This window comes from Rhodococcus sp. RDE2, from assembly GCF_020885655.1.
In the GTDB taxonomy this organism is placed as follows: domain Bacteria; phylum Actinomycetota; class Actinomycetes; order Mycobacteriales; family Mycobacteriaceae; genus Rhodococcus; species Rhodococcus pyridinivorans.
The window spans coordinates 744,863-802,385 of the sequence record NZ_AP025186.1 but is presented as its reverse complement, the minus strand read 5'-3'; the positions used below and the strand labels follow the sequence as shown (position 1 = coordinate 802,385).

At 68.8% G+C, this 57,523-nt stretch carries 56 protein-coding genes (2 of these 56 cut by a window edge); 21 read left to right on the top strand and 35 right to left on the bottom strand.

All coding sequences use genetic code 11. The features are described from left to right. On the top strand, positions 1-155 hold the end of the coding sequence (locus LPH33_RS26925) for a tyrosine-type recombinase/integrase (RefSeq protein ID WP_420714474.1). The gene continues 526 nt to the left of window position 1, outside the view; 155 of the gene's 681 nt are visible here — the last part of the coding sequence; the start codon falls outside the window, past its left edge; its stop codon occupies positions 153-155. A 244-nt stretch (positions 156-399) separates the two neighbouring features. Here LPH33_RS26925 and LPH33_RS03690 read toward each other — a convergent pair whose 3' ends face one another. After that, on the bottom strand, positions 400-1,038 hold the full coding sequence (locus tag LPH33_RS03690; protein ID WP_088897466.1) for a hypothetical protein: 639 nt from the start codon (positions 1,036-1,038) through the stop codon (positions 400-402). Positions 1,039-1,223: 185 nt separating this feature from the next. Here LPH33_RS03690 and LPH33_RS03685 point away from each other — a divergent pair, with 185 nt between their 5' ends. The 6 genes from LPH33_RS03685 to phoU all read left to right on the top strand — a co-directional run bounded on the left by LPH33_RS03685 (position 1,224) and on the right by phoU (position 8,363). Continuing rightward, on the top strand, positions 1,224-1,685 hold the full coding sequence (locus tag LPH33_RS03685) for a hypothetical protein (RefSeq protein WP_016695567.1): 462 nt from the start codon (positions 1,224-1,226) through the stop codon (positions 1,683-1,685). An 86-nt stretch (positions 1,686-1,771) separates the two neighbouring features. Next, positions 1,772-2,374 (top strand): DUF937 domain-containing protein, encoded by a 603-nt coding sequence (locus LPH33_RS03680; RefSeq protein ID WP_229567067.1) that lies wholly within the window; start codon positions 1,772-1,774, stop codon positions 2,372-2,374. A 205-nt stretch (positions 2,375-2,579) separates the two neighbouring features. Next, the gene (locus LPH33_RS03675; protein ID WP_088897468.1) at positions 2,580-3,533 is read left to right on the top strand and encodes an acyl-ACP desaturase; all 954 of its coding nucleotides are present in this window, start codon (positions 2,580-2,582) and stop codon (positions 3,531-3,533) included. A gap of 188 nt (positions 3,534-3,721) precedes the next feature. Continuing rightward, on the top strand, positions 3,722-4,864 hold the full coding sequence (dusB, locus tag LPH33_RS03670) for a tRNA dihydrouridine synthase DusB (RefSeq protein WP_088897469.1): 1,143 nt from the start codon (positions 3,722-3,724) through the stop codon (positions 4,862-4,864). Between the two features lie 780 nt (positions 4,865-5,644). Beyond that, positions 5,645-7,570, top strand: coding sequence for an LCP family protein (locus LPH33_RS03665; protein ID WP_229568249.1), 1,926 nt, complete (start codon positions 5,645-5,647; stop codon positions 7,568-7,570). 85 nt (positions 7,571-7,655) lie between these two features. Beyond that, positions 7,656-8,363, top strand: a complete 708-nt coding sequence (gene phoU / locus LPH33_RS03660; RefSeq protein ID WP_016695572.1) for a phosphate signaling complex protein PhoU — start codon at positions 7,656-7,658, stop codon at positions 8,361-8,363. A gap of 106 nt (positions 8,364-8,469) precedes the next feature. On the opposite strand, the gene pstB is transcribed toward phoU, so the two are convergent. The 6 genes from pstB to LPH33_RS03630 form a co-directional block, all read right to left on the bottom strand. Beyond that, a complete protein-coding gene (gene pstB, locus LPH33_RS03655; protein ID WP_229567065.1) occupies positions 8,470-9,246 on the bottom strand; it encodes a phosphate ABC transporter ATP-binding protein PstB in 777 nt (258 codons plus the stop codon). A 45-nt stretch (positions 9,247-9,291) separates the two neighbouring features. Continuing rightward, complete coding sequence (pstA, locus tag LPH33_RS03650; RefSeq protein WP_229567062.1) at positions 9,292-10,215, bottom strand: phosphate ABC transporter permease PstA; 924 nt, start codon at positions 10,213-10,215, stop codon at positions 9,292-9,294. A gap of 3 nt (positions 10,216-10,218) precedes the next feature. Beyond that, positions 10,219-11,274, bottom strand: a complete 1,056-nt coding sequence (pstC, locus tag LPH33_RS03645) for a phosphate ABC transporter permease subunit PstC (RefSeq protein WP_059384254.1) — start codon at positions 11,272-11,274, stop codon at positions 10,219-10,221. Positions 11,275-11,362: 88 nt separating this feature from the next. After that, on the bottom strand, positions 11,363-12,487 hold the full coding sequence (gene pstS, locus LPH33_RS03640; RefSeq protein ID WP_059384255.1) for a phosphate ABC transporter substrate-binding protein PstS: 1,125 nt from the start codon (positions 12,485-12,487) through the stop codon (positions 11,363-11,365). Between the two features lie 279 nt (positions 12,488-12,766). Beyond that, the gene (gene mshD, locus LPH33_RS03635) at positions 12,767-13,678 is read right to left on the bottom strand and encodes a mycothiol synthase (RefSeq protein WP_106200608.1); all 912 of its coding nucleotides are present in this window, start codon (positions 13,676-13,678) and stop codon (positions 12,767-12,769) included. Further along, the gene (locus LPH33_RS03630; RefSeq protein WP_059384257.1) at positions 13,675-14,484 is read right to left on the bottom strand and encodes a winged helix-turn-helix transcriptional regulator; all 810 of its coding nucleotides are present in this window, start codon (positions 14,482-14,484) and stop codon (positions 13,675-13,677) included. Before LPH33_RS03630 ends, mshD begins: the two co-directional genes overlap by 4 nt. Before the next feature lie 165 nt (positions 14,485-14,649). On the opposite strand from LPH33_RS03630, the gene LPH33_RS03625 reads away from it, so the two are divergent. From LPH33_RS03625 to LPH33_RS03600, 7 genes are all read left to right on the top strand, one after another. Further along, positions 14,650-15,432, top strand: coding sequence for an LmeA family phospholipid-binding protein (locus LPH33_RS03625; protein ID WP_080968406.1), 783 nt, complete (start codon positions 14,650-14,652; stop codon positions 15,430-15,432). Beyond that, a complete protein-coding gene (locus LPH33_RS03620) occupies positions 15,429-15,854 on the top strand; it encodes a thioredoxin family protein (RefSeq protein ID WP_145709522.1) in 426 nt (141 codons plus the stop codon). Before LPH33_RS03625 ends, LPH33_RS03620 begins: the two co-directional genes overlap by 4 nt. 21 nt (positions 15,855-15,875) lie before the next feature. After that, positions 15,876-15,983, top strand: coding sequence for a putative leader peptide (locus LPH33_RS26920; protein WP_367652172.1), 108 nt, complete (start codon positions 15,876-15,878; stop codon positions 15,981-15,983). 118 nt (positions 15,984-16,101) lie between these two features. Next, positions 16,102-16,566 (top strand): DUF4395 domain-containing protein, encoded by a 465-nt coding sequence (locus LPH33_RS03615; RefSeq protein ID WP_059384259.1) that lies wholly within the window; start codon positions 16,102-16,104, stop codon positions 16,564-16,566. Between the two features lie 105 nt (positions 16,567-16,671). Beyond that, entirely contained in the window at positions 16,672-17,508 is an 837-nt protein-coding gene (locus LPH33_RS03610; RefSeq protein ID WP_085469203.1) for a sulfurtransferase, read from the top strand. 2 nt (positions 17,509-17,510) lie between these two features. Beyond that, a complete protein-coding gene (locus LPH33_RS03605) occupies positions 17,511-17,816 on the top strand; it encodes a DUF1416 domain-containing protein (RefSeq protein WP_006551801.1) in 306 nt (101 codons plus the stop codon). A 184-nt stretch (positions 17,817-18,000) separates the two neighbouring features. Beyond that, positions 18,001-18,663, top strand: a complete 663-nt coding sequence (locus LPH33_RS03600; RefSeq protein WP_059384261.1) for an FABP family protein — start codon at positions 18,001-18,003, stop codon at positions 18,661-18,663. A 75-nt stretch (positions 18,664-18,738) separates the two neighbouring features. Here the strand turns inward: LPH33_RS03600 and LPH33_RS03595 are convergent, their stop codons facing one another. The 6 genes from LPH33_RS03595 to LPH33_RS03570 all read right to left on the bottom strand — a co-directional run bounded on the left by LPH33_RS03595 (position 18,739) and on the right by LPH33_RS03570 (position 27,829). Then, positions 18,739-20,502, bottom strand: coding sequence for a BCCT family transporter (locus LPH33_RS03595; RefSeq protein ID WP_229567060.1), 1,764 nt, complete (start codon positions 20,500-20,502; stop codon positions 18,739-18,741). 326 nt (positions 20,503-20,828) lie between these two features. Further along, positions 20,829-22,496 carry a thiol reductant ABC exporter subunit CydC gene (gene cydC / locus LPH33_RS03590; protein WP_085469202.1) on the bottom strand — a complete coding sequence of 556 codons (1,668 nt, stop codon included), beginning with the start codon at positions 22,494-22,496 and terminating at the stop codon, positions 20,829-20,831. Further along, positions 22,493-24,205, bottom strand: a complete 1,713-nt coding sequence (gene cydD / locus LPH33_RS03585; RefSeq protein ID WP_229567057.1) for a thiol reductant ABC exporter subunit CydD — start codon at positions 24,203-24,205, stop codon at positions 22,493-22,495. Before cydD ends, cydC begins: the two co-directional genes overlap by 4 nt. Before the next feature lie 2 nt (positions 24,206-24,207). Then, positions 24,208-25,245, bottom strand: a complete 1,038-nt coding sequence (cydB, locus tag LPH33_RS03580; RefSeq protein WP_229567056.1) for a cytochrome d ubiquinol oxidase subunit II — start codon at positions 25,243-25,245, stop codon at positions 24,208-24,210. 12 nt (positions 25,246-25,257) lie between these two features. After that, entirely contained in the window at positions 25,258-26,757 is a 1,500-nt protein-coding gene (locus LPH33_RS03575; RefSeq protein WP_088897481.1) for a cytochrome ubiquinol oxidase subunit I, read from the bottom strand. Positions 26,758-26,974: 217 nt separating this feature from the next. Then, complete coding sequence (locus LPH33_RS03570; RefSeq protein WP_160873745.1) at positions 26,975-27,829, bottom strand: aminodeoxychorismate lyase; 855 nt, start codon at positions 27,827-27,829, stop codon at positions 26,975-26,977. A 56-nt stretch (positions 27,830-27,885) separates the two neighbouring features. Here LPH33_RS03570 and LPH33_RS03565 point away from each other — a divergent pair, with 56 nt between their 5' ends. From LPH33_RS03565 to LPH33_RS03550, 4 genes are all read left to right on the top strand, one after another. Further along, positions 27,886-29,016: a YgfZ/GcvT domain-containing protein gene (locus LPH33_RS03565; protein WP_088897483.1), complete on the top strand. Its 1,131-nt coding sequence runs from the start codon at positions 27,886-27,888 to the stop codon at positions 29,014-29,016. Next, positions 29,013-29,702, top strand: coding sequence for an MOSC domain-containing protein (locus LPH33_RS03560; protein ID WP_088897484.1), 690 nt, complete (start codon positions 29,013-29,015; stop codon positions 29,700-29,702). Before LPH33_RS03565 ends, LPH33_RS03560 begins: the two co-directional genes overlap by 4 nt. Then, positions 29,699-30,679, top strand: coding sequence for an asparaginase (locus tag LPH33_RS03555; RefSeq protein ID WP_106200610.1), 981 nt, complete (start codon positions 29,699-29,701; stop codon positions 30,677-30,679). The genes LPH33_RS03560 and LPH33_RS03555 overlap by 4 nt, the downstream gene beginning before the upstream one ends. Positions 30,680-30,873: 194 nt before the next feature. Beyond that, the gene (locus LPH33_RS03550) at positions 30,874-31,065 is read left to right on the top strand and encodes a DUF3073 domain-containing protein (protein WP_006551813.1); all 192 of its coding nucleotides are present in this window, start codon (positions 30,874-30,876) and stop codon (positions 31,063-31,065) included. Between the two features lie 225 nt (positions 31,066-31,290). Here LPH33_RS03550 and purM read toward each other — a convergent pair whose 3' ends face one another. The 16 genes from purM to LPH33_RS03470 all read right to left on the bottom strand — a co-directional run bounded on the left by purM (position 31,291) and on the right by LPH33_RS03470 (position 49,214). Further along, positions 31,291-32,364, bottom strand: a complete 1,074-nt coding sequence (gene purM, locus LPH33_RS03545; RefSeq protein WP_059384269.1) for a phosphoribosylformylglycinamidine cyclo-ligase — start codon at positions 32,362-32,364, stop codon at positions 31,291-31,293. Positions 32,365-32,501: 137 nt separating this feature from the next. Further along, positions 32,502-34,085, bottom strand: coding sequence for an amidophosphoribosyltransferase (gene purF / locus LPH33_RS03540; protein ID WP_016695605.1), 1,584 nt, complete (start codon positions 34,083-34,085; stop codon positions 32,502-32,504). Between the two features lie 98 nt (positions 34,086-34,183). Continuing rightward, positions 34,184-34,570 (bottom strand): sterol carrier family protein, encoded by a 387-nt coding sequence (locus tag LPH33_RS03535; RefSeq protein ID WP_016695604.1) that lies wholly within the window; start codon positions 34,568-34,570, stop codon positions 34,184-34,186. An 11-nt stretch (positions 34,571-34,581) separates the two neighbouring features. After that, positions 34,582-35,247, bottom strand: a complete 666-nt coding sequence (locus tag LPH33_RS03530; RefSeq protein ID WP_229567053.1) for a CPBP family intramembrane glutamic endopeptidase — start codon at positions 35,245-35,247, stop codon at positions 34,582-34,584. Further along, complete coding sequence (locus LPH33_RS03525; protein WP_088897488.1) at positions 35,244-37,019, bottom strand: alpha/beta hydrolase; 1,776 nt, start codon at positions 37,017-37,019, stop codon at positions 35,244-35,246. The genes LPH33_RS03530 and LPH33_RS03525 overlap by 4 nt, the downstream gene beginning before the upstream one ends. Before the next feature lie 2 nt (positions 37,020-37,021). Further along, positions 37,022-39,301 carry a phosphoribosylformylglycinamidine synthase subunit PurL gene (purL, locus tag LPH33_RS03520; RefSeq protein WP_145691380.1) on the bottom strand — a complete coding sequence of 760 codons (2,280 nt, stop codon included), beginning with the start codon at positions 39,299-39,301 and terminating at the stop codon, positions 37,022-37,024. Positions 39,302-39,368: 67 nt separating this feature from the next. Then, positions 39,369-40,043, bottom strand: a complete 675-nt coding sequence (locus LPH33_RS03515; RefSeq protein WP_229567052.1) for a Uma2 family endonuclease — start codon at positions 40,041-40,043, stop codon at positions 39,369-39,371. Next, on the bottom strand, positions 40,040-41,335 hold the full coding sequence (locus tag LPH33_RS03510; RefSeq protein ID WP_145691383.1) for a M18 family aminopeptidase: 1,296 nt from the start codon (positions 41,333-41,335) through the stop codon (positions 40,040-40,042). The genes LPH33_RS03515 and LPH33_RS03510 overlap by 4 nt, the downstream gene beginning before the upstream one ends. A 72-nt stretch (positions 41,336-41,407) precedes the next feature. Continuing rightward, the gene (locus LPH33_RS03505) at positions 41,408-41,758 is read right to left on the bottom strand and encodes a VOC family protein (RefSeq protein WP_186455118.1); all 351 of its coding nucleotides are present in this window, start codon (positions 41,756-41,758) and stop codon (positions 41,408-41,410) included. Between the two features lie 260 nt (positions 41,759-42,018). Beyond that, positions 42,019-42,615, bottom strand: coding sequence for a TetR/AcrR family transcriptional regulator (locus LPH33_RS03500; protein WP_016695415.1), 597 nt, complete (start codon positions 42,613-42,615; stop codon positions 42,019-42,021). 72 nt (positions 42,616-42,687) lie between these two features. Further along, positions 42,688-44,934 (bottom strand): cytochrome P450, encoded by a 2,247-nt coding sequence (locus LPH33_RS03495; RefSeq protein WP_145691384.1) that lies wholly within the window; start codon positions 44,932-44,934, stop codon positions 42,688-42,690. Positions 44,935-44,983: 49 nt separating this feature from the next. After that, entirely contained in the window at positions 44,984-46,156 is a 1,173-nt protein-coding gene (locus tag LPH33_RS03490; RefSeq protein ID WP_229567050.1) for a serine hydrolase domain-containing protein, read from the bottom strand. Positions 46,157-46,206: 50 nt separating this feature from the next. After that, positions 46,207-47,016: an SDR family NAD(P)-dependent oxidoreductase gene (locus tag LPH33_RS03485; RefSeq protein WP_159416692.1), complete on the bottom strand. Its 810-nt coding sequence runs from the start codon at positions 47,014-47,016 to the stop codon at positions 46,207-46,209. A 261-nt stretch (positions 47,017-47,277) separates the two neighbouring features. Beyond that, on the bottom strand, positions 47,278-47,955 hold the full coding sequence (gene purQ, locus LPH33_RS03480) for a phosphoribosylformylglycinamidine synthase subunit PurQ (protein WP_229567048.1): 678 nt from the start codon (positions 47,953-47,955) through the stop codon (positions 47,278-47,280). After that, positions 47,952-48,197 (bottom strand): phosphoribosylformylglycinamidine synthase subunit PurS, encoded by a 246-nt coding sequence (gene purS / locus LPH33_RS03475; protein WP_006551824.1) that lies wholly within the window; start codon positions 48,195-48,197, stop codon positions 47,952-47,954. The genes purQ and purS overlap by 4 nt, the downstream gene beginning before the upstream one ends. Before the next feature lie 126 nt (positions 48,198-48,323). Further along, positions 48,324-49,214 carry an LLM class flavin-dependent oxidoreductase gene (locus tag LPH33_RS03470; protein ID WP_106201596.1) on the bottom strand — a complete coding sequence of 297 codons (891 nt, stop codon included), beginning with the start codon at positions 49,212-49,214 and terminating at the stop codon, positions 48,324-48,326. 30 nt (positions 49,215-49,244) lie between these two features. Here LPH33_RS03470 and LPH33_RS03465 point away from each other — a divergent pair, with 30 nt between their 5' ends. Next, positions 49,245-49,889, top strand: a complete 645-nt coding sequence (locus LPH33_RS03465) for an MBL fold metallo-hydrolase (RefSeq protein WP_006551826.1) — start codon at positions 49,245-49,247, stop codon at positions 49,887-49,889. A gap of 94 nt (positions 49,890-49,983) precedes the next feature. Here the strand turns inward: LPH33_RS03465 and LPH33_RS03460 are convergent, their stop codons facing one another. Further along, complete coding sequence (locus tag LPH33_RS03460) at positions 49,984-51,627, bottom strand: FAD-binding dehydrogenase (RefSeq protein WP_064255957.1); 1,644 nt, start codon at positions 51,625-51,627, stop codon at positions 49,984-49,986. Positions 51,628-51,685: 58 nt separating this feature from the next. Then, the gene (locus tag LPH33_RS03455; protein WP_229567046.1) at positions 51,686-52,390 is read right to left on the bottom strand and encodes a DUF2334 domain-containing protein; all 705 of its coding nucleotides are present in this window, start codon (positions 52,388-52,390) and stop codon (positions 51,686-51,688) included. 138 nt (positions 52,391-52,528) lie between these two features. Between LPH33_RS03455 and LPH33_RS03450 the strand changes: the two genes are divergently transcribed. Continuing rightward, complete coding sequence (locus LPH33_RS03450; RefSeq protein WP_229567044.1) at positions 52,529-54,655, top strand: NAD(P)/FAD-dependent oxidoreductase; 2,127 nt, start codon at positions 52,529-52,531, stop codon at positions 54,653-54,655. A gap of 55 nt (positions 54,656-54,710) precedes the next feature. Here LPH33_RS03450 and bluB read toward each other — a convergent pair whose 3' ends face one another. From bluB to LPH33_RS03430, 4 genes are read right to left on the bottom strand one after another with little or no spacing between them, the layout of a single operon-like run. Beyond that, positions 54,711-55,370, bottom strand: coding sequence for a 5,6-dimethylbenzimidazole synthase (gene bluB / locus LPH33_RS03445; RefSeq protein WP_085469192.1), 660 nt, complete (start codon positions 55,368-55,370; stop codon positions 54,711-54,713). 1 nt (position 55,371) lies between these two features. Beyond that, positions 55,372-55,866, bottom strand: coding sequence for a glutathione peroxidase (locus LPH33_RS03440; protein WP_229567043.1), 495 nt, complete (start codon positions 55,864-55,866; stop codon positions 55,372-55,374). Positions 55,867-55,913: 47 nt separating this feature from the next. Continuing rightward, complete coding sequence (locus tag LPH33_RS03435) at positions 55,914-56,339, bottom strand: DUF1801 domain-containing protein (protein WP_229567041.1); 426 nt, start codon at positions 56,337-56,339, stop codon at positions 55,914-55,916. Continuing rightward, positions 56,336-56,857, bottom strand: coding sequence for an SRPBCC family protein (locus tag LPH33_RS03430; RefSeq protein ID WP_138841688.1), 522 nt, complete (start codon positions 56,855-56,857; stop codon positions 56,336-56,338). Before LPH33_RS03430 ends, LPH33_RS03435 begins: the two co-directional genes overlap by 4 nt. A 206-nt stretch (positions 56,858-57,063) precedes the next feature. Between LPH33_RS03430 and LPH33_RS03425 the strand changes: the two genes are divergently transcribed. Continuing rightward, positions 57,064-57,523: the 5' portion of a fumarylacetoacetate hydrolase family protein gene (locus LPH33_RS03425; protein WP_160873739.1), read on the top strand. Its footprint extends 404 nt past the window's final position; only the first 460 of its 864 coding nucleotides appear in the window; its start codon is at positions 57,064-57,066; the stop codon falls past the right edge of the window.

Below are 57,523 nucleotides of genomic sequence, written 5' to 3'. Positions count from 1 at the left end.
CGATTTACGCCCTCAAGGAGTTGCTGGGGCACCAGTCTGTGGTGACCACGCAGCGGTACTCGCACCTCGCGAAATCACAGTGGGACGACGTCCGGTCCGCGCTTGGTGACCCACCCGAACGGAGCTCCCGGCGTGCCAACAAACGTGCCAACTGACGGCATATTCACAGACTTGTTAACACTCGCGGAGAGGTGCGTTCACATCCAGAAAACGGCAGCTAGCCCTCGGTTTTACGCGGATTCCCTCGCATACCTTCGCACACCTCAATCAGACTTTTAATCCGCAGGTCGTAGGTTCGAGCCCTACTGGGGGCACCGGCAACGCCGGCGTCGTACGCGACGCCGGCGTTCGTCGTTCCGGAACGTTCCGCAGCCTGGTCGGAGACGGCGCGGTCCTTCATCAGAGACGGTGGGAGCCGGGCGGGACGTCGTCGGTGTTCCGGCCGAGTTCCCTCTCCGCCTCACGGCGTGCTTCGAGACGCTCCTGCTCGATCCGGCGCTGTTCGAGATCCGTGCGGGCCTGCTTCAGATCACGTCCGCGCTTGCGGTAGCGGGTGAGCGCGACGACGAAGATCACCGCGAGCAGAGCTCCGACGATCGCACCGATCAACGTGGCGCCGCGGAAACCCGGCGCGTCCACGTCGAGGATCCGCTCCCCCGCATGCGCACCGTTCCCGGTGCCCAGCACGACCGCCAGAGTCATGAGGTTCGGCAGGGCGACCACCAGCGCGAGCACGCCGAAGGCGATCTGCAGCCCGCGGCTGTACCTCCAGTTGCGGACCTGCCAGATCCATGCGAGCAGCGCGATGGGGATCGCCGTGCAGAGGATGCCGAAGAGCAGACCCCACAGCACTCCGCGCGCGAAGCCACCCTCGGCGAGGTTTGCGATCCGCTGCGCCCACCAGCGAGGAACGAACGCCGCCAGGGTGTAGTAGGCGATGACGAGCACGATCAGCGCCACGACCACGGCGATGGTCTTCTTCGCCCACGGCGGCAAGCTTTTCCGCGAACCCGCTTCGTCGACATTCATGTCCGTCATTTCGAACCCTTCTCGCCGATCGGTACGTGCACCTGCCGTGCGCATCTCAGCCTACGGACCACCGCATTCGGGGCAGTGCATTCGGGCAGGTCTCTTCGCACTGCGAATTTCACCCGGTGCGGTTGCCCGTCTTTGTATACGGTGAGCCGCAGGGGTAATCGAACGTTCATCGTCCGGGGAGGAACATGCGCAGTTTCGTGGACCTGGGCCTGTTCCTGGCCGCCGTCGCTCTGGGAATCGGGTCGGTGTTGCCGGTGGTCGGCGGGATACGACCCACCGAGATTCCCCTGTCGGCGCTGCGCGACGGTTTCCCCGACGGCGATCTCGCCGGTGTCGCGGTCCCGGGTCTGCCGCTGTACGAGTCCCTCGCGGTACCGCTGGTCGTGGCCGCGGTCCTGCTCCTCGCCGCCGCACTGTTCGACTCGGTGGCCGTCGGCTGGGCCGGGACGCTGATCGGTGTCGCGACGGCCGCGGTGTTCTGGACGCGCCTGTTCCAGACCCACGGTGAGTACGTCGAACTCAATCGCAGTACGACACTGACCAATCAGAACGGGACCGTGCTCCTGCTCAGCGGCACGCTCGTCGCGCTGCTGTGCTGCCTCATCGCGCTGCGCCGTTCGTCGACGAGCGCCGCCTCGCTCGATTGACGCCTCCCGCTGGAACGAGCCTCGTCCCGATACTCTCTCGGCACCGGGTGGCCGCTTCGGGGCACCCACGAGTCAAGGCAGGAACGATGGCAAGTCTCGACGATCTGATGGCCCGCATTCCCGTCGACCAGGTGGCGCAGCGGCTCGGTGTCGACAACGCGACGGCGGAGACGGCCGTCCGCGCAGCGCTCCCCACCCTCGTCGGTGGTCTCGACGCCAACGCCCAGAACCCGACCGGGGAGGCGTCGCTGCTCTCCGCGCTGGGCAAGCACTCCGAGTCGAACCTGGCCGAGGGCACGGTCGACGTCGACGGGATCGACACCGAGGACGGCGACAGGATCGTCTCCAACGTCTTCGGCGACAAGAAGGACCAGGTGATCTCGACCCTCGGTTCCGTGAACGGCGCCGGCGGGAACGATCTGATCGCCAAGGTCCTGCCGATCATCGCCCCCATCGTGCTGTCCTATCTCGCCAAGCAGATCGGCGGCGGGGCGGGAACGAACACCGCGAGCGTCCCGCAGGGCGGCGGTCTCGCAGATCTCCTCGGGGGTCTGCTGAAGAACGCCGGTGGCGGATCGGCCGGCTCCGGTGGCGGAATCGGTGACGTCCTCGGCAGCGTGCTCGGCGGCAGTTCGGGTGGTGGACTCGGGGGCCTCCTCGGTGGACTTCTCGGTGGCGGCAAGCGCTGAGACCCGCTGGAGCAGCACGTTCCGCTCGCCCGTGTGATACGGCACGAGCGGGACGGTGCTGTCGTCGGGCGGTTCGGACCTGTACCGTGATCCGGGCGAATACGGGGGGCCACCGGCGCACCGCGTGCCGCGGCGACGAACGGCCGGGCTCCCCTCCTCCGTAGGCCGGCGGAGTACACGGACACGATGTGAGGGGTAGAAGAGCATGACGCGAGTCCTGACTCAACTGGAGCTGCTGCGAGAGCTGGAGCCTGTGGCCGAAGCGAACCTCAACCGGCATCTCTCGATGGCGAAGGACTGGCATCCCCACGACTACGTGCCGTGGGACGAGGGCCGGAACTTCGCCGCGATGGGCGGTGTCGACTGGGAACCGGAGCAGTCGAAGCTCGACGAGGTCGCCAAGGCGGCCATGATCACCAACCTGCTCACCGAGGACAATCTGCCCTCCTACCACCGGGAGATCGCCGAGAGCTTCTCTCGCGACGGCGCCTGGGGTACCTGGGTCGGCCGGTGGACGGCGGAGGAGAACCGCCACGGCATCGTCATGCGCGACTACCTGGTCGTCACGCGCGGTGTCGATCCCGTCGCACTCGAGAACGCCCGCATGGAGCACATGACGAACGGCTTCTCGTCCCCCAACTCGACCGGCATGCTCCACTCCGTCGCCTACGTGACCTTCCAGGAACTCGCGACCCGCGTGTCGCACCGCAACACCGGCCGTGCCTGCGACGACTCGATCGCCGACAAGATGCTCCAGCGCATCGCCGCCGACGAGAACCTGCACATGATCTTCTACCGGAACATCTGCGACGCGGCGATCGACATCGCTCCGGCCCAGACGCTCGCCGCGATCGTCGAGGTGCTCGAGAACTTCCAGATGCCCGGCGCCGGCATGCCGAACTTCCGTCGCAACGGCGTGCTCATGGCCAAGCACGGCATCTACGACCTGCGTCAGCACCTCGACGACGTCGTGATGCCGGTGCTGCGCAAGTGGAGGATCTTCGAGCGCGATCTCGGCAGCGAGGCGCAGCAGGATCTCGACAAGCTCGGCAACTTCCTCGACGAACTGGGACGTCAGGCCGGGCGGTTCGAGGAGATGCGCGATCGCTCCCTCGCCCGTGAGGCCGCCAAGCGCGAGAAGGTCGGCGCGGACGCCTGAGTCCCATGTGTGCGGACGCCTGAGTCCCATGTGTGCGGACGCCTGAGTCCGGATGCACACCGCCGCCGAGTCCGGCGGAGGTTATCCTGTGCCCGGTGCCGGTTTCGGTACCGGGCACAGCCGTTTCCGCGGCCCACCAGTGACGGGCACGCTATTTCTTTGTCACACAACGTTTTCCAGAGGTACCCATGTCATCCCTCCGTATCGGTCCGCTCGAACTGAACAGCCCGGTCGTGCTGGCGCCGATGGCGGGAGTGACGAACGTCGCATTCCGCACGCTGTGCCGCGAACTCGAACTCGAACGGGCCGGCAGCACGTCGGGCCTGTACGTGTGCGAGATGGTCACCGCCCGTGCCCTCGTCGAGCGGCACCCGGTCACCATGCACATGACGACCTTCGGCCCCACCGAGACACCACGGTCGCTGCAGCTGTACACCGTCGATCCCGACACCACCTACGCCGCGGCGAAGATGATCGTCGACGAGAACCTCGCCGACCACATCGACATGAACTTCGGATGCCCGGTGCCGAAGGTGACCCGCAAGGGCGGAGGGTCGGCCCTCCCCTACAAGCGCCGGTTGTTCGGGCAGATCGTCGCGGCCGCCGTCCGCGCCACCGAGGGCACCGACGTCCCGGTCACGGTCAAGTTCCGCATCGGGATCGACGACGAACACCACACGCACCTCGACGCCGGTCGTATCGCGGCCGCCGAGGGTGCCGCCGCCGTGGCCCTCCACGCCCGGACCGCTGCGCAGCGGTATTCGGGAGCGGCCGACTGGGACGAGATCGCCCGGCTGAAGGAACACGTCACCGACGTGCCCGTGCTCGGCAACGGCGACATCTTCGACGCCTCCGACGCCGAGAAGATGATGGCGCAGACCGGTTGCGACGGCGTCGTCGTCGGTCGTGGCTGCCTCGGACGCCCGTGGTTGTTCGCCGAACTGAGCGCCGCGCTCGGTGGTCGCACGATCCCCACCCCGCCGAATCTCGGTGAGGTGACGCAGATCATGCGCCGGCACGCCGAACTTCTCGCCGACCACCACGGCGAAGACCGCGGCCTGCGCGACATGCGCAAGCACATCGCCTGGTATCTGCGTGGTTTCCCGGCGGGTTCGGAGATCCGCAACGGCCTCGCCCGGGTGTCGACGCTCGCCGAGCTCGACGATCTGCTGGGCAAACTCGACCACGACGTGCCCTTCCCCGCCGATGCCGAAGGCCCGCGGGGCCGTCAGGGCTCCCCGAGCAGCGTCGCACTGCCCGACGGCTGGCTCGACGATCCCGAGGACACCTGCGTGCCCGAGGGCGCCGACATGATGCACTCGGGCGGGTAACCCGTCCCGGCACGTGGTTCCGGACGACAGACGGATCGACCGATGGATGTCGTGCGACACAGCCGCGTCACGGTCACATGCAACAGACGATCAGTATCATTGCGGAGTCCTCGCGACGGTCGCCCGTGAGCGATCACGTGGACGACGACGGATGACGAGGCGGTACGACCGCGGAAAGAGCAGGTATCGGTGGACGAGGAGCACGAGACAGGATCCCCGGATCCTCGCGCTCCCTGGGAAAGGCCGATAGCCGACAGCAGCTACCGCGAATCCCGCTCGTCCCGCCGCAGCCGCTCCGGTGGAGTGCACCGCTCCGACGACACCGACGACGATTCGCGTCGTCACGAGAGCGCACGCAACCGCCGTGCCGCGGACTCGGACGATCCGGAGCAGCTCACCGTCGCCGAACTGCTCGACAAGATGGGACGCCGATCCGATCCGTCCCCTCGATCGGATCCGCCCACCGACCCGCCTCCTGCCGATCCGCCGCACACGTCCACCTCGTCGCTGCCCCCGGCCCGTCCCCGTGACCCGGAATCCGCCCGGCACGTCGCGCCCGAGGAGACCGGACGCGCGGAGCTCCCGCGCAGGACGCCGCCCCCGGCTGCTCCGCCGACTCCTTCGGGACCGCCCACCCCTCCGGTACCGCCGACCTCTTCGGGCCCGCCGACCACGGTCGTACCGCCGGTGCAGCCCGGCGCTTCCCGGGTGCCTCCGGGGCCGTCCCGGCCCCGGCCGCCGGAGAATCCCGTCCCGCCGCGCACCCAGGCGCCGGACCGGATGGCCGGACCTCCCTCTCCTCCCCCTTCGGTACCGTCTGCGCCGCCCGCGCGTCCGGTGCCCCCCGCGGATTCCCGCCCCGTGTCTCCTGCGGACTCGCGTCCGGTGTCTCCCGCGGACTCGCGTCCGGTGCCTCCCGCGGACTCGCGCCCCGCACCGCCGGCGGAGCCGCGTCCCCCGATCGAGCCGCGACCGGCGCCTCCCGTCGGGTCGCCGCAGACGCCTCCTCCGCGACAGCAACCGCCTATCGCGGACGAACAGCCGACCGTCAAGATCGACGCGGTGTCCCCCGCGGGTGTTGCATCGCACGCCGAGGACGAGAACGACGACAAGGCGACGGACGAGAAGGCGCACGGCTCCGCTCGGCCGCGCACGGTGGGCAATGCGACCCTCGGCCGGCTCGCGCAGAGCAAACAGCGCAAGCGGAAGCGTCTGAGGTTCGCGGCGAGAGCGGCGGTGGCGTTCGTCTCGGTCCTCGCGCTCCTCGGCAACGGCGCGGTGTGGGGATACGTCCGGTCCACGGAGGCCGGCTTCTCCCAGATCGCCGCGCTCGACACCGAGTCGGAGGACATCGTCGACCCGGTCGGTCAGACCGGCGACGAGACCTATCTGATCATCGGCACCGACACCCGCGCCGGTGCGAGCGGTGAGATCGGCGCCGGAACCGTCGAGGACGCCGAGGGCGCTCGTGCCGACACCGTCATCCTCGTCAACATCCCCGCCGACCGCAGCCGCGTGGTCGCGGTGTCGTTCCCCCGGGATCTGGATGTCGAGCGACCGGTCTGCCGCGGATGGGACAGCGCGACCGGCGAATACGATTCCGAGCTGTATCCGGCCGCCGAAGGCGACAAGCTCAATGCCACCTACGCCCTCGGCGGACCGAAGTGCCTGGTCAAGGTGATCCAGAAGATGTCCGGGCTGAAGATCGGCCACTTCGTGGGCATCGACTTCGCCGGCTTCGAATCGATGGTCGACGAGATCGGCGGTGTCGAGGTGTGCACCTCCATACCGTTGTACGACAACGAACTCGGTTCCCTGATCGAGACTCCCGGCACCCACACGCTCGACGGCAAACGGGCACTCGACTACGTCCGTGCCCGCAAGATCGACCAGGAGGGCAACAGCGACTACGGCCGGATCAGCCGGCAGCAGAAGTTCCTGTCGTCGCTGCTGCGCTCGACGTTGTCGAACAAGGTGCTGTTCGACCCCGGGAAGCTCAACGGCTTCATCGGCGCCTTCACCCGCGCGACCTTCGTCGAGAACGTCAACGCCGAGTCGCTCGTCAAACTCGGACGTTCGATGCAGAACGTCGAGGCGGGTGCGGTGTCCTTCCTGACCATCCCCACGGCCGGCACCAACGACTGGGGCAACGAGATCCCGCGCACCGACGACATCAAGGCGATCTTCACCGCGATCATCGACGATCTCCCCCTGCCGGGTGAGAAGCGGGAGGAGGACCCGACGGAGGTCGCGGCCGCTCCCCCGGCCGAACCGCTGCCCGCGCAGCTCGCGGTCGATCCGTCGACGGTGTCGGTACAGGTCTCGAACGCGTCGGGTCTGTCCGGGCTGGCGGCCGGCACCGCCGAGGAGGTCGCCGCCTACGGCTTCCCGGTCTACTCGATCGGCAACTACGCCTCCGGGACGAGCAAGCAGACCGTGATCCGCTTCAGCGAAGGACAGGAGACCGACGCTGCGACGGTGGCCTCGGCCTTCCCCGGCGCGGTACTGCAGGAGGCTCCACCTTCGGCCCAGCTGGGCAGCATCGTGGAGATCGTCCTGGGCACCAGTTTCGACGGCACCGTCGTCGCTCCCACCCCGGCGGGCACGCCGCTCGCCCCGATGGAGATCCAGACCCGGTCGGAGTCGTCGGTCGAGCTCCCCGCCGATCTCGCGATCACCAACGCCGCCGACGATCTGTGCACGTAGACACCACTGTTCGGCCGTCGACGTTCACCTGTGGTTCATCCGATGCTCGCCGTTCGGACCGATCGAGGTCGTAGGCTGTGCCATTATGCGCGTCGTCTACAACGAACAGATGGGCGAACTCGGTGATCTCCTCGGGGAGATGGCCGGGCTCGCCGGGACCGCGATGGAGCGGTCCACCAGAGCTCTTCTCGAAGCCGATCTCGCTCTCGCCGAGCAGGTGATCGACGAGCACGAGAAGATCACCGATCTCGGCGCGATCTGCGAGGAGAAGGCGTTCCAGTTGCTCGCCCTGCAGGGTCCGGTCGCCGGCGATCTGCGTGCCGTCGTCAGCGGCATCCAGATCGTGGCCGACATCGACCGCATGGGTGCGCTCGCACTGCACATCGCGAAGGCGACGCGCCGACGTCATCCCAAGCATGTGCTCCCCGACGAGGTGAAGGGTTACTTCGCCGAGATGGGACGGATCGCGGTGGCGCTCGGCGCCGCCACACGCGAGATCCTCGAGACCCGTGATCCCGCCCGGGCCGCCCGCCTCCACCACGAGGACGAGGCGATGGACGACCTGCACCGTCATCTGTTCACCGTGCTCATGGACCGCGAATGGGACCACGGGGTCGCGGCCGCCGTCGACGTCACCCTGCTCGGCCGCTTCTACGAGCGGTTCGCCGATCACGCCGTCGAGGTGGGCCGCCGCGTCATCTTCCTCGTGACGGGCAAGCTCCCCACCGAGGAGGAGATCCGTCAGCTCGTGGAGAAGGTGGACAGTCTGACCGTCTACCCGGAGAACCCCTGAGCCCAGGAACTACCGAGCCCAGGAACTACCGAGCACAGGACCAGCGCACGAACGACGAGACCCCGACCGGACGGATCCGGTCGGGGTCTCGCGTATGCGAAGAGGCTCAGCCGAAGCGGCCGGAGATGTAGTCCTCGGTGGCCTTCCGGCTCGGGTTCGAGAAGATCTTCTCGGTGTCGTCGATCTCCACCAGACCACCCGGACGACCGGTCGCCTCGAGGTTGAAGAACGCCGTCTGGTCGCTCACACGCGCGGCCTGCTGCATGTTGTGCGTGACGATGACGATGGTGAAGTCCTTCTTCAGCTCACCGATCAGGTCCTCGATGGCCAGCGTCGAGATCGGGTCGAGAGCCGAGCACGGCTCGTCCATGAGCAGCACGTCGGGCTGGACCGCGATGGCGCGGGCGATGCACAGGCGCTGCTGCTGACCACCGGACAGGCCGCCGCCCGGCTTGTCGAGGCGGTCCTTGACCTCGTTCCACAGGTTGGCGCCGCGCAGCGACTTCTCGGCGATCTCGTCGAGGGTCTTGCGGTCGCGCACACCCTGCAGCTTGAGGCCGGCGACGACGTTGTCGCGGATGGACATCGTGGGGAACGGGTTGGGACGCTGGAAGACCATGCCGATCGTCTTGCGCACACCGACCGGGTCGACGTTCGGATCGTAGATGTCCTCGCCGTCGAGGAGGATGGATCCTTCGACGCGGGCACCGGGCGTCACCTCGTGCATGCGGTTGATCGACCGGAGCACGGTGGACTTGCCGCAACCGGACGGGCCGATGAAGGCGGTGACGTTCCGCGGCGGCACGGACAGCGTCACGTCGGCCACGGCGTGGAACTTGCCGTAGTAGATGTTGACGTCCTTGAGATCCAGACGCTTGGCCATTACCGGCTCCCTACTGGTGTATCGATGTGAGAAGAGGTCTGTGGGTTATTTCTTCCCGACCTGCGAGTACCGGCTGATCAGCTTGGCCGCGATGTTGAGGACCGCGATGACCAGGATCAGGGTGAGCGCGGCGCCCCAGATGCGCTGCGAACCGGCGTCGGTCGGGTTGTTCATCTCGGCGACCATGACACCCGGGAGGGTGCCCTGCTCACCGCCGAACAGGTCGAAATTGATGAAGGGCGCGTAGCCGACGAGGATCAGCAGCGGCGCCGTCTCGCCCATGACGCGGGCCAGGGCGAGCATGATGCCGGTGATGATGCCGGCGAGCGAGGTGGGCAGCACGATGCGCGCGATGGTCTTCCACTTGGGCACACCGAGCGCGTAGGACGCTTCGCGCAGATCCTGCGGGACGATGCGCAGCATCTCCTCGGTGCTGCGCACGACCACCGGCACCATGAGCAGCACGAGTGCGAGCGCCACCGCGAAGCCCGACTTGGGCATCCCGAAGGTCGACACCCACAGTGCGTAGATGAACAGCGCCGCGACGATCGACGGGACACCGCTGAGGATGTCGACCATGAACGTGGTGATCCGGCCGAGCCGCGACCTGCCGGCGTATTCGACGAGGTAGATCGCGACGAAGACGCCGAGCGGGATGGAGATGACCGCGCAGACGAGTCCCTGCAGGAGGGTGCCGACGAGCGCGTGGTAGATGCCTCCGCCCATCGACGAGGACGTCAGTCCGCTCAGCGAGTGCGTGAACCAGGTCGGCGAGATCAGGGCCGGCAGGCCCTTGGCGACGACGGTGAACAGCACCCACGCCAGGGGGATCAGCGCGACGACCACCGACAGGGTGACGAGCACCGTGGCTGCGGTGTCCTTGACGCGGCGACGTCCGCTGACCCGCTGGAAGGCCGGGGGCTTGACCGGCGAGGAGAGTGCGGTGGTCGACGTGGAGGTGGTCGACATGGATCAGTCCTTCTTTCCTGCGACGATCATGCGCGCGGCGGCGTTGACCACGAAGGTGAGCACGAAGAGCACGAGACCGGCGGCGATGTAGGCGCCCGCCTGGATGTCGTTGTTGAACTCGGCGTATCCCAGCGCGATCTTGGACGCGATCGTCGCGCCGCCGTCGAACAGCGACCAGGAGAACGCCTGCGAGGTGGTGCGCAGGATGAGGTACAGCGCCATCGTCTCGCCGAGCGCGCGGCCGAGACCGAGCATCGAACCGCTGATGTAGCCGGACTTGCCGAACGGGATGACGGTGGTCCGGACGACCTCCCAGCGGGTCGCGCCGAGGGCGAGCGCACCCTCGATGTGGGCCGTCGGGGTCTGCACGAACACTTCGCGGCTGACCGCGGCGATGGTCGGCAGGATCATCACGGCGAGGACGATGCCGGCGGTGAAGATCGTTCCGCCGCCCACGATGGAGCCGCTGCCGGTGGCGAAGAGCGGGAACCAGGCGAGGTTGGTGTTGAGCCATTCCGCGACGGGGCGCAGGAACGGGGCGAGGACGAGCATGCCCCACAGGCCGTAGACGATCGACGGGACCGCGGCGAGCAGGTCGATGACGTACGCCAGCGGTTTCCGGAGCCGATCGGGCGAGTACGAGGTGAGGAAGATCGCGATGCCCAGCGCGACGGGCATGGCGAGGAACAGCGCGAAGAAGGAGACGAGCACCGTCACCTGGAACAGGTCGAGGACACCGAACGCCATGTCGGTGATGTCCTGCGTGATCCATTCACGGCTGGTGAGGAAGTTGACCTGGTTGCGTTGCAGTGCCGGGACGGCGCGCCAGACGAGGAAGACTGCGATCGCGCCGATGATCACGGAGATCAGGACGGCGGAGCCGGATGCCAGGGAGCCGAAGATTCTGTCTCCCGGCCGCACGACGGTCTTGCGTGCCCGGTCCGGGGATGGGGGTGGGGTGCTGATCGTGTCCTCCGTGATGCCGGTTGCACCGCCCGTTCCTGAGCGGGTCGGTTCGTCGGCCGCGATGGAGACCGACGTGTTGTGCGCGTCACTCATGTGCGCTCGCAATCCTTCTCAGCGTATTCGTCAGGAACGGGCGGGTCGATGATCCCTCGGTCACTCACCCGGCCGAGGGATCGGCGGGTCATCCGGCGGCGATGGCGTCGATCGACTCGGTGAGGCGGGTCTTGAAGGCGTCCGGCAGCGGGACGTAGCCCTGCTCGGACAGGCCTTCCTGACCCTCGTTGGCGGCGGAGATCAGGAACGACTTGACGGCCGCGGCGGTGTCGGCGTCGTAGCCGCCCGAGCACACGATCTCGTAGGTGGCCAGCACCAGCGGGTAGGCACCCTCCTCGGAACTGCCGAAGATCGACGACAGGTCGAGCGTGAGATCGCCTTCGGAGGCCGGGACGAACTCGGCACCCTCGATGGCCTTACCTGCGGTCTCCTCGGTCAGCTCGACGGGGCCGGAGCCGTTGTCGATCTTCGCGATGCTCAGGTTGTTCTGGTCGGCGAAGGACTTCTCGACGTAGGTGATGGAGTTCGGCGAGCCGGCGACGGCCTGCGCGACACCCGCGGATCCCTTCGCGCCCTCACCGACCCCGCCGGTGAAGTCCGAACCGGCACCCGAGGTCCAGGCGCCGTTCGACGCGGTCTCGAGGTACTGCTGGAAGTTGTCGGTGGTGCCCGACGAGTCCGAACGCACGATCGGGGTGATGTCCGCGTCGGGCAGCGGGGCACCCTCGTTGAGTGCGGCGATGGCCGGGTCGTTCCACTTCGTGATCGAGCCGTTGAAGATCTTCGCGGCCGTCTCGGCGTCCAGCACGAGATCGCCGACACCCTCGACGTTGTAGGCCAGGGCCACCGGGCCGAAAACCAGCGGCAGGTTCCATGCGGGATTGCCGGCGCAACGCTCGGCGGCCTGTGCCGCCTGCTCGTCCTCGATGGCCGAGTCGGAGCCGGCGAAGTCGATCTGGTTCGCGATGAACTGCGTGCGGCCGTCACCGGAGCCGGTGGGGTTGTACGCGACGTTGACGTTCGTGCCCTTCTCGGAGCACACCGCGATGTAGGTGGAGACGAACTGGTCCATCGCGTTCTTCTGGGCCGAGGAGCCCGCACCCGACAGGGTGGACTTGCCGTCGCATGTCGCGGCGGAGGCGGACGCGTCGACGTCGACCGAGCCGGAATTGTCGTCGGTACCGCACGCCGAGAGTGTGAGAGCTGCGGCGGTCACCACGCCGAGCAGGGCGCCGTTGCGCTTGAAGTTCACCTGTTCTCCTCCGAGAAGTACTTCACACGACCGCCGCGCGGACGGCGGCGGCCTCGTGGCGCGGGCGACGCCCGGCGCCGGGTCTGCAGTACTCGACCCGCTAGTGAAGTTAGGAGGAGACGGTGGACGCTCGGACGACCGAAGGTTAACGGCGGATGAACACGCCGGATACACCTGGCGATGGTGTTGCGACCATCACTCGAATCCTGACCGCGATCGACGTGTCGGATGGCAGGGTGCACCCCTCACGCGGTTCGTCCACCCGGCGATCGCAGGTGTTCAGGCCCGGGCGTAGGCGACGTCCACGTGGAACCGCTCGAAGCCGAGCTTGCCGTAGGTGTTCAACGCCGCGGTGTTGTCGCCCTCGACGTAGAGCAGGACACCGGGCAGACCCCGATCGCGCAGGTAGTGCAGGCCCGCGAGGGTGAGCAGGCGACCGAGTCCGCGGCCCTGCGCGGAGGGGTCGATACCCACGACGTAGACCTCGCCGAGCTGCGGGTCGGACGCCGTGGCCGGGTGCACCTTGGTCCAGTGGAATCCGAGCAACTTCTCGGGCTCGGCGGGATCGAATGCAAGGAACAGGCCTTCGGGATCGAACCAGGACTCGCGGCGGCGTTCCTCCACGTCGGCGGCCGTCCAACGACCCTGCTCGGGGTGCCACTCGAAGGCCGCGGCGTTGACGCGGAGCAGCTCGGCGTCGTCCTGCGGGCCGCCGTAGGTGCGCAGCAGCACCGAGTCGGGGACCTCGAGGGCGGGAAGATCGTCCTGTTCGAGGGAACGACGCAACTGGAGGAGTTCACGGACACCGGTCAGGCCGAGACGGCGCGCCACCGCCTGCGCGGCGGGCAGGTCGCCGTGCGCCCACACGCGGGTGCCGTCGCCACCTTCGGTGAGTGCACGATCGACGAGTTCGCGACCGAGTCCGTGCCCGCGCCGCGGCGGGTCGACGACGACTTCGGCCATTGCCGGATGACCATCCTGAGCAGGCACGACGTTCGCGTAACCCGCAACCTCACCGTCGTCTCCGAACGCGACGAGATGCCGGGCCGCACCCTCGCGTCCGAGGGAGTGCACCGCCTGTTCGGAGATCGGCGCGGTGCCGTCGGTCTGCGTCGCCCGCGACAACACGGCGCGTACGGCTTCGGCGTGGTCGGCGGACGGGTGGTCGACGAATTCCGTATCGGTGCTCACGGAACGAATTGTGCCCCGGACTCCCCTGCGCCCGGGTCACCCGTGCCGGAATCCTCCGCACGAGGGTCGTCGAGGAGTGCGTCGTCCACATCGTCGTCGTCGACATCGGGAGTGGCATTGCCACCCTTGCCCACGCGGTTGGAGGGACGCACGGCCTTGTAACCGACGTTGCGGACCGTTCCGATGAGTGCTTCGTGCTCGGGGCCGAGCTTCGCGCGCAGGCGTCGGACGTGGACGTCGACGGTGCGGGTACCACCGAAGAAGTCGTAACCCCAGACCTCCTGCAGCAGCTGGGCGCGGGTGAACACCCGGCCGGCGTGCTGGGCGAGGTACTTGAGGAGTTCGAACTCCTTGTAGGTGAGGTCGAGGGGACGTCCGCGCAGGCGGGCGGTGTAGGTGCCCTCGTCGATCGTGAGTTCCCCGAGGGTGATCTTGCCGGTGTTCTCCGGCCCCACCGCGACACCCGAGCGGCCCATGAGCAGGCGCAGGCGCGCGTCGAGCTCGGCCGGTCCGGTGCTGGACAGCAGGATGTCGTCGAGTCCCCATTCGGGGTTGACGGCCACGAGTCCGCCTTCGGTGAGCACGGCGACGACGGGCACTGCCGACCCGGTGCTGCCGAGCAGTCGACACAGTCCTCGCGCGGCCGCGAGATCGGAGCGGGCATCGACGATGGCGATATCCGCCGAACCTGCTTCGAGCAGCGACGATACTTCTGTAGGAGCCGGCCTGACCGAATGCGGGAGCAGCGCCAAGGACGGCAGGACCGCATCCGGATTCGGGTCGGAGGTCAGAAGGAGCAGCTCCACTGGGCCTCCAGTTCTTCGCGCGACCAGCGCGGATAAGGGTCGTAAACGTCGTGCAACAGAGTAACGCCCCGATTGTTACCGCTATGTAAGCACGAGAATTCCGTGGACGGCATCGGAGCGGACGGGCGCGGTCCGACCGACGGCGCGTCCGACACAATGGTGGGCGTGCGCAAACTGATCTTCGGTCTCGTAGTCCTGCTCGGACTCGCGGTCCTCGCCGACTTCGGCGCGGCGGCGTGGTCGGAATACCGCGTCTCGCGTGCGTTGCGGGAGGGTGGCGTTCTCGAGTCCGATCCGGCGGTGACCATCCACGGCTTCCCCTTCCTCCTGCAGGCCCGCGACGGTCACTACGAGAACGTCGAGATCGTGGCCGACAACGTCCACACCGATCTGCTCGGGGACATCACGGTCGAGGCCAATCTGATCGGTGCGCACGCCGAGGCCGGTGAGCTGCTCGACGGGTCGATCCGGTCGGTCCCCGTCGACCTGCTGTACGGCCGCGTCATGCTCGACGCCACCGAGCTCGGACAGCTCTACGGCATCCCCGACCTGCAGGTTTCCGCTCCCCCGGCGAGCAAGTCCGACGGCACGGGAGGGTCCGGCGGCTCCGGGCCGACGACCGCCGGCGGGGTCGTCCTCACCGGAACGGTGCCCGTCGGGCCGGTGGAGGCGACGGTCAGCGTGCAGGCCGATCTGGTGCTCGACGGCGACCGCGTCCACATCGTCGCGTCGGATCTCTACTTCGGCCCCGAGGGACGCGCCGACTTCTCGGTTCCCGACGTCCTGAAGCCGGCGGTACTCGGACTGTTCACGACGACGATCGAGCCGCAGAATCTGCCCTTCGGCGTCCGCCCCACCTTCGTCGAGGCGCGGGGTTCGCGGATAGTCATCGAGGGCGAGGCCCGTGACGCCGTCATCGATCTCCAGGAAGTGCAGACGCCCGCATGATCGCAGTGATCGTCCTCATGGTCGTGATAGTCGCCACACTGGCGGTGGGAACGGCCCTGCGCACCCGTTCCGGCAAGCTCCGCACCACCGGCGACGACGCCTCGGTGGGCACCCACGAACTCCATCCCGCACTGGCCACGGCGGGTGTCGGCGACGGCATACCGGTGGTCCTGCATTTCTCCGCGCCGTGGTGCGGACCGTGCGCGGCCGTGCGACGCGTCGTCGTGCAGGTTCTCGACCGCGATCCTGGTCGGGCACGCGAGGTCGAGCTGGATCTCGACGAAAATCCCGTCCTGGCACGGAAACTCGGAGTGCTGTCGCTGCCCACCACCTTCGTCTTCGACGGCGAGGGGCGCGAACGGTTCCGCGCGTCCGGCGTTCCGTCCGCCGACGACCTGCGCACAGCCCTGTCGTCGTTGTGATCCCGGGGGTCCACCCCCGAGGTGACGTGCGTTAAACTCCCTCGCGTGCAGAACCGCCACGAGCTGATGCTCACCCGACGCCGCGCAGTCGATCTGTGCCGCCTCGGTGGCTGTTGTTGTCCCTGCTGAACGTATCGACGGGTTCGTCCCGACCCCTGCGGCATCGATGCCGCCGAACCGATGCGTCGCCCCGCGGTCGTTTGAACACCCTCCGCCCAGCGAATCAGAATCCAGCAGGAGATTCCCCATGTCCGTATCCACTCCCCGCACGTCCGGTCGGCAGGTCGACGTCCGTGGCCCGCGTTTCGCGGCGTGGATCACCACCGGCGTCCTCGTCCTCGCCCTGGTCGTCGCCACCTTCTCTCCCGTCGCAGCGGCCGTGATCCTGGCCCTGCAGACGATCGTGTTCGCTCTCGGAGCGGCACTCGGCCCGCGACGCAGCCCGTACGGTGCGCTGTTCGCGAGGTTCGTCGCTCCCCGCCTCGGTGCTCCGATCGAGACCGAGCCGGTGGAGCCGCTGCGGTTCGCGCAGCTCGTCGGATTCGTCTTCGCCCTCGTCGGAACGGTCGCGTTCTTCGCCGGCGCGATCGTCGTGGGCTCGGTGGCCGCAGGCTTCGCGCTGTTCGCGGCGCTGCTCAACGCCGCCTTCGGCGTGTGTCTCGGCTGCCGGATCTACCCGCTGGTCGCTCGAATGCGTCGCGTGCCCGCCTGACCGGCGGTCACCGAACTCGACATCCCACACCTCACCCTGGCACGGACCCTCGCACGGGTTCCGGTCACGGAAACCTCCCGGATTCCCTCACCGAAAGGAACACCCATGGCTCGCTCCGACGTCCTGGTCTCCGCCGACTGGGCAGAGCAGAACCTCAATGCGCCGAAGACCGTCTTCGTCGAGGTCGACGAGGACACCTCCGCCTACGACGGCGGCCACATCGAAGGTGCCGTCAAGCTCGACTGGCGCAAGGACCTGCAGGACGCCGTCCGCCGCGACTTCCTGAACCGTGAGCAGTTCTCCGAGCTCCTCTCGCGCAAGGGCATCGCCAACGACGACACGGTCGTGCTCTACGGCGGCAACAACAACTGGTTCGCCGCCTACGCCTACTGGTACTTCAAGCTCTACGGCCACCAGGACGTCAAGCTCATCGACGGCGGCCGCAAGAAGTGGGAGCTCGACGGCCGTCCGCTGTCGAAGGACGAGGTCACCCGTCCGGCCACCGAGTACAAGGCCGCCGAGCCCGACTACTCCATCCGCGCCTTCCGCGACGAGGTCATCGAATCGATCGGCACCAAGAACATCGTCGACGTGCGTTCGCCCGACGAGTTCTCCGGCAAGATCCTCGCCCCGGCGCACCTGCCGCAGGAGCAGGCGCAGCAGCGCGGCCACGTCCCCGGTGCCATCAACATCCCGTGGAGCACCACCGCCAACGAGGACGGCACCTTCAAGTCGGACGAGGACCTCGAGAAGCTGTACGCCGAGAAGGGCTTCGACGACAGCAAGGAGACCATCGCCTACTGCCGTATCGGTGAGCGCTCGAGCCACACCTGGTTCGTGCTCCAGGAGATCCTCGGCAAGAAGAACGTCAAGAACTACGACGGCAGCTGGGTCGAGTACGGCTCGCTCGTCGGTGCACCCATCGAACTGGAGGTCAACTGATCATGTGCGGAGCCCCTGTCCAGACCCAGACCCTGCCCGCCGGCGTCGACACCGAGAAGGAGACGGTCATCACCGGCCGTGTCCTGAACGCCGACGGTGAGCCCGTGGGCGGTGCCTTCGTGCGTCTGCTCGACGGCACCGACGAGTTCACCGCCGAGGTCGTCGCCTCCGCGACCGGCGACTTCCGTTTCTTCGCCGCCCCCGGCGACTGGAAGATCCGCGCCCTGTCGAGCTCCGGCAACGGCACCTCCACCGTGAGCCCCACCGCTCCCGGCGTGCACAACGTGGACGTGACGGTCGCGAAGTAATCCGGCCGGAACACCTCGTCGAAGGGCTCTGCTCCATCAGGAGCGGAGCCCTTCGTCGTACCCGAAAAGACGTTGTCTAGAATGACCGCGTGGTCATCTTCTTCGAAATTCTGCTGGTCGCCGCGGCGCTCCTCATCACCTGGTTCGCGCTGTACACCATCTACCGCGTGGTCTCCGACGGATCGTGACGAACGACGGATCGGACGCCCAGCGGCGTAGCGGCGACGAGGCGATAGCCCGGGCCGCCGAGCGCGCTCGCGTCACCGCCGAGCTGAACCTTCCCGTCCTGGCCGGGCTGCCGGGCGCCGAGGACACCGCGAACCTGCGGCTCGGCCCCGACCTGAGTCCTGCCCTGCTCGCCGTCCTTCCCTTGGTCGGTGTGTGGCGCGGCGAGGGTGAGGCCAACGATCCCGAGACCGGCGACTATCCGTTCGGTCAGCAGATCACCGTCGCGCACAACGGCGGCGCGTATCTGGTGTGGGAGTCGCGCACGTGGCGTCTCGACGACTCGGGTGAATACGTGGGCGAGGATCGGCGCGAGAGCGGCTTCTGGCGCGTGTCCGGAACGGGCGCGCCCGACAGCGACGATCCCGAGACGCTCGAACTGCTGCTGACGCACAGCTCCGGCGTCGTCGAGCTGTACTACGGCACCGCACTCACCCAGTCCTCGTGGGAGCTCGCGACCGACGTCGTGATCCGCACCAAGTCCGGTGAGGTCGTCGGCGGAGCCAAGCGGCTCTACGGCATCGTCGACGGTGGCGACCTCGCCTACGTCGAGGAGCGCGTCACCGCCGACGGCGAGCTGAAGCCCCGGATGTCCGCCCGCCTGTCACGCCATATCGGCTGACCGGGCCTCCTACTTCCGACCCGAACGGTCCGGGCCTGTTCCCCAGTGAGGGAACAGGCCCGGACCGTTCTTCTCTCAGTCCTCTTCGACGACCGTCGTGCCGGTGGCACTCCTCTTGTCGGCATACCCACCGTTGCCTCGTGCACCGAGCGCGTCGGGTTCGCCGGCATGGACCCGGTGAACTCCGGCGTCCTCGGCATCCTCGGCGGCGTTGCCGTCCTCGCACTCGTCGGGGATAGCCCTCGTGTGGATGACGACCTCAGGTGCCGGTAGTTCCTGAGCAGCCTCGAGTTCCTCGGCCGACCGCACCTCGGGCCACTGCCGGGTGATCGGCTCCGGCCGCTCGCCCAGATCCTCGCGGATACCGCGCACCAGGCTGTACATCATGATGAAGCCCATCACGAAGAACGGCAGGCCCACGACGGTGATGACCTGTTGCAGGGCGTCGAGCCCGTCCTTACCGGTCGCGACGAGCATGGTCGCTGCGACCAGGCCCATGAGCACCGCCCAGAACAGGCGCTGGTGGATGGGCGCCTTCTCCTCGTGCCCGGAGGCCATCATGTCGAGCACCATCGACGTCGAGTCCACCGAGGTGACGAAGAAGATCACCACCAGGATGATCGCGATGCCGGACACCAGGCCGGTGAGCGGGAAGTTGCCGAGGAACTCGAACAAGGCACCCGGGATGTCGCCGGCGTCCACGACACGTTCGACGAGTCCACCCTCGCCCTCGAGCTCGATGTGGAACGAGCCCATCCCGAAGATGCTGAACCAGATCACTGAGAACAGCACGGGCAGACCGAGGACACCGCCGACGAACTCGCGGATGGTGCGGCCTCGCGAGATGCGAGCGATGAAGATACCGACGAAGGGCGACCAGGTGATGGTCCACGCCCAGTAGAAGACGGTCCAAGTGTTCTGCCAGCCCGAGTCGGCGAAGGTGTCGTTCCAGAACGCCAGACGCGGCAGGGCCTCGGCGTAGATCCCGGCAGACTCGATCATGCCCTTGAGCAGGAACAGACTCGGTCCGGTGACGACCACGAAGACCAGCAGCATGACGGCCATGCCGATGTTGATGTTCGACAGGCGTTTGATGCCCTTGTCGAGACCGAGGGCGACCGAGATGCCGGCCATCACCGTCACGAGCGCGATGAGGGCGATCTGGACGACCCCGGATTCCTGGATGTCGAACAGCTGCGCGAGACCGGCGTTGATCTGCAGGGTGCCCAGGCCGACCGAGGTCGCGACACCGAAAACCGTGCCGATGATCGCGACGACGTCGATGGTCTTGCCGATCGGGCCGTAGATGCGGCCCCCGAGCAGGGGCGCGAAGATCGAGCTGACGCGCGGCGGCAGGTGCCGCTTGTAGATGAAGTAACCGAAGCCCAGGCCGGGCAGGGCGAAGATCGTCCAGGTGTGCAGTCCGAAGTGGTAGAGCGCGAAGCCCATGGCCTCTTCCGCGGCCTCCACGGACTCCGGCTCGACGTCCTGCATGGGCGGGTTCGCGAAGTGGGAGATCGGCTCGGCGACACCCCAGAACATGAGGATCGTGCCGATACCGGCGGCGAACAACATGGCGAACCACGCCAGAGTCGAGTGCTCGGGTCGCTCGTCGTCACCGCCGAGCCGGACCCGACCGTAATGAGTGAAGGCGATTCCGACGAGGAAGAGCAGGAAGGTCGTGACGCCCAGGATGTAGAACCATCCGAGGTTCGTCATGATCCAGTTGGACGCGGTACTGAAGATCGAATCGACGCCGTCGGTGAACAGGATCGTGAGTACGACGAAGAGCAGCGCGATGAGCGCAGAAGAGAAGAAAACCCCCGGTGACGTGCGCAATCTTAACGAATCGTGAGCTTTTTGAAGTATCGGCACCAAACCGGTGTACCCAAAACGGACGAACTTGCACACCCGAAACGCCGATCTTGCCCGAAATGCGAACAGCCCCCGAGCCGCACCACCGCACGGATCGCTCCGCAGTCGGCGGTCCCGATCGGACGGACCGGGGACTCGGGGGCCGGGTGACTACCTGGGATTCGCCAGCCGCGCGCGGTCGGTGAATTCCGTCGTCGGCAAGCAGCTAGCGGGTAGCCACCTCACGCGTCCGAATATCAATCACTTCCAGACCACCTCCTTCCTCGTGTACCAGCGAAACTACGCTTCGTTCACGAGGCGGGCAACGCATTTTTCTCGACGCGAACGACCAGGTCGGCGGCGGTATCCGCGGGCAGGCGGTGGGTGACCACCACGACGGTGCGCTCGGGGCCGACCAAGCGTGCGTCGCGGTCCAGGAGGAGTCGCTGCATCAGGTCGGCGCTCTCGTCGTCGAGATGTTCCGTGGGTTCGTCGAGCAGCAGGATCCGTGCGGGCGACAGCAGAGCCCGGGCCAGCAGGAGGCGACGGCGCTGCCCACCGGAGACCGTGCGGGCTCCGGCCCCCAGGACGGTGTGGACTCCCTGCGGGAGTCCGTCCACCCACTCCCCCAGCCCCACGGTGCCGAGGGCGGCCAGTGCTTCGCCCTCGTCCACGTCGCCCCGCGCGACACGCAGGTTCTCGAGGATCGACGTGTCGAACAGGTGGGCGTCCTCCGCGAAGAAGCCGATCTTCCGGCGCAGGGCCGCGGGATCGATGTCCGCGAGGTCGACATCGTCGAGCGTCACTGCGCCTCCGCGTGGGGCGAGCAGGCCCGCGAGCGTCATGAGCACGGTGGTCTTGCCGCTGCCGCTGCCGCCCACGATCGCGACGCGACAGCCCGGCCGCAGGTCGAGGTCGACCGGTTCAGTGGACGGTCCGCCGGGCCATCCGCCTCGCAGACCCACCGCACGTAGCCGGCCGGGTCCGTCGGCCGGTTCGGTGCCGTGCGGCACCGTCCTGTCGGCGCGGTCGAGCATCTCCGTGATGCGACCGGCTGCCAGGCGTGCGCGATTGAGGGTCTGCGCGGCTGCCGGGAGGACGGCGGTGGCCTCGAACGCCGACAGCGGCAGCAGGACGAGGATGCCGAGTGTCGTCGGGCTCATGGCCGCCGGACCGGAGCCGAAGACGGCGATACCGACGAGGAGGGCACCGAGCACACTCGCGCCGACCGCGAGGGGTGCGGCCGCGTCGGCGAACGCCGCGGGGACCGCAGAGCGGTCGGTGGCACGGACGGAGGCGACGTTCGCGGCGCGGGCCCGCCGGGTGAGTGTGTCGAGCCGTCCCGCGACCCGCAGTTCCGCCGCGTGGTCCAGCACCGTGACCGCGTCCTCGGTGAACCGGGTCCGTGCGGCGTTCGCATCGGCGTCCGCGCGGGCCGCGGCGCGGGCGGACAGCCACGGTGCGAGCAGTCCGGCGACGAGCAGCGCCGCGGCGAGGACCACGCCGGCGGCGGGAGCGATGACGGTGAGGGTCACGACCGCCGCGAGGGAGAGCACGGCCGCGACGGCGATGGGCACGAGTGCGCGCACCACGACGTCGCCGAGAGCGTCGACGTCGGCACCGGTGCGCGCGAGCAGGTCGCCGCGTCCCAGGCCCAGGGTGGCGGCCGGGTCGCCGTCCGCGAGTCGCCGGTAGAGATTCGCGCGGGCCGAGGTGGTGCCGCGCAGCGCGGTCTCGTGCGTTGCGAGTCGTTCGAAGTAGCGGAACAACCCGCGGGAGATGCCCAGCGCCCGCACCGCGACGACCGCGACGGTCAGGTCCAGGACGGGCGGCATCTCCCATGCCCGCACGATCAGCCACGCCGAGAGACCGGCGAGCAGCAGGGCACTGCCGAGGGTCGCGACTCCGGCGAGGACGGCGAGCAGCACTCGGCGCGGCTCGAGTTCGAGCAGGGCCATCGCCCGGCGCAGATCCTTCATCGGGACACCTCCGTCGGCCCTGCGTGGACGGTGACGACCTCGTCCGCGATGGCGAGCAGGGTGGAGCGATGCGCGACGACCACCACGGTGCGGCCGGCCGCGGCGAGCCCGCGCAGCGTGGACAGGACGGTGGCCTCGGTGTCCTCGTCGAGGTGGGCCGTGGGTTCGTCGAGCAGCAGGACCGGGCGCGGGGAGGCGAGGGTGCGGGTGAGCGCCAGTCGCTGACGTTGGCCGAGCGACAGGCCCGTGCCTCCGGTCCCCACGACGGTCCGCCAGCCGTCCGGAAGTTCGGCGAGCACGCTGTCGAAGCCGGTGGCGGCGCAGACGTCGTCGAGTTCGGTGGTCTCCGGGTCGACACCGGTGAGTCGCAGGTTGTCGGCGAGCGTGCCGGGCAGCAGCACCGGCCGCTGCGGAAGCCACGCAACCTGCGACCACCAGTTCTCGTCGCCCGCGACGGGACGTCCGTCGACGGTGACGGTCCCCTCACTCGGCTCGGCGAGCCCGAGCAGCGCCAGCAGGGCGGTGGATTTGCCGGCCCCGTTGGCGCCGGTGAACGCGGTGATCCGGCCGGGACGGCAGATCGCGTCGAGCCGGTGTGGGGCGCAGCCGTCGCGGCCGGGCACGGAGACGCCGTCGAAGGCGATCTCGCAGTTCGCGACCCGGCCGGTGCCGATCGCGTCCGTGGGGGCGTGACGCGAGGAGGCGTCGTCCGGCACCGAGTCGAGCACGGCGAACGCCTTGTCTGCTGCCGCCATCCCGTCCTCGGCGGCGTGGAACTTGTTGCCGACGGTGCGCAGCGGGAGGTAGGCCTCGGGCGCGAGGATCAACGCGATGATGCCGGCCTCGAGGGGCATCGACCCGTAGACGAGCCGCATGCCGATGCTCACGGCGACGAGGGCGACGGACAGCGTCGCGAGGAATTCGAGGACCGTGCCGGACAGGAACGCCACGCGCAGGGCCGACATCGTCGTCGCGCGGTGCTCGTCGCCGAGTTCGCGCACGCGATCGGCGGGTCCCTTCTCGCGACCGAGGGCGCGGAGCGTGGGAAGACCCGCGAGCAGGTCGAGCAGCTGCGACGACAGTGTCGTCATCGCGCGCAGGGTACGGTCGGCCTTGCCCTTGGTGAGCAGGCCGATGAGGATCATGAAGATCGGGATCAGCGGCAGGGTGATCACGACGATGATCGCCGAGGTGAGGTCGTGCAGGGCGATCACGACGATCGTCACCGGAGTGAGGATCACCGCCAGCAGCAGCGCCGGCAGGTAGCCGGTGAGATAGTCCTTCAGCCCGTCGAGCCCGCGGGTGAGGACCACCGCGATCTCGTCTCGTCGCGGGTCGAGTTCGCGCGGAGGCAGGTTCGCTGCGGACCCGAGGACCTCGTGTTCGAGTTCGGCCACCACGCGGGTCGCGGACCGGTGGGCGTACCGCGACTGCAGCCACGTCACCGCGACCCGCACGACGATCGCCGCCGCGAGGATCGCCAGTTCGGTCGTCCAATCGCCGACGGACCGGGCCTCGGTGGTGATGACGCCCGCGAGGACCCGGCCGAGCATGAGCGCGGTGACGACGACCATCACGACGTCGATCACCGAGGTGACCACGGTCAGGACGAGATATCCGCGGGCCGCGGCCGAGTAGCGCCACAACCGCGGGTCCACCGGACCCCGCCGGCGCGCGGGCGCATCGGCGGGGGCGGCGGACTGCGTCATGCTCACTTCGAGCCGATCTTCAGACCGATCGAGTGCGGGATGTGGTCGGTCGACAGACGCTGACGGAACACCCAGTACGTCCAGCCCTGGTAGGCGAGGACGACCGGGGTCATGAACGCCGCGGCCCACGTCATGACCTTCAGTGTGTACGGGCTCGACGACGCGTTCTCGATCGTCAGCGACCAGGACGGGTCGAGTGTCGACGGCATGACGTTCGGGAACAGCGACGCGAACAGCAGCACCGAAGTCGCGGCGATCGCGACGGTGGTGAACACGAACGCCCAGCCCTCACGCGCGGCGGCGGTCAGTGCGACCACCGCGAGCAGGGAGACTCCTGCCACGGCGACGAGCGCGATCGTCCAGCCCTTGCCGTAGGCGAGCTGGGTCCACACCACGAAGGCACCGGCCACGAGGACGGCGGGCGCGGCCAGCTTCCGCGACATCGCCACGGCATCGGTGCGGACCTGCCCCTCGGTCTTGAGCGCGATGAACACCGCACCGTGCAGAGCGAAGACCAGCGCCGTCGTCGCGCCGCCGAGCAGGGCATACGGGTTCAGTAGATCGAAGAACCCGCCGACGTACTGCTTGTCGGCGTCGATCGCCACGCCGCGCACGATGTTGGCGAACGCCACACCCCACAGCACGGCGGGTACCCACGAGCCGAAGATGATCCCCCAGTCGCAGCGGCGACGCCAGGTCGGGTCGTCGATCTTGCCGCGCCATTCGATGGCGCACACCCGCACGATCAGGGCGAGCAGGATGAGCAGCAGCGGGAGGTAGAAGCCGGAGAAGAGGGTCGCGTACCACTCGGGGAACGCCGCGAACAGCGCACCGCCCGCGGTGATGAGCCAGACCTCGTTGCCGTCCCAGACCGGACCGATCGTGTTGAGCAGCACCCGGCGCCGGGTGTCGGCCTCGACGGTCCTACCGCGGCCGAGCACCGGGAAGTGCATGCCGACACCGAAGTCGAACCCCTCGAGGACGAAGTAGCCGGTGAACAGCACTGCGATGAGGATGAACCAGATTTCCTGAAGTCCCATGTCCGCCCACTCCTAGTACGCGAAGGACAGCTGTTTCGGCTGCGTGTCGTCGGTGTCGTCGTTCGAGCCCGGCGGCTGCGCGTCGTGCTCCTGCGGGCCTTCCATCGCGTACTTGCGGATGAGCCAGAACCACACCACGCCGAGCGCCGCGTAGACGAGAGTGAAGGCGATCAGCGAGGTGAGCACCGTTCCGGCCGCGTGATCGGAGACACCCTGATCGACGGTGAGCCGGATCATGTCCACGCCCGTGGGGTTCGGATGAACCACCCAGGGCTGTCGGCCCATCTCGGTGAAGATCCAGCCCGCGCTGTTGGCGAGGAAGGGCGTGGGGATCGCGACGAGCGACAGCGTCGAGAACCACTTCTGGTCGGGCACCCGGCCGCCGCGGGTGACCCACAGCCCGGCCAGGGCCAGCGCCGCGGAACCGGCGGCGAGGCCGATCATCGCGCGGAACGACCAGTAGGTGACGAACAGGTTGGGCTTGTAGTTGCCGGGGCCGAATTCCTGTTCGTACTGCGCCTGCAGGTCCTCGACGCCCTGGAGGGTCACGCCGCTGAACTCGCCCTCTGCGAGGAACGGGAGAACGAACGGCACGTCGAGGACGTGAATGACACCGTCGCAGTCGTTGTGCGTGCCGATCGTGAGGATCGAGAAGTTGGGGTCTGTCTCGGTGTGGCACAGCGACTCGGCCGAGGCCATCTTCATCGGCTGCTGCTCGAACATGAGCTTGGCCTGGACGTCGCCGGTGACGAACAACCCGATGCCCGAGACGATCATGACCATCAGGCCGAGGCGGGTCGCGGGGCGGAACAGTCCGCGGGCATCGTTCTCGAGGCGCTGGGCCTCCTCGGGTTCCGAGGTGCGGAGCTCGGCGGCGCGTCGCATGTTGCGGACCATCCACCAGCCACCGATGCCGGCGACGAAGGTTGCGGCGGTGAGGAATCCGCCGGCGACCGCGTGGGGGAAGGCCGCGAGTGCGGTGTTGTTGGTGAGCAGTGCCCAGATGCTCGTCAGCTCGGCGCGTCCGGTCTCGGGGTTGTAGGTGGCGCCGACGGGATGCTGCATGAACGAGTTCGCCGCGATGATGAAGAAGGCGGAGGCGTTCACACCGATCGCGACGAGCCAGATGGTCGCGAGGTGAACGAGTTTCGGCAGGCGCGTCCAGCCGAAGATCCACAGGCCGAGGAAGGTCGACTCCATGAAGAAGGCGACGAGGCCTTCGAGGGCGAGGGGTGCGCCGAAGACGTCGCCGACGAAGCGGGAGTACTCGCTCCAGTTCATGCCGAACTGGAATTCCTGCACGATGCCGGTCGCGACACCGAGCGCGAAGTTGATCAGGAACATCTTCCCGAAGAACTTCGTGAGGCGGTACCAGTGGTCCTTGCCGGTGACCACCCACATCGTCTGCATGATCGCGACGAGCGGCGCGAGGCCGATCGTCAACGGCACGAGGATGAAGTGATACACCGTCGTGATCCCGAACTGCCACCGGGACAGATCCAAGACATCCATTGCCACTCCGAGGTGAGGCCCGGGTCGATACGGAAATCCGAGCGGGGCCGACGCTGCGGTTCTCGTTCGCAAAGTCACGCCGGCAGCACTGCTCCGGCCTTGCTACTACCGAATGTAGTAGCTATTGCGCGAAGTGGAACACGTTCGTGTCGCCCGACACATCGGACTCACGTCACATCGGATACGGATCACCCGTGGCGGCACACCCCGCCGCCGATCAGGAAGCGGTGTCGACCGCCTCGCTCACGAGCCCTTCGATCTCGCCCTCCTGGACCCGCGAGACCAGCGCGTGCCCGTTGAGCGTGTGCACCCGCACCGCGAGCGCCACACTCGAGATCAGCCAGACACCGTCGGCGACGACGAGATCCGCCGGGCGCAGCGGTTCGTACCGAACCGTGAAGTCCCGCTCGCCCGCCAGGTCGAACAGCGCCTGCTGCGTGGTGCCGGGAAGGATCCCCTGCTCCGGCGGCGGCGTGAGCAGCGTCCGGCCGCGCGCGACGAGCACTGTCGACCGCGGACCCTCGAGCACGTAGCCCTCGGCGCTGACGAAGATCACGTCGTCGGCGCCGACCGACTCGGCGTGACGCAGTGCCGCCATGTTCGTCGCGTACGACAGCGTCTTGGCGCCGAGGAGCTGCCACGGCGCCTTCTGCGCCAGATCGGTCGAAAAACCCCGCTCGAGGGTCACCACGGACACGCCGTCGCGCCGCGCGATGCCGACGCGCTCGGCCACGGGCGTCACGAGCAGGAAGGCCGTCGGCGTGTCGGCGCCCTCACGACCACGCGTGTAGACCAGGCGCAGGACGCCCTCCTGCTCCGCGCCCCACTGCTCGAGTGCGACGTCGACGGCGAGCCGCCAGTCGTCGCGGTCGGGTTCGGGCAACTGCGCGGCGGCCGCGGACGCCGCGAGCCGGGCAAGATGCAGTTCGAGCGCACGCGCCCGACCGCCTCGCACGAGCAACGTCTCGAACACCCCGTCGCCACGAAGAACACCGAAATCGTCGGCGTGCAGAAGGGGTGCGTCCGCATCCCTCACCTCGCCGTCCAGCGTCACCAGCACCCGCTCAGCCATGGCGCTCAGCCTAGCCACTGGCAGACCCGGCGGCCGGTTCCCCATAGACTGGTGTCGTGACCGAGTCTCCGATCGTGTCCGAAAGCGCCCTTCTCGCACTTCCCGGCGCAGTCGCCTCGCCTTCCGGCGGGCCCGATGCCGGACTCCCCTGGCATTACGGCGACCCCCTCGGCGAGCAACGTGCCGCCGCCACGTCGGCCGCCGTGGTCGACCGTTCCACCCGTTTCGTCATCGCCATCCTGGGCGACGAACGCCTGAGCTGGTTGCACACCATCTCCAGCCAGCACATCGCGTCGCTCCCGAACGGCACCTCCGCCGAGAACCTGAGTCTCGACGCGAACGGCCGCGTCGAGCACCACTTCGTGCAGACCGATCTCGACGGCGTGACGTGGATCGACACCGAGGCCGACCGCGGACCGGACCTGCTGGCCTTCCTGAAGAAGATGGTCTTCTGGGCGAAGGCCGAACCCCGCGACGGCAACGAACTCGCGGTCCTGAGCCTGCTGGGGCCGGATGCCGGCAGCCCCGCCGTGCTCGCAGCGCTCGGGATCGACGCGCTGCCGGCCGAGCCCTATGCCGCCGTCGCTCTGCCCGCCGGTGGCTTCGTCCGCCGCATGCCGTGGCCCACCGAGCACTCCTTCGATGTCCTGGTGCCGCGCGAGTCGCTCACCGCGATCTTCACCGCCCTGCGGGACGCCGGCGCGCGTCCGGCCGGCAGCTGGGCGTTCGAGGCCCTGCGCGTCGAAGCGGTCCGTCCCCGCATCGGTGTCGACACCGACGAGCGCACCATCCCCCACGAGGCCCGCTGGATCGGCGGACCCGAACAGTACGGCGCCGTCCACCTCGACAAGGGCTGCTACCGCGGTCAGGAGACCGTCGCGCGGGTCCACAACCTCGGCAAGCCCCCGCGACATCTCGTCCTGCTCCATCTCGACGGCTCGGCCGACGGACGCCCCGAGACGGGCGACGACATCACCGCCGGAGGTCGCGCGGTCGGACGCATCGGCACGATCGTCGACCATCACGAGCTCGGGCCGATCGCGCTCGCGCTCGTCAAGCGCACCATCACGCCCGACACGGCTCTCGTCGCAGGACCGTGCGCGGCGTCCATCGACCCCGACTCCATCCCTCCCGACGACGGCATCCAGGCAGGAAGGGCGGCGGTCGACCGATTGCGCGGCCGGTGACCGCCGAGACGGCCGGCACGCAGCCGGCGACCTCGGGGACCGTCGCAGCGGTCTGCGTCGTGCACACGCTGCACGAGACCGGACTGCGGCGTAATCCCGTCACCGCGATCGACAAGCGTCCCGTCGACGGGCCGGTGCACGTCGGCGAGCTCGGACTGACCGGCGACCGCCAGTGCGACACCGCCAACCACGGCGGCGTCTTCAAGGCCGTCTACGCCTTCTCGCAGGACGAGTCGCGTCGCTGGGGTTCCGAACTCGCCCGGGAGCTGCCCGTCGGCTGGTTCGGCGAGAATCTGCACGTCGCCGGGTTCTCCCCCACCGACGCCGTCATCGGCGAGCGGTGGCGCGTCGGCGACGGTGGTCTGCTCCTCGAGGTGACCGGCCCTCGCACCCCCTGCCGCACCTTCGCGATCCGTTCGGAGGAGGACGACTGGGCCACCCGGTTCGTCGCCCGCGGCGACTGCGGCGCGTACCTGAAGGTGATCTCCGAGGGACCGGTGGCCGCCGGCGACCGCATCGTCGTCGAGCACGTCCCCTCCCACGGGGCCACGGTGCGCGATCTGTTCACCGGACAGGGCCACGAGCGGGTCGCCGCGATGCTCGAGCAGCAGGCCGACATCGCTCCCAGCGTCGCCGACAAGGCCCACCGTCTCGTAGGACGGGCACGGAAGGGAGAGAGCGGTTGAGCGTCGAACTGGTCGAGGTGGTGCGCTCGGGCTTCCGGGAGTGCGTCCACCGCGGGTCGCTGATCGTCCTCGATCCGGACGGCGAGGTCCTCGTCTCGCTCGGCGAGGTGCACACGCCGATCTACCCGCGGTCGTCGAACAAGCCGATGCAGGCGGTCGCGCTGCTGCGCGCCGGCTTCGTCCCACGCGACTCCGCCGAACTCGCGATCGCCACGGCCTCACACGAAGGTGAGGGCGACCATGTGGAGGCCGTCGAGCGCGTCCTGTCCGGTGCCGGTTTCACCGAGAAGGACCTGCGCTGCCCGACGGATCTGCCCGGCAACGAACTCGCGCGCGCCGAGGTGCTCGCCGCCGGACGCACACCGCGGTCGATCTACATGAACTGCTCGGGCAAGCACGCGGCGATGCTCGCGGCGTGCGCGGCGAACGGCTGGGACACCGACGGCTACACCGACGCGGGACACCCGCTGCAGCAGCTGGTGACCGAGACCATCCTCGAACTGACCGGCGACATCGAGGACACCGATCTCGGCATCGACGGCTGCGGTCTGCCGATCGTGCCCGTCCCCCTGTTCAACCTCGCCCGCGCCTACTCGCGGCTCGCGACGGCGGAGACCGGCACGCCCGAACGCGCCGTGGCCGACGCGGTGCGCGAACATCCGTTCCTGATCTCCGGTACCGGCAAGGACGACCTGAAGCTCATGCGTGCGGTGGGCGGGCTGCTGTGCAAGGCGGGCGCCGACGGGATCCACGCCGGTGCGCTGCCGGACGGCACGTCCTTCGCCTTCAAGATCGACGACGGGCACGAGCGGGCACGCCTCCCGCTCACCGCGGCCCTGCTCCATCGCCTCGGGGCGGGTGCCGCCGCGAACGCCGCGACCTTCGATTCCGAACGGCTGGCGGTGCTCTCGTCGGCGCCGGTGTTCGGTGGTGGCGTGCGAGTCGGCACCGTCCGGGCCGTCCCGGGGGTGTTCTGAAGGGCATCTTTATCACATTTCAACAGCATTCATGCAGGTCGGGTCGTTATGAGGCGTAACGGACACCGGCCCAGCCGGGTGTGTGGAGGCGCAACCGAAGTTTCCACGCTAAAGTGGGCGTCAGGAAAATACTCAACACACCGGGGCCGCCACTTTTCCCCAGGCCGCCCCGTCAAAGCGCGAGGGGGTTGGCCATGGGCCGCGGCCGGGCTAAGGCAAAGCAGACCAAGGTTGCACGGCAACTCAAGTACAGCTCGCCGTCCACCGACTTCGAGAGCCTCCAGCGAGAGCTGTCTGGCGGAGCAACCAACTCGCAGCGGGACGAAGTCTTCGCCGAGCAACGTTCCGGTTGGGACGACGACTACGACGACGACTGGCGTCGCTGACCTGATATCACTCTCCGACGGAGGGGGAGGCCGACTTTCGGCTCCCCCTCCGTCGGTGGTGTGGTCGGCGTTCGACGCGAGGCCGGACGGCGCTCGTCACCGTCCGTAGCCTTCGAGTCTGTGACTTCCGAGTTCACAACACGGCAGTGAGCCGAAAGGCCGGTCCCCCATTCATCCTGGGGGAACCGGCCTTTCGTCGTGTTCGCGTCGGGCGACGCACGCCCGTCAGAAGCGCGGGTGGTCTCCGAGGAGCACCGCACGCTCGTCGGCGCCGTCCTGCGCCTTGCGGACCGTGCCGAGCGTCCAGCAGTCGATGTGCCGGGCGGTGAGCACCGCCAGAGCACGATCGACGTCCTCGGGGGCCACGATGGCCACCATGCCGACGCCCATGTTGAAGGTCTTCTCCATCTCGACCCGCTCGACCCGTCCGCGCTGCGCGATGAGGCCGAAGACCGGAGCCGGACTCCAGGTGGTGCGGTCGAGCTCGGCGACGAGCCCCTTGGGCATCACGCGCGCGAGGTTCGCGGCGAGGCCGCCACCGGTGACGTGGCAGAAGGTACGCACCTCGGTCTCGGCGGCGAGCGCGAGGCAGTCCTTGGCGTAGATGCGGGTGGGCTCGAGCAGCTCCTCGCCGAGGGTGCGACCGAACTCGTCGACGTGCGCCGTCAGGCTCATCTTGCCGATGTCGAGCAGCACCTTGCGGGCGAGCGAGTAGCCGTTCGAGTGCAGACCGGAAGCGCCCATCGCGATGACGACGTCGCCGGGGCGCACGCGGTCGGGTCCGAGCAGCTTCTCGGCCTCGACGACACCCACGCCGGTCGCGGACAGGTCGTAGTCGTCGGCGGCCATGACGCCCGGGTGCTCGGCGGTCTCGCCACCGAGCAGCGCGCAACCGGCCTGGACGCAGCCCTCGGCGATGCCGGCGACGATCTCCGCGACCCGCTCGGGCACGACGCGACCGACGGCGATGTAATCCTGCAGGAACAGCGGCTCGGCGCCGCAGACCACGAGGTCGTCGACGACCATCGCGACGAGGTCGAGACCGACCGTGTCGTGCTTGTCGAGTGCCTGCGCCACCGCGAGCTTGGTGCCGACACCGTCGGTGGACGCCGCGAGCAGCGGCTCCTTGTATCCACCCTTGAGCGCGAACAGACCGGCGAACCCACCCAGGCCGCCCATGACCTCCGGGCGGGTGGCCTTCTTCGCGTGCGGGGCGAACAGTTCGACGGCTCGGTCACCGGCCTCGATGTCCACGCCCGCCGCGGCGTAGGAAGCTCCGGGGGTTGCGTCCTCGGTCATGAGTTGTCGGCTCCAGCCTCGAGTTGTGTCTTGTCGTGAAAAATCTGGCTACATGCGGGCAGGCACACCTGCGTCCGGGCATGCGAAACGCACGCCGAACCGTGCCGACCGCGGCACTTACGGTACCCGACCAGCTTCTACGGCCGACTGAGAACGTCCGCGTTGTCGTTGTCCAACACGGTCGGGGTGGCCGAATCGGTGTCGACGACGCCGTTGAGGACGTCCTTGCCCGCCTGATGCTCGCTGGGGAGCGCGATCGGGTAGTGGCCGTCGAAACATGCAGCGCACAAACGGGATGCGGGCTGCTCGGTGGCGCCGATCATGCCGTCGATCGAGATGTAACCGAGCGAGTCTGCGCCGATCGACCGGCGCACCATCTCGACCATCTCGTCGTAGTCGTGCCCCTCCTCGACGGTGTCGCGGGTGCCCGCGCCGTTGGCGATCAGCTCGGCCGGCGACGCGAAGTCGATGCCGTAGAAGCAGGGCCACTTGACCGGCGGCGAGGCGATGCGCACGTGGATCTCGAGGGCGCCGGCCTCGCGCAGCATGCGGATCAGGGCGCGCTGGGTGTTGCCGCGCACGATCGAGTCGTCGACGACGACGAGGCGCTTGCCGCGGATCACCTCGCGCAGCGGGTTGAGCTTGAGCCGGATACCGAGCTGGCGGATGGTCTGGCTGGGCTGGATGAAGGTGCGGCCGACGTAGGCGTTCTTCATCAGTCCCTGGCCGTAGGGCAGGCCGGAGCCCTGTGCGTAACCGACGGCGGCCGGGGTTCCCGACTCGGGCACCGGGATGACCAGATCGGCGTCGATCGGGTGTTCCTTCGCGAGCCGGCGGCCGATCTCCACGCGGGTCGCGTGCACGGAGCGACCGGCGATGGTCGAGTCGGGACGCGCGAGGTAGACGTACTCGAACACGCAGCCCTTGGGCTCGGGGTTCGCGAAGCGCGACGAGCGCACACCGTCCGCGTCGATCGCGAGCAGCTCGCCGGGCTCGATGTCGCGGACGAAGGATGCACCGACGATGTCGAGGGCGGCGGTCTCGCTGGCGACGACCCAGCCGCGGTCGAGGCGTCCGAGGCACAGCGGGCGGATGCCCCACGGGTCGCGGGCCGCGTAGAGGGTGTGCTCGTCCATGAAGGTCAGGCAGAACGCGCCGCGCAGCTGCGGGAGCAGCTCCATCGCGGCCTCTTCGATCGTGCTGTTCTTCGCGCCGTGGGCGAGCAGCGCACCGACGGTGTCGGAGTCGGAGTTCGCCGCACCGGGCCGCGTGGGATCGAGCACACCGAGACGGCGTCCGCGTTCGGCGAGTTCGGCGGTGTTGACGAGGTTGCCGTTGTGGCCGAGCGCGACGCCCGAGCCGGCGGCGGTGGTGCGGAAGATCGGCTGCGCGTTCTCCCAGGTCGTGGACCCGGTGGTGGAGTAGCGGCAGTGGCCGATCGCGATGTGGCCGGTCATCGCGGCGAGCGTCTGCTCGTCGAAGACCTGGCTGACGAGACCGAGATCCTTGAAGACGAGCACCTGCGAACCGTCGGCCACGGCGATGCCCGCAGCTTCCTGTCCGCGGTGCTGCAGCGCATAGAGACCGTAATACGTGAGCTTCGACACGTCCTCACCGGGAGCCCACACTCCGAACACTCCGCACTCTTCGCGGGGTTCGTTCTCGGGTTCGGTGGAGGCGAGAAGATTACGTGTGTGGACCGACAGATCGGCACTGGTCACGGACGTGCTCCCTGAGGCTGGACAAGCGGGGCTCCCCCCATTCTACGGCCAGCGCCGGGTGCTCCCTCCCGGACGCCCGGTGTGGGCCCCGGTAAACGTCAGAGTCGGGCGATCGGGAGCAGCCGTCCGATCTCCGCTGCGCGCCCACCCGATGCCTCCACCGCACCCGAGTCCACGGCCCCGTCGAAATCGATGCTGCCGACCACCAGACGCAGCCACGTCCGCGGATCGGTCTCGACGACGTTGGGCGGTGTCCCTCGCGTGTGGCGAGGGCCCTCGATGCACTGGACGGCCACGAACGGCGGCACCCGCACCTCCACGCTCGATCCCGGCGCGATCTGTTCGAGGGTGCGGGCACTGAGCCGGACGGCGGCGGCGAGATCGGGGCGCGGCGGCTTCTCGTCGCTCTCCCCCGTCACCCATGGACCCACCCGTTCGAGGGCTGCGCGCAGTTCGGCGGGGTCGACGGGTTTCCGGGGTGCCATGGCAGCACAGCCTAACGAGGTGGGCGCGTCGCGATGCCGACCGCGACGGCACCGCCGGCGTTGATCGCCAGGTGCAGGAGCATCGGCGCGACGACACTGCCGGTCCGTCGTCGCAGTTCATCGAACACCACCCCGCTCAGGGCGGTGAGCGCGACGGTTCCGGGCACCGAGTCCCCGGCGTGCCGGGCGGGAACGACGTGCCAGAGCCCGAAGGCGACCGAGGTCAGCACCCGGTGCCACCTCCGTGACGCGCGGCGGGTCAGGGCGTACAGAACCGATCGGAACAGCAGTTCCTCGGCCAGGACCGTCCCGAAGGGGATGTGTACGAAGACCCACTCGGTGTGGTCGGCGCGTCGCGCTCCGGCGGCCATCCGCCGTCGTACGGGTGGGACGGCGAGCATCACCGTGTAGGCCGCGACCGGCAGGACCGCCGACGCGGTCCCCCACCGCAGGCCCTTCCCTGCTCTGCGCCAGCCGAGCTCGGCTGCGGAGACACCGGCCGCGCGGGTGGCCGCGGCGAGCGCGACACCGAAGCCGGCGTTCGCGGCGGCCCTGCCGCGCGGACCGAGATCCATCGCCGGGAGGACGAGGGTGTTCCACGCGACCAGCGCGGCGGCGCATCCCGCAGCGGTGCAGCTCACGGCGGTGCCGCTCACAGCGGTGACTCGCGAGGTCACTTCTCGGGTCCGTCGTCCTCGGCGAACGCCTCGAGGGCGATGCGCACCCGCTCGGTGTCGTTCTCGGTCCAGCCCTCGGGCTGGGTGATCTCGATCCATCCCTCGAGCACCGCCGACCCGTAGTTGTGGCCGTGTCCGTCGGGCACGCCGGCAGCGTTGGTGAGGTCGGCGGAGACCTGCCAGAAGGTGACGAAGGGGAACCACCGCATCTGCGGCAGCCGGTCGCGTCCGGGCGGCTCCGACAGCCAGTCGGGGCGGGAGAACAACAGGTCCGGCGACCACCAGACGACGGGATCCGAGGCGTGCTGGATGTAGAGCACGCGGGGCGACAGCCACGGTGTGTCGGGCTCGTGGATCGCCTCCCGGCTGTCGGCGAAGCGCACGACGAGACCGTCCGCGTACACCGGCTGCACCTCGGTCGTGCCGGGATCGCGGCGTTCGACGAGCTGCCGCCACAGACGGTTGGAGTTGGGCGGGCCCACCCACAGCACCCCGTCCATCTGGGCGCGGATCTCGGCGAGACTGTCGAAGGCACCCTCCCCCGACTGCGTGCCGAGGCTCTCGCCGTAGAGGAACAGGTCGGGGCGGTCGTCCTCGGGCAGCTGCGACCAGCGTTCGTGCACCCGCTCGACCAGCATCTTGCCTGCGGCAGCGGCCTTCTCCCGGTCGGCGAGGAAGGAGATCCAGCTCGGCAGGTAGGAGTACTGCCAGGCCACCATCGCCAGGTCGCCGTTGTGGACGAGTTCCATCGCGCGGGCCGCGGTGGGATTGACCCAGCCGGTGCCGGTGGTGGGGATGAGGACGAGAGTGGAACGGTCGAAGGCACCGGTCCGCTCGAGTTCCGCGAGAACGAGGTCGATGCGTTCTTCCGGTGTGGGTGCGGTGTCGAGCCCGACGTACACCCGGATCGGTTCCGGTGCGGGACTGCCGTTGACGGCGGTCAGTTCCTCGGCGTCGAGTCCTCGCGAGACGAAGTTGCGGCCCTCGAACCCAAGCGTCTCCCACGCCGCGAGGGATTCGGGGCTGCCGGACTTCGCGGGATCGACCGGTTGGATCGCGCCGGGACGGGTGGTGTCGTCCTGCAGACCGAACGCCTGGTTGACGATGGCGTAGGTGCCGCGGATGAGCACGCCGTCGATGAGCATGAAGGTCGCGAGGACCACGACCAGAACACCCAGCGTGCGGGCGAGACCGAGCGGCATCCGGGTGCGGCGCATGAGCAGCATCGACACCCAGCGGACGATGTCGCGCAGCCCGCGCCACAGGGCGATGAGAGCGGCGGCGACCGCGACGCTCAGCACGATGGTGCGCAGATATCCCGAGGTCGTGGTGCCCTCGACACCCATGAGCGCGGCGAGCTGACGTTGCTCGCCGGCGGAGAGCACGAGTGCGACGAGCGACGCGAGAGCGGCCGCGACCGGAACCGCGACCTTGATGGCACGCAGCACCGGCAGCGGCGGCGGCCACCACCGTCGCCCGGGAAGCAGGAAGCGCGCCACGGCCCAGCCGACGACGCATCCGACGCCGTACCCGATCGCGGCGTTGATGCCGCCGATCAGGCCCTGGAAGAGCCAGTCGCGCGGGAGCAGCGACGGCGTCAGCGACCAGCAGAAGAACAGCGCCGCGAAGGCGACGCCCGTGAAGTCCAGGCTGAGCCACCCCCACACCCGTGCGGTGAGGGGGTGGCGCTCACCGAAGTCGGTGACCGCGGCGATGATCCGGCCCTGCCGGGCCTCGAACGCCGCCAGCCGATCGACCTGGGTGGCCGGCACGGTTACCCGAACAGGGCAGGCAGGGTCCCTTCCCACACCTCGCGCAGCTCGGTCATGGGGATCGAGAACAGGCCCTGGACCTCGACGGAGTCGGATCCCTCGTCGACGACACCGATGCGCACCCACGGCATGTTGCGTGCGGTGCACATACCGGTGAAGCGCGACTCCTCGGTGCGCGGCACGGCCACGAGCACGCGGCCGGCCGACTCGGAGAACAGCGTCACGAACGGATCGGCGTCCTCGGGGATCAGCACGCGGCAGCCGGTCTCGCCCGCGAGTGCGGCCTCGACGACGGCCTGCGCGAGACCACCCTCGGACAGGTCGTGCGCGGCGGAGATCAGGCCGTCGCGCGAACCCGCGGTGAGGATCTCCGACAGCAGTCGCTCACGGTCGAGATCGACCTTCGGCGGGACACCACCGAGGTGGTCGTGCTCGACCTGCGCCCAGATGGAGCCGTCGAACTCGTCGCGGGTCTCACCGAGCAAGATCAGCGTCTCGCCCGGCTCGAGGCCGATGCCGGTGGGGATGCGGCGGTGCACATCGTCGATCACACCGAGCACCGCGACGACCGGGGTCGGCAGGATCGCGGTGGCGCCGGTCTGGTTGTAGAAGCTGACGTTGCCGCCGGTGACGGGGATGCCGAGCTTCGCGCAGCCGTCCGCGAGGCCGCGCACGGCCTGCTGGAACTGCCACATCACGCCGGGATCCTCGGGCGAACCGAAGTTCAGGCAGTTCGAGACGGCCTTCGGCGTCGAGCCGGTGGCGGCGACGTTGCGGTAGGCCTCGGCGAGGGCGAGCTGGGCGCCCGCATACGGATCGAGCTGCGTGTAGCGGCCCGAGGCGTCGGTCGCGAGCGCGATGCCGCGGCCGGTCTCCTCGTCGATGCGGACCACACCGGCGTCGGCGTTCTCGGCGAGCACCGTGTTGCCGCGCACGTAGCGGTCGTACTGCTCGGTGATCCACTTGCGGCTGCACAGCGCCGGCGACGCGAGCATCTTCAGCAGCGTCGCGCGCAGCTCGTCGGCGGTCTCCGGACGCTTCAGACCCGCGGTGGTGTTCGCGATCAGCGCGTCCTGCGAGGCCGGGCGCTCGACGGGACGCTCGTAGACCGGGCCCTCGTGCGCGACCGTGCGCGGCGGCACGTCGACGACGGTCTCGCCGTGCCAGTCGATGACGAGGCGGTCGCCGTCGGTGACCTCACCGATGACGGTGGCCAGGACGTCCCACTTCTTGCAGACGTCCATGAAGGCGTCGACGTTGTCGGGCGTGACGACGGCGCACATGCGTTCCTGCGACTCCGAGGACAGCACCTCGGCGGGGGTCATGCCCTTCGCGCGCGTCGGGACACGCTCGAGGTTGATGTGCATGCCACCGTCGCCGGCGGCGGCGAGCTCGGAGGTCGCGCAGGACAGACCGGCACCGCCGAGGTCCTGGATGCCGACGACGAGCTTCTCGCGGTAGAGGTCGAGGCAGCACTCGATGAGCACCTTCTCGGTGAAGGGGTCGCCCACCTGCACGCTCGGGAGCTTCTTGGGGCGGCCACCGGCGCTGTCGTCGAAGGTCTCGGAGGCGAGGACGGACACGCCGCCGATGCCGTCGAGTCCGGTGCGCGCGCCGAACAGGATGACCTTGTTGCCCGTGCCGGAAGCGTGGGCGAGGTGCAGGTCCTCCACGCGCATCGCACCCGCGCACAGCGCGTTCACGAGCGGGTTGCCCTGGTAGGAGGCGTCGAAGACGGTCTCGCCGCCGACGTTGGGCAGGCCCAGGGAATTGCCGTAGCCGCCGACACCGCGCACGACACCGTCGACGACGCGACGGGTGTCGGGGTGATCGGCTGCGCCGAAGCGGAGCTGGTCCATCACGGCGATCGGGCGGGCGCCCATGGCCATGATGTCGCGGACGATGCCGCCCACGCCGGTCGCGGCGCCCTGGTACGGCTCGATGTACGACGGGTGGTTGTGCGACTCGACCTTGAAGGTGACGGCCCAGCCGTCGCCGATGTCGACGACGCCGGCGTTCTCACCGATGCCCGCGAGCATCGACTCGCGCATCTCGTCGGTGGTGGTCTCGCCGAAGTAGCGCAGGTGCACCTTCGACGACTTGTACGAGCAGTGCTCGGACCACATCACCGAGTACATGGCGAGTTCGGCGTCGGTGGGGCGACGGCCCAGGATCTCCTTGATCCGGGTGTACTCGTCTTCCTTCAGACCCAGCTCCCGATAGGGCTGAGCGGCGTCGGGGGTTTCGGCGGCGTGGGAGACGGTATCCACGTGCGGTGACACTGGGCGTCGGGTCCCTTCACTCTGGGATCGAAAACGGCAGGCCGGGCGGGAACTGCCGCGGATCAGTCTATCGCTGCGCAGGCGCGACGGGGTTCACCGGTGCGGGCACGAGCTCCGACGGTGTGACGGCCACCTCGGTGCCCAGCGCATCGAGGGTGACGGTGCCCGAGTGCTCCCCGTCGAATCGGTACCACCCGTCGACGAGCGTGAAGGTGGCGATCACCGGCGGTCCGCCGAGATCGACGATCCAGTACTGCAGGACGCCGGCCTCCGCGTATTCGGAGAACTTCGTGACCCGGTCGGTGCGGGCCGTGCCGTCGACGGTGACCTCCACGACCAGCTTCACCTCGGAGATCGGTGCCCGATCCGGGTCGGCGTCGACGAGGGAGCGTCCCACGACGATCACGTCGGGGCACCGCACCGTCAGCGGCTTCTCCGCGACCAGCACCTCGACGCCGCCGAGCGCGCACCATTCGTCGGGCAGCTTCTCGTCGAGGAGCAACGCCAGGGTCACCGCGGCGTGATCGTGCGCCGCTCCCGGTGCCGGCGCGGCGACGAGGACGCCCTCGCACACCTCCACGTGGTGGCCGTCGGATTCGGGCAGGGCCGACCACTCGGCGAGGGACAGCAGATGATCGGGGTAGGACGGGACGTCCACTGCATTCCCCCGTTCTCTCCGACCGGACACGACCGTCTTCAGTGTGTCACCGGCGGGTGCTTCGGGGCGGGCGAACGCGGTCACGATGCCGGGGTCAGGAAAGCGGTCAGGGCCTGCGCATAGCTCGCCACGTCGTCCGCGCCCATGAACTCGCGCGCCGAGTGCATGGCGAGCTGCGGGGCTCCGACGTCGACGGTCGTGATGCCGGTCCTCGACGCGGTGATCGGACCGATCGTCGAGCCGCACGGCAGGTCGGCGCGATGCACGTACCGCTGCAGCGGGACCCCCGCCTGCTCGCAGGCCAGCGCGAAGGCTCCGGCGCCGGTCGCGTCGCTCGCGTACCGCAGGTTCTGGTTCACCTTCAGGACCGGTCCGCCGTTCACCGCGATGCGGTGGGCGGGTTCGTGCCGCTCGGGGTAGTTGGGGTGCGTGGCGTGCGCCATGTCACCCGACGCGACGATCGAGCCGGCGCGGGCGCGGAGGAACTCCTCACGTCCGCCGCCCCGGAGCAGGACGATCCGTTCGAGGACGGTGTTGAGCAGTTCCGAGAAGGCGCCGCGGTCGGACATGCTGCCGACCTCCTCGTGGTCGAACAGGGCGAGGAGCGGCATCGGGCCACCGTGCGCAGCGACGTGTTCCGCGGCGTCGAGCAGGGCGTGCAGCCCGGCGTAGCAGGTGCCCTGGTTGTCGAGACGCGGTGCGCTGACCAGGTCGCGGCCCGGCCCGACGACCGCGCTCGGCGCCAGGTCGTGGGTCATCAACTCCCAGCCGAGCACCGCGCCCGGATCGATCCCGTGCTGCTCGGCGACCCACGCGATGAACGAGCGCGGTTCGGTGCCGACACCCCAGACACCGTTGACGTGGCGCTGCGGGTCGAGCTGGACGCCCTTGCGGTCCTCGGACAGGTGGATGGCGAGCTGCGGGACCCGCAGGACCGGCGCGTCGACGCGGACGAGGACGTCCTCGGTCGTCTCCCCCGCGCGCACGGTGAAACGGCCGGAGATCCCGAGGTCGCGGTCGAGCCACGAGTTGAGCCACGCACCGCCGTACGGTTCGAGCCCCACCATCCGCCAGCCCGCCGACGTGAGGTCGGGATGCTGCTTGACCCGCAGGTTGGGGCTGTCGGTGTGCCCGCCGACGATGCGGAAGGGCGCGGCCGGATCGTCGGCGACTCCCTCGGTGCTCCACGCGATCAGCGACCCGCCGCGCACCAGGAAGAAGCGTCCCGGCTCGGAGGGCCAGGCCTGCTGCTCGTGCAGTTCGACGAAGCCCGCCTCGGTCAGCGCCGCGGCGACGGTGGCGCAGACGTGGAACGGCGACGGCGACAGGTCGACGAAATTACAGAGACCCCGAGCATCGGCACGCGTGGAAGACATGACTGCATCTTCGCATCACGGACAGTCTCGGTGCTGAACGAAAGAGCCGCGCCGCTCCCCTCGTGCCGAGTGTCAGTGGCCCTCGGCGACGCAGAACAGGTTGCCCTCGGGGTCGGCGAGCGTCACCCAGCGGAAGTCGTCGCCCATGTTCTCGCGATGGACCTCCTTCGCGCCGGACTGCACGAAGCGCTCGACCTCGGCGTCGAGGTCGGGGGCCGCGAGATCGAGGTGCACGCGGTTCTTCCCGGGCGTCGGATCGGACACCTTCTGGAAACCGAGCCTGATGCCCTGCGGCAGGGCGACGATGAAGAACCAGCCGTCGTTCTCCTGCTCGATACGGCCGCCGGTACGCTCGGCCCACCACGTCGCGATCGGAGCCGGATCGGTGGTGTCGAAGGTGATCATCGCGATGGTCGCTGTCATGGCGCGACGGTACCGCCGGGGACCGACACGCAACGCCCGTCGACGGACGGGCACGATTTGGGTAGTCCTACTCAGGACAGGACGATCCGGCTCCGGCAGACTGATCCGCGATGTCGCGCATGGGGGATGACGACGACATCGCGCCCGGGACTTGATCGGGGGGTCGAGCTCCGGGTTGTAGGGACGAGGGATTCCGCAGCCGATCGGGACGGTGGCGGGGTCCCTCGTTCCGTCTCTCCGACTCCGTTCTCCGCGCAGCCTCAGCCCACTCGCTGCAGACAGAACAACCACTGCTCAGCAAGCACCGAGACGAGTTCACGGAAGTTCTCGTCGTGTCCCTGCACGAGCGCGAAGTGGAAGTTCCGGTCCGTCGACATCAGCATCGACGTCACGTGGAGGCGAGCGCGCCGCCGCGCATCCGGATCCGATTGGCGCTCGAGCAGATTCCGCATCCCCTCCGCGACTCGACGCAGCATCGCGAACCATTCGTCCGACACCAGAGCCTCGTGCGACAGCGCCTGTTCCATGCTGGCGAACTCGGGGCGGTGCTCACGCCAGAACTCGGCGTGGTCCTCGAGCCACGCGACGACGTCGTCGAGTGTGGGATCGACGATCGCGTCGAGCCGCGCGTACGCCTCGGCGATGGGGCGCTCGAGCGCCGCCATGTGCGACTGCACGATCTCGGCCTTCGACCGGAAGTGCAGATAGAAGGTTGCGCGGGAGACCCCGGCGGCCTTGGCGATCGCTTCGGCAGTCGTGGCCGTGTACCCGGCCTCGACGAAGAGCACCCGCGCCGCTTCGACGAGCGCGTCGCGGGTGGCCTGCTTCTGCTCGGCCCTGGTCAGCTTGGCCCGCACCCGTACCTCCTGCGTCTGGTCCGACCGGGAACCCTACCGTGGGCCGAGCGCACGGCAGGGTTCCCCTGCAGGTCAGGCGTCGAGCACGAGCTTCGGGCAGCCCTTCTCCGCTCGCGACACGCAGATCATCATCGTCTCGTTCGCCTCCTGCTCGGTGGCGGTGAGGATCGAGTCGCGATGGTCGGCGCGACCGGCGACGATGCGCGTCTCGCACGTTCCACAGGTGCCCTCGAGGCAGGACGAGAGCGCGCGGACACCGTGTTCCTCCGCGACCTCGAGGACGGTCCGGTCGGCCGGCACCGTCGCCGTGATGCCCGAGGCCGCGAACTCGACCTCGAACGCGACGTCGGGTTCGGTCCGGACGATCTGCTTGGCGGCGAATCGTTCGGTGACCAGCGATCCCACGGGCCAGTGCGCGCTCGCGGCCTCGATCGCCTGCAGCAGCGGCTCGGGGCCACAGCAGTAGATCAGGGTGTCGTCGGCGGGTACGGCGAGCAGACCCGCGAGGTCGAGCAGGCCGTGCTCGTCCTGCGGACGCACGGTGACCTTGTCGCCGTACCGTTCGAGTTCACCGAGGAACGCCATGGACGCGCGGGTGCGACCGCCGTACAGCAACGACCACTGCGCGCCCTGCGCCTCGACCTGCTCGATCATCGGCAGGATCGGGGTGATCCCGATGCCGCCCGCGACGAAGACGTACCGCTTCGCGGGCCGCAGCGGGAAGTTGTTGCGCGGCAGTCCGACCGTGACGGTCGAACCCTCGTGCAACCGGTCGTGGACGAAGGTCGATCCGCCACGCGAGGCGGGCTCGCGCAGCACACCGATCCGCCACCGCGACGCGTCCTGCGGCGACGAGCACAGCGAATACTGACGCACCAGGGCGTCGTCGCCCTCGCCCAGCCGGACCTCGGCGTGCGCGCCGGGCTTCCACTGCGGCAGGGCCTGCCCGTCGGCGTGACCGAGAGTCAGCGAGACGACCCCGTCCGCCTCCTCGCGCCGTTCGAGAACGGTGAGCGAGAAGTGGCGTGCGACGGTCGTCTTCGCGCGTTCGACGTCGGCGACGTCCCAGGTGACCGGCAGGGTCCGGCGCACCGGGAGCAGCGCGATCGGCAGGAAGTCGAGCGGCACCTCGGGGGCGGGCCGCAGCGAGGGCAGCCGCTCGAACAGCACCTTCAGCGCGGTCGCGCCCTGCACGCGGGCGAGTGCCTGCCCGAGGCAGGTGTGCCGGCCCTGGGTGAAGGCGAGGTGGTCCTCCGGATCGGACCGGTGGATGTCGAACTCGAACGGGCGAGCGGTGCGGGCGGGGTCGGTGTTGGCACTGGCGAGCGCCATCCACACCATGTCGCCCTTCTTGATCTGCGCACCGCCGAGTTCGATGTCCTGCTCGGCCTGCCGCGCCGCGAAAGTCGACGACGGGCGCCGTCGCACGGTCTCCTCGAACACCCGCGACCACAGCTCCGGATCGGCGATCGCCTCGGCGAGCACGTCGGGGTTCTGCGCCAGGAACAGCACCGCGTTCGACACCGCCTGCGTCGTCGAGTCGACGCCGGCCATCGCGAATTCCGTGAGGTGCACGGCGATCTGGGCCGACGACAACATCGGTTCGCCGTCCTTGCCGGTGACGATCGCCATGTCGGAGATGAGATCCGTGCCCGGGTTCTCGCGGCGCTCGTCGATGATGCCGCGCAGCACGAGCGTGGCGTCGACATAGCGCTGCCACACCTCGGTGCGCATCGGTTCGGCCATCGGTTCGGCGGCCGAGGCGAGGATCATGGCGAAGTCGTCGCGGAGCTGCCGCATCATGGCGTCGTGCTCGTAGCCGAGTCCCATGTGCGCCATGATCGTTCCGGTGGTGAGCTCGAGGGCGTACTCGGTGACCAGATTGGCCGAACCGTTCGCCTCGAACCGGTCGATGATGCGGTGCGCGCGGGCCTCGATCTCGGGCTGCAGCGCCTGCATGCGCGCCTTGGTGAAGCCGCGTTGCGCCACGAAGCGGTGGTCGGTGTGGCCCGGCGGGTCGGAACCGACCAGCATCTGGGTGATCAGGTCCGGCGGGACGATCGCGCGGAACTGTTCGGGCACGTCGATGGTGCCGGAGTTTCCACCGGAGGTGAACTTCTGCCAGTCGGCGAGCACGGTCTCGACGTCGTCGCGACGGGTGACGATCCACGCGTTCAGGTGCGGGTAGAAGAAGACCGGCGTCTCGTCGCGGAATTTCGCGAAATGTGCTGCGGGATCGACGAAGTAGTCGTCACCGAGAGCGTCGAAGCCGTGTGCCACCGGGCAGCGTGCCGCCGGGGCTTCGGGGGTGAGGGTCATGACGGGCTCCCATCCCGGCCGCGGCCGGAACGTTGCAGGGTCGTGTGGTTCAGACGGCCGCAGCAGCAGCCATGGTGGACAGCTTCTGGAACCGGGCGACGTTGTCGCCCTCGTCCATGCAGCCGGCCGAGAGGAAGACGAAGGTCATGTCGAGTTCGGGGTCGACCCAGAACAACGAGGAGCCGGCGCCGTAGTTGCCGAAGGTGCGCGGCGAGGTGAAAGGTCCGAAGAAGGACGCATGGGATCCGGTGCCGGACAGGGAGAATCCGAGTCCGAAGTTGCCGGGCGGGGTCTCCCATCCCCGGGACGCGGCGATGCCCGCGTACAGGTCGTTGGGCATCGTGCCGGTCTGCAGGGTGGTGGCCCGGTCCACGACGACCGGGGCGATGAGGTACTCGCCGTCGACCTCACCCTTGCGGCGGAACATCTCGGCGTAGGCGAAGATGTCGTCGACGGTGCTCACGGCACCGACCCACGGGATCTCCGATTCCTCGCTGATGGCGTCGTTGAGGTCCTCGATGTCGGCGGGCGAGAGCCATCCGTTGTCGGGGACGTACGCCTTGAGCGGCACGGCGTCGGCGCGCCAGGCCTCGGGCAGACCGAAGGCGGTGCGCGTCATCCCGATCGGGTCGAAGATCAGATCCTTCGCCAGATCGCGGAAGCGCTCGTATCCGTAGACACGCCGGACCATCTCGCCCATGAGGGCGTGATTGATCGAGGGCGCGTAGTTGAGGTTGGTGCCGGGTTCGTTGACCACGTCCACCGAGCACAGCGCCTCGATGACGTCGGCGAGGACACCGAAGCGGTCGGGGCCGAGGCCGGGGTTCGGGGTGGCCGGCATGCCGGAGCGGTGGGTCAGCAGGTGGTGCAGGTTGATCCGGTCCTTGCGCACGGACCGGAAGACGTCGGTGCCGAAGAACTCGGGGATGATGTCGACGACGCGGGTCGACAGGGCCAGCTTGCCCTCACCGAGGGCCCGGTAGGCGAGCGCGTTGGTGAACGACTTCGTCATCGACAGGATGCGGAAGACGTTGTCGTGCCGCATCGGGGTCTTGGTCGCGCGTTCGGCGTAGCCGATGGTCTCGTTCACGGCGATGTCGCCGTGGCGGGCGACGATGATGTTGACGCCGTCGTAGTCCCCGCGATCGATGTCGCGGCGGATCTCGTCGGTGAGGCGGGTGAGGGCCTTGCGGTCCAGGGCGCGGGTGGCGAGGGCGGTCATCTTCGACGGTCCTGTTCTCGAAAGTTCTGGTGGGGTGGCGGGTACGGCTGTCACATGACCAGGCCGCCGGACGGCGAGAACGTCTGTCCGGTGTAGTAGGCGCCTTCCTCACCGGCGAGGAACAGCACGGTCCGCGCGACCTCCTCGGGGGTGGCGGGCCGTTTGATCGGCTGCAGGGACACGAGGAACTCGTTGAACTCGGGGTCGGTCTGCCGGAACAGCGGGGTGTCGACGGCGCCGGGGGCGAGCGCGTTGACGCGGATGCCGAAGGGCGCGAGTTCGGTCGCCGTCTCGCGGGTGAGGCCGAGGACACCGGCCTTCGAGGCCGGATAGTAGGCCGGCATCGCGACGGACATCAGCGCGGCGGCGGATGAGAAGTTGACGATCGCTCCCCCTCCGGCCTTCTTCATCAGCGGCACGGCGGCGCGGGTGGTGTAGAACGGCCCGTACAGGTTGATCTTGAGGACGCGGTCGAAGTCCTCGTCGGTGACCGACTCGATGAACTCGGGGTGGTGCGGCCGGCCTTCCTTGGCCGCGGTGAAGCCCTTGTAGTTCTCCTCGTTGAGCGCCTCGGCGGCGGCGCGGTTGGGCGTGTTGACCCCTGCGGCGTTCACCAGCACGTCGAGACGACCCTGCTCATCGGCGACCTTCGCGAAGGCGGCACGCACGGCATCGGGATCGGCGATGTCGAGGGGAACCGGGCGAGCTCCGGGCAGCGCCGCGAAGTCGCGCTCGAGATTCTCGGCGGAGATGTCCGCCCCGTAGACGACGGCGCCCTGTTCGGCGAACGCCGCAGCGGTGGCCAGACCCATGCCCGACGCGGCACCGGTGACGAAGACGACCTTGTCCTGGAACTGCATTCGATACTCCTCGACGCTCGCGGGCCCATGTGCGGCTACCCGACGGGTCGAAAGCATGGCATTTCAGTAGACGCATGTCTAGCGAAATTTTCTCCGAAGTTCATAACCCCAGTTCGAGGACGGTATTTTGCATATGAAATATCTGTAATACACCTGCGAGGCATCAGGTTCGGAGGATTGTCCGACCCCTTGGAATGGGGGAAGCCCCCACCGACCCGAGAGGGTCGATGGGGGCTTCGCCGGAAGGCTCCGGTCAGACGATCACGCGTTGACGACCGCGTCCAGCACGCTGTAGAACATGCCGAGTCCGTCGTCGCTGGGGCCGGTGAGCGCCTCGGTGGCGTGCTCGGGGTGCGGCATGAGACCGACGACCCGGCCGTTCGCCGACGAGATACCGGCGATGCCGCGCTGCGAACCGTTCGGGTTGTCGCCCGCGAAACGGAACACCACGCGACCTTCACCCTCGAGCTCGTCGAGCACCTCCTCCGATGCCTGGTAGCGGCCCTCACCCGACTTGAGCGGGATGAGGATCTCGGCGCCGGCCTCGTAGCGCGAGGTCCACGCGGTGGTGTTCGACTCGACCTTCAGCCACTCGTCGCGGCAGACGAAGTGCAGACCGGCGTTGCGGGTGAGCGCGCCGGGCAGCAGACCCGCCTCGCACAGCACCTGGAAGCCGTTGCAGATGCCGAGGACGGGCATGCCCTTCTGCGCGGCCTCGACGACCTTGCCCATCACCGGCGCGAACCGTGCGATGGCGCCGCAGCGCAGGTAGTCGCCGTAGGAGAAGCCGCCGGGCACGATCACCGCGTCGACTCCCTTGAGATCGGCGTCCCCGTGCCACAGGCTCACGGCCTCACCACCGGCGAGCTTCACCGCGCGGGAGGCGTCGACGTCGTCGAGCGTGCCCGGGAAGGTGATGACTCCGATGCGTGCGCTCATGCGTCACCGTCGATCCGCCGGATGGCCCAGTCCTCGATCACCGTGTTGGCGAGCAACGACTCGGCGATCTTCTCGAGCTCCTCGTCGCCGACGCTGCCGTCGACCTCGAGCTCGAAACGCTTGCCCTGACGGACGTCGGTCACGCCCGCGAAGCCCAGCCGCGACAGCGCCCCGGTGATGGCCTGACCCTGGGGGTCGAGAATCTCGGCTTTGGGCATGACTTCGACGACGACACGCGCCACGTGCTGCTCCTCGGTAGTAGTGCTGGCGCCCGGGGACGGACACCGGACATCCAGCAGTTTACCGGCCGTGGCCACCGGGACGGGCATCGGCCGAGGTCCCGCTCGTGCGAGACCCGTCACCCCCGTTCAACGCCGCTCGGCAGCAACGAGTTCGCGCACGCGGGGCGCGACCTCACCGGCGAAACGTTCGAGGTCGGATCGCTCGTCGCTGCCGAGGACGAAGGTGCTGGTCCCGTGCCGCAGGGTCAGCTCGGCGAGCTGCTCGGCCCACACCTCGGGCGGCCCGTGCAGGAACGACCCGTCGGCGGTCCCCGCGAAGGTGCCGGAGATGTTGTAGAGCCGACGGATCGCGGCGGGATCACGCCCGGCACGGTGCGCGCCCTCGTCGACGCGGGCGCTCATCTCCCCCAGTTTCTCGGGCCCGGCGGCGAACGAACTCGGCAGCCATCCGTCGGCGAAGCGCCCGGTGACGTCGAGCATCCGCTTGCCGTAGGCCCCGAGCCAGATGCCGAGATCGTGCGCGGGGAACGGTCCCCGCTTCGCGCCGGTCAGCCGGTAGTACGTGCCGTCGACCCGGGCCGCGCCCTTCTCGTCCGACCACAGGGCGCGGATCACCTCGATCGCCTCGATCAGCGCATCGACCGCTTCGCCGGGGCTGCGGTGCGGTCCGCCGTTCGCGGCGACGGCGTCCCAGAAGGCACCCGACCCGAGACCCAGTTCGACGCGACCCCCACTGAGCCGGTCCAGCGAGGCCGCGCTCCGTGCGAGGATCACCGGCCCGCGCAGGGGCAGGTTCGCCACATCGGGCGCGACCGTCACGGTCGTGGTGCGCGCGGCGATCCACCCGAGCAGCGTCCAGGTGTCGAGGAATCGCGGCTGGTAGGGATGGTCCTGGATCGTCACCAGGTCGAGTCCGGCACGCTCCGACACCACGGCGAGGTCGACGACGCCCGCCGGATCGGCAGCGGAGGGCGTGAGGAAGCTGCCGAAGCGGAGTTCCTGTCCATAGTCGGTCATCGGGCTCCTTCCGACGGCATACTCGACGGCATGCAACTGACCCATTTCGGCCATTCCTGCATCCTCGTCGAACACCTCGGCGCGAAGCTCCTTTTCGACCCCGGAAATTTCTCCCACGGGTTCGAGGGCATCACCGGACTCGACGCGATCCTCGTGACCCACCAGCATCCCGACCACGCCGACACCACCCGGCTGCCCGCGCTCCTCGAGGCCAATCCCGGAGCGCAACTGTTCTCCGACCCGCAGTCGGCGAACCTGCTCGACGGCGACTGGACCGCGGTGCGTCCCGGCGACTCCTTCTCGGTGGGTTCGCTGACCGTGCGCGGCACCGGCGGACGGCACGCGGTGATCCACCCCGACATGCCCGTCATCGACAACACGGCCTTCCTCGTGGGCGACGACGAGAATCCGTCGCGGCTGCTGCACCCCGGCGACTCGCTGTACATCCCGCACGAGCGCGTCGACGTGCTGGCCCTGCCGTCGACCGCGCCGTGGCTCAAGATCTGGGAGGCGATCGACTACCTGCGCGCGGTGAATCCGCGGGTCGCCGTGCCGATCCACCAGGGCATCGTCAACGACAACGGTCGCGGCATCTTCTACGGCCGGTACAGCGAGATGGCGCCCGAGGGCACCGAATTCCGCGTGCTGCCGCACGAGGACGGAGTCGAGGTCTGACGCTGCGGAGCGCGAAACGGTCGTCGGCGCGGGATGTTTCGCGCTCCTATGACCGTTTCGCGCTCTGCTGTCCCGGTCGACGCCGACGGGAGGTTCAACGGGCGGCGGCGCGACCTGCCGCCCGTCCCGAGAAGATGCATCCGCCGAGGAAGGTGCCCTCGAGCGACCGGTAGCCGTGGACGCCGCCACCACCGAAGCCGGCGACCTCACCGGCGGCGAAGAGACCGTCGAAGACCGACCCGTCCGACCGCAGGACGCGCGACGACAGGTCGGTCTCGAGGCCGCCGAGCGTCTTACGGGTGAGCAGATGCAGCTTCACGGCGATGAGCGGGCCGGCCTTGGGGTCGAGGATCCGGTGCGGCGCCGCGATGCGGACGACGCGATCGGGTGCGTAGGCGCGCGCCGAGCGCACCGCCGCGACCTGCAGGTCCTTGGTGTACTTGTTGTCCATCTCGCGGTCGCGGGCCTCGACCACCGAACGCACCTGCTCGTAGTCGAGCGGCGCCTCGGGGGTGAGTTCGTTCATGCCCGCGACGAGATCGGCGAGCGTGTCGCGGACGACGAAGTCGACACCGCGCTCCTTGAAGGCCTCGACCGGTCCGGGTGCACCCGACCTGACCCGCTGCAGCAGCAGGCGGAGGCTGCGCCCGGTGAGGTCGGGATTCTGCTCGGAGCCGGAGAGCCCGAATTCCTTCTCGATGATCTTCTGGTCGAGCACGAACCAGGTGTGGTCGTAACCCGTGCTCACGATGTACTCGAGGGTGCCGAGCGTGTCGAAGCCGGGGAACAACGGCACCGGCAACCGCTTGCCGGTGGCGTCGAGCCACAGCGAGGACGGGCCGGGCAGAATGCGGATGCCGTGATCGGGCCACACCGGGTCGTAGTTGGTGATGCCCTCGGTGTAGTGCCACATGCGGTCGCGGTTGACGATGTTCCCGCCGGCCTTCTCGGTGATCTCGAGCATCCGGCCGTCGACGTGGGCGGGCACACCGCTGAGCATGTGCTTCGGCGGCTCCCCCATCCGCTTCGGCCAGTTCTTCTTCACGAGGTCGTAGTTGCCGCCGATACCGCCGGAGGTGACGATGACGGCTCCGGCGGAGAACTCGAAGTCCCCGACGACGGTGCGGGAGGACGCCACGCCGCGCGCCGCGTCGGTGGGTTCGAGAATCGCCCCGCGCACACCGGTGGCGGCGCCGTCGGTGACGACGAGTTCGTCGACCCGGTGGCGGTGCTTCAGCGTGACGAGTCCGCGTTCGACGCCTTCGCGGAGCTTGCGCTCGAAGATCTCGACGAGGCCCGGACCGGTGCCCCAGGTGATGTGGAATCGCGGGACCGAGTTGCCGTGCCCTGCAGCGTCGTATCCGCCGCGTTCGGCCCAGTTGACCATCGGGAAGATCTTCAGCCCGCGCTGCTTGAGCCAGGCGTGCTTCTCCCCCGCGGCGAACTCGACGTAGGCCTGGGCCCAGCGCCGCGGCCAGCGGTCCTCGATCTCGCGGTCGAAGCCGGCGGTGCCCATCCAGTCCTGCAGGGCGAGTTCGTAGGAATCCTTGATCCCGAGTCGTCGCTGTTCGGGACTGTCGACGAAGAACAACCCACCGAACGACCAGAAGGCCTGCCCACCAATGTTGTTCGAGTTCTCCTGATCGACCAGCAGAACCTTGCGACCGGCGTCGATCAGTTCACCGACCGCCACGAGCCCCGCGAGTCCCGCCCCCACCACGATCACGTCAGCGTCCATGGCCGCCAACATTACCGAGCGGATGCGACGACCGGGAGCACCGGCGGGCCCGGCGGGATCACGCCACGCGGCTGTTCGACGGGCGCGGCCGCCAGGCGTGGACGGTCGGCTCGGCACCGTGGTGCAGCGCGAGGTCGACAGCGTCGAGGACCGCCTGGCGGGGTCCGGACTCGGCGAGCCGGGGCGCGGCGATCGCCAGGCGCAGCAGCTCCCCGCGCCGCGCCGTCCGCGACGCCCCCATCACCATCGCGCGGCATCGCCACACGTCCGACCCCGCACCGTCGCCGAGGCCGTACACCCGCGCCTTCGTCACGGTGCCCGTTACCAGGTCGTGGATGCCGGCGTTGTCCGCCATCATCCGGAAACCGACCTGCGGAAGTGCTGCCACTGCGCCCGGCGACGCGCGCCATCGCGGTGGTGCGAACAGCCGGGTGCGGAGTCCGGTCTCCTCGAGCACGCGGTCGGCGGCGAGCAGGCGCAACCGTGCTTCGTGCTCGGGCAGCGTCGCGAACTCGGCGCGACGTCGCTTCGTCGCCGCCTGGTCGTAACCGTGTAGCACGATCGCGTCGCCGCCCTCGCGTCGCTCGAGCAGCCATTCCTGCGTCGCCGGATCCCGCGCGAGGCGGTAGTGGTCCTTCAGGCGGGGTGCGACGAACAATGACAACGGCACTCCGCGCGCATCCGTCTCACGGGCAAAGGCGTCCACGAGGTCGCGCGTGACGTCCCGGATCCCCGACACCGACACGATCATCCGTCCGCTCATGACCCCGAGCCTGCTGCACCCGGGTGAACGGCGTCCTGCCCTGCCGGGAAGTCCGGATGAAGACTCGGGCCGGCAATCCGCATCCCGTTCATCGGGACAGTGTCGACGGCCACATCGAGCCGGGCATACCGTCCGGGCGTGGCAGTCCCGAACCAGACCTATACGCGCCTTCTCTCCCCCGGCACCATCGGGCCGATCACCCTGGACAACCGAGTGGTGATGCCCGCCATGGACATGAACCTCTGCGAGGACGGGGAGATCGAACAGGGCGACATCGACCATTTCGTCGCCCGCGCGGCCGGAGGCACCGGGCTGATCGTCACCGGATGCTGCGCGGTCGCCTATCCGGCGGGATGCGCCAGCACTAAGGAACCCGGCCTGTCCGAGGACCGGTTCATCCCCGGTCTCCGTGCGCTGGCCGACGCCGTCCACGAGGCCGGCAGCAAGCTGTGCGTGCAGATGGTGCATCACGGCAAGGTCGCTCGCATCGACACCCTGCAGGGCCGTCCGCAACTGGTACCGAGCATCCCGAAGCCGCCGAGCGACATGAGCGCGATGGCGGACTGCACCCCCGAGGAGCTGCAGCGCATGGCTGCGATCCAGGGCGGCAAGCAGGCCACCTACAACGAAGCCACCGAAACCGATATCCAGTGGCTGATCCGCATGTTCGCCGAGGCAGCGGGCCGGGTCGCTGCCGCCGGAGCGGACGCCGTCGAGATCCACGCCGCCCACAACTACGTGCTCGGCGCCTTCCTCAGCCGCTACACGAACCAGCGCACCGACGAATACGGCGGGTCGCTGGAGAACCGGGCCCGGCTGACCTGCGAGGTGATCCGCGCGGTCAAGGCCGAGGTCGGCGACCGCCTCGCCGTCATCGTGCGCCTGGCAGGGCAGGAATACGGTGAGACGGACGGCCTGACCGTCGAGGAATCCGCCGCTGCCGCAGTGCTGTTCGAGCAGGCCGGCGCCGACGCTCTCCACGTCACGGGCACCGCACTGAACGCGTTCGCGAACTTCACCGACGGCCCGCTGCCGGACAAGGTCGGCTTCTACACTTCCGAGGCCGCGGTCATCAAGCGTGCGGTGTCGATCCCCGTCATCACCGTCGGCCGCATGCTGCCGGAGGTCGGCGAGCGGATGATCGCCGAGGGCGTCACTGACTTCGTAGCGATGGGACGTCAGTTGCTGGCCGATCCCGCGCTCGTCGCCAAGCTGAAGCAGGGGCGCAGCGAACAGATCCGCCCGTGCATCAACTGCTACGTGTGCGTGCAGGAGAACTTCTGGGACGCCACGCCCATCTGCGCGGTCAATCCGGCGCTGGGCAACGAGACACTCGTGCCGTTCGTCCGCACTGCGGCGCCGAAGCACATCGTCGTGGTCGGTGCCGGTCCGGGCGGTCTCGAGGCGGCGCGGGTCGCCACCGAGCGCGGGCACCGCGTCACCGTCCTGGACAAGACCGACCGGCTGGGCGGGACCCTGTGGTTCTCGACCCTCACCACCCCCGACAACGAGCGGCTGCTGAAATGGCTGACGGCCGAGGTCACCCGCCTCGCCATCGACGTGCGGCTCGGCACCGAGGCCACCGCCGCATCGATCCGCGCCCTGGAGCCGGACGTGGTGGTCGTCGCGACGGGCGCCGTGCGGGAACGTCCCACCGTGCCGGGCGGGGACCTGCCGCACGTGCACACAGGCGACAGCATGCGTGCGCTCATGACGGGCGCGGGCGACGTCTCCGGCCAGTCGCCCCTGCTGCGGATGATGGGCCGATTGGGCAAGCTCGCGGGTATCACCACGAGCCCCCGGAGGATCCGTGATCTGAGCCGGCGGTTCCTGCGTTTCCTGCCGATGGCGAAGGACGTCGTCGTGATCGGCGGGTCGCTCGTCGGTCTGGAGCTGGCCGAGTTCATGGCCGATCGCGGCAGCCGGGTGACGCTGCTCGCCGAAGGTCAGCAGCTCGGGGTGCCGATGGCAATGCCGCGCCGGTGGACCGCCGTCAAACACGCGCGCGAGGTGGGCGTCGAGGTGCACCGCAATGCGACCGTTCAGCGCATCACGCGGAAGACGGTGGAGTTCACGGTCGGTGGGGAGACGAAATCGGTGCGCGCCCGGATGGTCGTCGTCGCGTCCGGGGTGTCGGCGGCGGCACCGCTCGCCGACGAGCTGGCCGGCTCGGGCATCGACGTCCGCGTCGTCGGGGACGCGGGTCGGGTCGACTACATCGAGGGCGCCGTCCACAGTGCCTGGAAGGTGGCAACCGACCTGTGAGAACAGTAGGTGGCGGCCGGTTCGTGCACTCACGAACCGGCCGCCACCCGTCGGATCAGGCCTCCCGGTCGCCCGGCGCCGCGAACCTGTCGCGGTGCACGGCCTCCTCGAGCGGGCGACCCTTGCGCCAGCCGAACCGTTCGAGGTCGGGTATTTCCTGCAGCCGCGTGACCGGGCCGACGCACAGCCACGCGATGGGACGCACGGGTGCGCTCACTCCGACGAAGTCGGCGAGGAAGTCCTCCTCGTAGAACGACACCCATCCCACGCCGAGTCCCTCGGCGGTCGCGGCGAGCCACAGGTTCTGGATCGCCAGCACGGCCGAGAACAGGCCGGATTCGTCGATGGTGTGGCGGCCGAGGATGTGCTTGCCGCCGCGTTCGGGGTCGTAGGTGACGACGACGCCGGTCCCCGATTCGACGATGCCTTCGATCTTGATGGGGTCGAAGGTGCTCTTCCGGTCCTCGGGGAGCGAGTCGGCGAACGCCTGTCGGCAACCGGCGACGTGCTCGGCGAACTCCTTCAGTCGCTGTTCGTCCTGCACGACGACGAAGTCCCAGGGCTGGGTGTTGCCGACACTGGGTGCGTGGTGGGCGGCCCGCAGGATGCGCATCAGCGTGTCCTCGTCGAGCCGTTCCCCGTTGAATTCTGCACGGACGTCGCGACGCATGCGGATGATGTCGTACAGCGCGTCCCGCGCTTCTGTGCCGAACATGTCAGGCCGGCAGGATCTCTTCGAGGGCGTCGAGGATCTCGGGCGCATCCGGTTCCGTGCGGGGACGGAAGCGCGCGGCGACCGTGCCGTCGGGGGCGATGAGGAACTTCTCGAAGTTCCACTGGATGTCGCCGGCCTCGCCGGAGGCGTCCGGGTGCTTGGTGAGCTCGGCGTAGAGCGGATGCCGGTTCTCGCCGTTGACCTCGATCTTCTCGAGCAACGGGAAGGTCACGCCGTAGGTGGCGGAGCAGAACTCCTGGATCTCCTCCGGTGTGCCGGGCTCCTGACCCATGAACTGGTTGCACGGCACGCCCACGACGAACAGTCCGCGGTCGCGGTATTCCTGCGCGAGCTTCTCGAGCGCCGCGTACTGCGGGGTCAGGCCGCACTTGGACGCGACGTTCACGACGAGAACCGCGTGGCCCTCGTACGCGCCGAGATTCGTGGGTTCACCCGTGAGGGTGTTGATCGGGATATCCTGGAGAGGCGTGGTCATGCTTCCAAACTATCGTGTGCCCGATCACTCCCCCGAACATCGGCGTGCTACATCTTCTCCCCCGGGAGCGCGGCGGCCTGCCGAACCCACTTCCGGACCTTCTCCTCGTCGAGGTCCTCGAGCCGGCGGATGTCGTGATAGCGCATCTCGGGATGCTTGGACCCCTTCTCCGGCAGCGGGTCGAGCGAACTCCCCCTGAAGAAACTCAGCTGCACGTAGTTCGTGAAGCAGCGGAACGTGAGGAACCAGCTGTCGTCGGCGGTGCCGTAGAGCGGCTGGTTCCACTTCACGGCGTTGTGGACGTCGGGAACGTCCTCGAGGATCAGCTCGTCGAGGCGTCGGCCGATGTCGTGCTTCCACTCGGGCATCGCCGCGATGTAGGCCTCGACCGGTTCCCTGCCCATCCCCTTCGGGATCTGGGGGTTGCCACCCGACAACAGCTTGGGTCCGGTGCCCTTCTCGGACTCGCTCATGAGGTTTCCCCTCCTTGTCCCGGCACGGGAGCACCCGCCGGGAACCCTTCTGCGATGTAGGACTCGTAGACCGGCCGCCAGGCCTCCGAGTCGGTCTCCTGCGACGGCGGTTCGCCTGCCAGCAGGGCGTCGAACTCGTCGAGGCAGACCGTCCAGCCTGCGGCGACCATCGCGGCGGTCTCCCGGTCGCCGAGGACGTTGACGAAGACGAACAGGCAGCCCTGCGGCGTCGGGTTCAGTGTGAACCCCAGTTCGTCGCCCTCCCACGTGTAGGACAGGCTGCCGCGTGGCTCGCACGCCAGGATCGTGCCCTTCGTGGGCTCGGCGCCGGGCTCGTCGGTGAAGGTGATCGTGCCGCCTTCACGGAGTTCGATGTCGACGGCGGCGGGGAACCATCGGGAGAGTTCGGCCGGGTCGGTCACCGCGCTCCACAGGCGTTCCTGCGGATACGGGTACTCCCGCTCGAAGCGGATCGCGGGGCGGCCTTCGACATCGACGAATCGAGCTCGGTTCTTCACAGCGACTCCCGAAGTTGTGCGGTTGAAGAGCGTTGCGTGGCTTCTTCCCCGAACTATGCCGCATCCCTCCGACAGGAGGGTGCGATCAGGAGACCCGGTCGAACTCGTCCTCGATGTCCCCGCTACGGCTCGAGCACCACCTCTGTCGGAGGCCGCGGTGACATAGCAGGATCGAACCGACCACCGCAGCCATCAGGAGAACGTCCATGCGCATCGCCAACCTCGACAACCGAGCCGTCCTCGTCGTCGGTGACCCCGGCAACGAGCGGGGCATCGACATCGCCACCGCGTCCGACGGCCGGTTCGGACCCGACCTCGCCTCGATCTACGAGTCGTGGGACGAGGTGCGGGCGTGGGCGGCGGACGCGGACGTCACCGACCACGCTGCGATCGACCGTGCCCGGCTCGGCGCCCCTTCCCCCGCACCCCGTCAGGTCTTCGCGGTCGGGTTGAACTACGACGACCACGCCGCCGAATCGGGCTTCGAGGCGCCCACACATCTGCCCCCGGTGTTCACCAAGTACGTCTCGGCGTTCACCGGCCCCGACTCCGAGGTCACGATTCCGGACGGCGGCAACGTCGACTGGGAGATCGAACTCGTCGCCGTCATCGGTCGGGAGGCACGCGACGTCGACGCAGCAGACGCCTGGTCGTACGTCGCGGGCC

Bases quoted from the DNA above. Each gene is read 5' to 3' on its own strand.
- phoU (WP_016695572.1), top strand. From the start codon at position 7,656: ATGCGCGTCGTCTACAACGAACAGATGGGCGAACTCGGTGATCTCCTC.
- LPH33_RS03435 (WP_229567041.1), bottom strand. From the start codon at position 56,339: ATGAGCGAGTCCGAGAAGGGCACCGGACCCAAGCTGTTGTCGGGTGGC.
- LPH33_RS03605 (WP_006551801.1), top strand. From the start codon at position 17,511: ATGTGCGGAGCCCCTGTCCAGACCCAGACCCTGCCCGCCGGCGTCGAC.
- LPH33_RS03620 (WP_145709522.1), top strand. From the start codon at position 15,429: ATGATCGCAGTGATCGTCCTCATGGTCGTGATAGTCGCCACACTGGCG.
- LPH33_RS03610 (WP_085469203.1), top strand. From the start codon at position 16,672: ATGGCTCGCTCCGACGTCCTGGTCTCCGCCGACTGGGCAGAGCAGAAC.
- bluB (WP_085469192.1), bottom strand. From the start codon at position 55,370: ATGTTCGGCACAGAAGCGCGGGACGCGCTGTACGACATCATCCGCATG.
- LPH33_RS03510 (WP_145691383.1), bottom strand. From the start codon at position 41,335: ATGTCTTCCACGCGTGCCGATGCTCGGGGTCTCTGTAATTTCGTCGAC.
- cydC (WP_085469202.1), bottom strand. From the start codon at position 22,496: ATGAAGGATCTGCGCCGGGCGATGGCCCTGCTCGAACTCGAGCCGCGC.
- LPH33_RS03460 (WP_064255957.1), bottom strand. From the start codon at position 51,627: ATGGACGCTGACGTGATCGTGGTGGGGGCGGGACTCGCGGGGCTCGTG.
- LPH33_RS03575 (WP_088897481.1), bottom strand. From the start codon at position 26,757: ATGGATGTCTTGGATCTGTCCCGGTGGCAGTTCGGGATCACGACGGTG.
- pstB (WP_229567065.1), bottom strand. From the start codon at position 9,246: ATGGCCAAGCGTCTGGATCTCAAGGACGTCAACATCTACTACGGCAAG.
- purQ (WP_229567048.1), bottom strand. From the start codon at position 47,955: ATGAGCGCACGCATCGGAGTCATCACCTTCCCGGGCACGCTCGACGAC.
- LPH33_RS03685 (WP_016695567.1), top strand. From the start codon at position 1,224: ATGCGCAGTTTCGTGGACCTGGGCCTGTTCCTGGCCGCCGTCGCTCTG.
- pstC (WP_059384254.1), bottom strand. From the start codon at position 11,274: ATGAGTGACGCGCACAACACGTCGGTCTCCATCGCGGCCGACGAACCG.
- LPH33_RS03675 (WP_088897468.1), top strand. From the start codon at position 2,580: ATGACGCGAGTCCTGACTCAACTGGAGCTGCTGCGAGAGCTGGAGCCT.
- LPH33_RS03455 (WP_229567046.1), bottom strand. From the start codon at position 52,390: ATGAGCGGACGGATGATCGTGTCGGTGTCGGGGATCCGGGACGTCACG.
- LPH33_RS03680 (WP_229567067.1), top strand. From the start codon at position 1,772: ATGGCAAGTCTCGACGATCTGATGGCCCGCATTCCCGTCGACCAGGTG.
- LPH33_RS03505 (WP_186455118.1), bottom strand. From the start codon at position 41,758: ATGACAGCGACCATCGCGATGATCACCTTCGACACCACCGATCCGGCT.
- LPH33_RS03470 (WP_106201596.1), bottom strand. From the start codon at position 49,214: ATGACCGACTATGGACAGGAACTCCGCTTCGGCAGCTTCCTCACGCCC.
- LPH33_RS03615 (WP_059384259.1), top strand. From the start codon at position 16,102: ATGTCCGTATCCACTCCCCGCACGTCCGGTCGGCAGGTCGACGTCCGT.
- LPH33_RS03665 (WP_229568249.1), top strand. From the start codon at position 5,645: ATGGCCGGACCTCCCTCTCCTCCCCCTTCGGTACCGTCTGCGCCGCCC.
- cydB (WP_229567056.1), bottom strand. From the start codon at position 25,245: ATGGGACTTCAGGAAATCTGGTTCATCCTCATCGCAGTGCTGTTCACC.
- pstA (WP_229567062.1), bottom strand. From the start codon at position 10,215: ATGTCGACCACCTCCACGTCGACCACCGCACTCTCCTCGCCGGTCAAG.
- LPH33_RS03550 (WP_006551813.1), top strand. From the start codon at position 30,874: ATGGGCCGCGGCCGGGCTAAGGCAAAGCAGACCAAGGTTGCACGGCAA.
- LPH33_RS03465 (WP_006551826.1), top strand. From the start codon at position 49,245: ATGCAACTGACCCATTTCGGCCATTCCTGCATCCTCGTCGAACACCTC.
- LPH33_RS03570 (WP_160873745.1), bottom strand. From the start codon at position 27,829: ATGGCTGAGCGGGTGCTGGTGACGCTGGACGGCGAGGTGAGGGATGCG.
- dusB (WP_088897469.1), top strand. From the start codon at position 3,722: ATGTCATCCCTCCGTATCGGTCCGCTCGAACTGAACAGCCCGGTCGTG.
- LPH33_RS03440 (WP_229567043.1), bottom strand. From the start codon at position 55,866: ATGACCACGCCTCTCCAGGATATCCCGATCAACACCCTCACGGGTGAA.
- LPH33_RS03490 (WP_229567050.1), bottom strand. From the start codon at position 46,156: ATGACCGCCCTCGCCACCCGCGCCCTGGACCGCAAGGCCCTCACCCGC.
- LPH33_RS03690 (WP_088897466.1), bottom strand. From the start codon at position 1,038: ATGACGGACATGAATGTCGACGAAGCGGGTTCGCGGAAAAGCTTGCCG.
- LPH33_RS03495 (WP_145691384.1), bottom strand. From the start codon at position 44,934: ATGACCCTCACCCCCGAAGCCCCGGCGGCACGCTGCCCGGTGGCACAC.
- LPH33_RS03485 (WP_159416692.1), bottom strand. From the start codon at position 47,016: ATGCAGTTCCAGGACAAGGTCGTCTTCGTCACCGGTGCCGCGTCGGGC.
- LPH33_RS03535 (WP_016695604.1), bottom strand. From the start codon at position 34,570: ATGGCACCCCGGAAACCCGTCGACCCCGCCGAACTGCGCGCAGCCCTC.
- cydD (WP_229567057.1), bottom strand. From the start codon at position 24,205: ATGACGCAGTCCGCCGCCCCCGCCGATGCGCCCGCGCGCCGGCGGGGT.
- purM (WP_059384269.1), bottom strand. From the start codon at position 32,364: ATGACCGAGGACGCAACCCCCGGAGCTTCCTACGCCGCGGCGGGCGTG.